General features: G+C 41.2%; 42 protein-coding genes, 2 pseudogenes and 2 riboswitches (1 of these 46 running past the window's edge). Of the genes and pseudogenes, 18 read left to right on the top strand and 26 right to left on the bottom strand.

What is annotated here, in order from left to right:
- The 4 genes from RMY16_RS16210 to RMY16_RS16195 form a co-directional block, all read right to left on the bottom strand.
- Positions 1-376, bottom strand: partial view of a DUF1636 domain-containing protein gene (locus RMY16_RS16210; protein ID WP_322737284.1) — the 5' portion only. 38 nt of this gene lie to the left of the window's left edge; 376 of the gene's 414 nt are visible here — the first part of the coding sequence; the start codon lies at positions 374-376; its stop codon lies off the left edge, out of view.
- A gap of 453 nt (positions 377-829) precedes the next feature.
- Positions 830-973: riboswitch (cobalamin riboswitch) on the bottom strand.
- Between the two features lie 81 nt (positions 974-1,054).
- Positions 1,055-1,225: a hypothetical protein gene (locus RMY16_RS16205; RefSeq protein WP_322737285.1), complete on the bottom strand. Its 171-nt coding sequence runs from the start codon at positions 1,223-1,225 to the stop codon at positions 1,055-1,057.
- A 481-nt stretch (positions 1,226-1,706) separates the two neighbouring features.
- A riboswitch (cobalamin riboswitch) is annotated at positions 1,707-1,860 on the bottom strand.
- 145 nt (positions 1,861-2,005) lie between these two features.
- A complete protein-coding gene (locus RMY16_RS16200; protein WP_322737267.1) occupies positions 2,006-2,245 on the bottom strand; it encodes a hypothetical protein in 240 nt (79 codons plus the stop codon).
- Between the two features lie 62 nt (positions 2,246-2,307).
- Complete coding sequence (locus tag RMY16_RS16195; protein ID WP_322737266.1) at positions 2,308-2,520, bottom strand: high light inducible protein; 213 nt, start codon at positions 2,518-2,520, stop codon at positions 2,308-2,310.
- 189 nt (positions 2,521-2,709) lie between these two features.
- Here RMY16_RS16195 and RMY16_RS16190 point away from each other — a divergent pair, with 189 nt between their 5' ends.
- The 4 genes from RMY16_RS16190 to RMY16_RS16175 all read left to right on the top strand — a co-directional run bounded on the left by RMY16_RS16190 (position 2,710) and on the right by RMY16_RS16175 (position 4,344).
- Positions 2,710-2,922: a hypothetical protein gene (locus tag RMY16_RS16190; protein ID WP_322737265.1), complete on the top strand. Its 213-nt coding sequence runs from the start codon at positions 2,710-2,712 to the stop codon at positions 2,920-2,922.
- Entirely contained in the window at positions 2,850-3,239 is a 390-nt protein-coding gene (locus RMY16_RS16185; RefSeq protein WP_322737264.1) for an energy-coupling factor ABC transporter ATP-binding protein, read from the top strand. Before RMY16_RS16190 ends, RMY16_RS16185 begins: the two co-directional genes overlap by 73 nt.
- Positions 3,240-3,364: 125 nt before the next feature.
- Positions 3,365-3,673: a metal-sensitive transcriptional regulator gene (locus tag RMY16_RS16180; RefSeq protein WP_416211676.1), complete on the top strand. Its 309-nt coding sequence runs from the start codon at positions 3,365-3,367 to the stop codon at positions 3,671-3,673.
- Positions 3,674-3,798: 125 nt separating this feature from the next.
- Positions 3,799-4,344: a formylmethanofuran dehydrogenase subunit E family protein gene (locus RMY16_RS16175; protein WP_322737263.1), complete on the top strand. Its 546-nt coding sequence runs from the start codon at positions 3,799-3,801 to the stop codon at positions 4,342-4,344.
- Between the two features lie 83 nt (positions 4,345-4,427).
- Here RMY16_RS16175 and RMY16_RS16170 read toward each other — a convergent pair whose 3' ends face one another.
- The 7 genes and pseudogenes from RMY16_RS16170 to RMY16_RS16140 all read right to left on the bottom strand — a co-directional run bounded on the left by RMY16_RS16170 (position 4,428) and on the right by RMY16_RS16140 (position 25,270).
- Positions 4,428-5,726 carry an MFS transporter gene (locus tag RMY16_RS16170; protein ID WP_322737262.1) on the bottom strand — a complete coding sequence of 433 codons (1,299 nt, stop codon included), beginning with the start codon at positions 5,724-5,726 and terminating at the stop codon, positions 4,428-4,430.
- Position 5,727: 1 nt separating this feature from the next.
- A complete protein-coding gene (locus RMY16_RS16165; protein ID WP_322737261.1) occupies positions 5,728-10,158 on the bottom strand; it encodes an amino acid adenylation domain-containing protein in 4,431 nt (1,476 codons plus the stop codon).
- A 119-nt stretch (positions 10,159-10,277) separates the two neighbouring features.
- Positions 10,278-13,487 carry an amino acid adenylation domain-containing protein gene (locus tag RMY16_RS16160; protein ID WP_322737260.1) on the bottom strand — a complete coding sequence of 1,070 codons (3,210 nt, stop codon included), beginning with the start codon at positions 13,485-13,487 and terminating at the stop codon, positions 10,278-10,280.
- A gap of 146 nt (positions 13,488-13,633) precedes the next feature.
- Positions 13,634-14,377, bottom strand: a complete 744-nt coding sequence (locus RMY16_RS16155; RefSeq protein ID WP_322737259.1) for a class I SAM-dependent methyltransferase — start codon at positions 14,375-14,377, stop codon at positions 13,634-13,636.
- 85 nt (positions 14,378-14,462) lie between these two features.
- Positions 14,463-15,902, bottom strand: a complete 1,440-nt coding sequence (locus RMY16_RS16150; RefSeq protein ID WP_322737258.1) for a condensation domain-containing protein — start codon at positions 15,900-15,902, stop codon at positions 14,463-14,465.
- Positions 15,903-16,064: 162 nt separating this feature from the next.
- Positions 16,065-16,280 (bottom strand): annotated as a pseudogene (locus RMY16_RS33055) (phosphopantetheine-binding protein); the annotation flags it as partial.
- A 131-nt stretch (positions 16,281-16,411) separates the two neighbouring features.
- Positions 16,412-25,270, bottom strand: coding sequence for a non-ribosomal peptide synthetase (locus tag RMY16_RS16140; RefSeq protein WP_322737256.1), 8,859 nt, complete (start codon positions 25,268-25,270; stop codon positions 16,412-16,414).
- A 1,276-nt stretch (positions 25,271-26,546) separates the two neighbouring features.
- On the opposite strand from RMY16_RS16140, the gene RMY16_RS16135 reads away from it, so the two are divergent.
- The 5 genes and pseudogenes from RMY16_RS16135 (at position 26,547) to hypB (ending at position 33,288) form a co-directional block, all read left to right on the top strand.
- Positions 26,547-29,174, top strand: coding sequence for a TonB-dependent siderophore receptor (locus RMY16_RS16135; protein ID WP_322737255.1), 2,628 nt, complete (start codon positions 26,547-26,549; stop codon positions 29,172-29,174).
- 24 nt (positions 29,175-29,198) lie between these two features.
- Complete coding sequence (locus tag RMY16_RS16130; RefSeq protein ID WP_322737254.1) at positions 29,199-30,227, top strand: ABC transporter substrate-binding protein; 1,029 nt, start codon at positions 29,199-29,201, stop codon at positions 30,225-30,227.
- 195 nt (positions 30,228-30,422) lie between these two features.
- Entirely contained in the window at positions 30,423-31,484 is a 1,062-nt protein-coding gene (locus tag RMY16_RS16125; protein ID WP_322737253.1) for an iron ABC transporter permease, read from the top strand.
- Positions 31,481-32,281, top strand: a complete 801-nt coding sequence (locus tag RMY16_RS16120; protein ID WP_322737252.1) for an ABC transporter ATP-binding protein — start codon at positions 31,481-31,483, stop codon at positions 32,279-32,281. Before RMY16_RS16125 ends, RMY16_RS16120 begins: the two co-directional genes overlap by 4 nt.
- 87 nt (positions 32,282-32,368) lie before the next feature.
- Positions 32,369-33,288: pseudogene (gene hypB, locus RMY16_RS16115) on the top strand (hydrogenase nickel incorporation protein HypB).
- Between the two features lie 240 nt (positions 33,289-33,528).
- Here the strand turns inward: hypB and RMY16_RS33050 are convergent.
- The 6 genes from RMY16_RS33050 to RMY16_RS16085 all read right to left on the bottom strand — a co-directional run bounded on the left by RMY16_RS33050 (position 33,529) and on the right by RMY16_RS16085 (position 40,350).
- The gene (locus RMY16_RS33050; protein WP_416211677.1) at positions 33,529-33,747 is read right to left on the bottom strand and encodes a chlorophyll a/b-binding protein; all 219 of its coding nucleotides are present in this window, start codon (positions 33,745-33,747) and stop codon (positions 33,529-33,531) included.
- A 288-nt stretch (positions 33,748-34,035) separates the two neighbouring features.
- The gene (locus RMY16_RS16105; RefSeq protein ID WP_322737251.1) at positions 34,036-35,079 is read right to left on the bottom strand and encodes a 1,9-bis(guanidino)-5-aza-nonane synthase; all 1,044 of its coding nucleotides are present in this window, start codon (positions 35,077-35,079) and stop codon (positions 34,036-34,038) included.
- 250 nt (positions 35,080-35,329) lie between these two features.
- Positions 35,330-36,580: an ornithine--oxo-acid transaminase gene (gene rocD / locus RMY16_RS16100; RefSeq protein WP_322737250.1), complete on the bottom strand. Its 1,251-nt coding sequence runs from the start codon at positions 36,578-36,580 to the stop codon at positions 35,330-35,332.
- 833 nt (positions 36,581-37,413) lie between these two features.
- Positions 37,414-37,629, bottom strand: a complete 216-nt coding sequence (locus RMY16_RS16095; protein ID WP_322737249.1) for a hypothetical protein — start codon at positions 37,627-37,629, stop codon at positions 37,414-37,416.
- A 282-nt stretch (positions 37,630-37,911) separates the two neighbouring features.
- Entirely contained in the window at positions 37,912-38,214 is a 303-nt protein-coding gene (locus RMY16_RS16090) for a hypothetical protein (RefSeq protein WP_094345574.1), read from the bottom strand.
- A gap of 462 nt (positions 38,215-38,676) precedes the next feature.
- Entirely contained in the window at positions 38,677-40,350 is a 1,674-nt protein-coding gene (locus tag RMY16_RS16085; protein ID WP_322737248.1) for a bifunctional 3'-5' exonuclease/DNA polymerase, read from the bottom strand.
- Between RMY16_RS16085 and RMY16_RS16080 the strand changes: the two genes are divergently transcribed.
- Positions 40,317-40,580, top strand: a complete 264-nt coding sequence (locus RMY16_RS16080) for a TetR-like C-terminal domain-containing protein (protein ID WP_322737247.1) — start codon at positions 40,317-40,319, stop codon at positions 40,578-40,580. The genes RMY16_RS16085 and RMY16_RS16080 overlap by 34 nt on opposite strands.
- 175 nt (positions 40,581-40,755) lie before the next feature.
- On the opposite strand, the gene RMY16_RS16075 is transcribed toward RMY16_RS16080, so the two are convergent.
- Entirely contained in the window at positions 40,756-41,445 is a 690-nt protein-coding gene (locus RMY16_RS16075) for a hypothetical protein (protein ID WP_322737246.1), read from the bottom strand.
- A gap of 139 nt (positions 41,446-41,584) precedes the next feature.
- Here RMY16_RS16075 and RMY16_RS16070 point away from each other — a divergent pair, with 139 nt between their 5' ends.
- The 3 genes from RMY16_RS16070 to RMY16_RS16060 all read left to right on the top strand — a co-directional run bounded on the left by RMY16_RS16070 (position 41,585) and on the right by RMY16_RS16060 (position 44,700).
- On the top strand, positions 41,585-41,893 hold the full coding sequence (locus tag RMY16_RS16070) for a hypothetical protein (protein ID WP_322737245.1): 309 nt from the start codon (positions 41,585-41,587) through the stop codon (positions 41,891-41,893).
- Between the two features lie 113 nt (positions 41,894-42,006).
- Complete coding sequence (locus RMY16_RS16065; RefSeq protein WP_322737244.1) at positions 42,007-43,974, top strand: M23 family peptidase; 1,968 nt, start codon at positions 42,007-42,009, stop codon at positions 43,972-43,974.
- 3 nt (positions 43,975-43,977) lie between these two features.
- The gene (locus RMY16_RS16060) at positions 43,978-44,700 is read left to right on the top strand and encodes a hypothetical protein (RefSeq protein WP_322737243.1); all 723 of its coding nucleotides are present in this window, start codon (positions 43,978-43,980) and stop codon (positions 44,698-44,700) included.
- Positions 44,701-44,818: 118 nt separating this feature from the next.
- Here RMY16_RS16060 and RMY16_RS16055 read toward each other — a convergent pair whose 3' ends face one another.
- Positions 44,819-45,700: an oxidoreductase gene (locus RMY16_RS16055; RefSeq protein ID WP_322737242.1), complete on the bottom strand. Its 882-nt coding sequence runs from the start codon at positions 45,698-45,700 to the stop codon at positions 44,819-44,821.
- A gap of 145 nt (positions 45,701-45,845) precedes the next feature.
- Between RMY16_RS16055 and RMY16_RS16050 the strand changes: the two genes are divergently transcribed.
- On the top strand, positions 45,846-46,730 hold the full coding sequence (locus tag RMY16_RS16050) for a LysR family transcriptional regulator (RefSeq protein ID WP_322737241.1): 885 nt from the start codon (positions 45,846-45,848) through the stop codon (positions 46,728-46,730).
- A gap of 80 nt (positions 46,731-46,810) precedes the next feature.
- Here the strand turns inward: RMY16_RS16050 and RMY16_RS16045 are convergent, their stop codons facing one another.
- The gene (locus RMY16_RS16045; RefSeq protein WP_322737240.1) at positions 46,811-47,905 is read right to left on the bottom strand and encodes a DUF5895 domain-containing protein; all 1,095 of its coding nucleotides are present in this window, start codon (positions 47,903-47,905) and stop codon (positions 46,811-46,813) included.
- Between the two features lie 259 nt (positions 47,906-48,164).
- Here RMY16_RS16045 and RMY16_RS16040 point away from each other — a divergent pair, with 259 nt between their 5' ends.
- Both RMY16_RS16040 and RMY16_RS16035 read left to right on the top strand, forming a co-directional pair.
- On the top strand, positions 48,165-49,058 hold the full coding sequence (locus RMY16_RS16040; RefSeq protein ID WP_322737239.1) for a hypothetical protein: 894 nt from the start codon (positions 48,165-48,167) through the stop codon (positions 49,056-49,058).
- 127 nt (positions 49,059-49,185) lie between these two features.
- On the top strand, positions 49,186-51,048 hold the full coding sequence (locus RMY16_RS16035; protein ID WP_322737238.1) for a type IV secretory system conjugative DNA transfer family protein: 1,863 nt from the start codon (positions 49,186-49,188) through the stop codon (positions 51,046-51,048).
- A gap of 178 nt (positions 51,049-51,226) precedes the next feature.
- Here the strand turns inward: RMY16_RS16035 and RMY16_RS16030 are convergent, their stop codons facing one another.
- The 3 genes from RMY16_RS16030 to RMY16_RS16020 form a co-directional block, all read right to left on the bottom strand.
- A complete protein-coding gene (locus RMY16_RS16030) occupies positions 51,227-51,883 on the bottom strand; it encodes a type I restriction endonuclease subunit M (RefSeq protein WP_322737237.1) in 657 nt (218 codons plus the stop codon).
- Entirely contained in the window at positions 51,883-52,737 is an 855-nt protein-coding gene (locus tag RMY16_RS16025) for a hypothetical protein (protein WP_322737236.1), read from the bottom strand. The genes RMY16_RS16030 and RMY16_RS16025 overlap by 1 nt, the downstream gene beginning before the upstream one ends.
- A gap of 237 nt (positions 52,738-52,974) precedes the next feature.
- Positions 52,975-53,631: a hypothetical protein gene (locus RMY16_RS16020; protein ID WP_322737235.1), complete on the bottom strand. Its 657-nt coding sequence runs from the start codon at positions 53,629-53,631 to the stop codon at positions 52,975-52,977.
- Positions 53,632-53,929: 298 nt separating this feature from the next.
- Between RMY16_RS16020 and RMY16_RS16015 the strand changes: the two genes are divergently transcribed.
- A complete protein-coding gene (locus RMY16_RS16015) occupies positions 53,930-54,292 on the top strand; it encodes a hypothetical protein (RefSeq protein WP_322737234.1) in 363 nt (120 codons plus the stop codon).
- 6 nt (positions 54,293-54,298) lie between these two features.
- Positions 54,299-54,646, top strand: coding sequence for a hypothetical protein (locus RMY16_RS16010; RefSeq protein WP_322737233.1), 348 nt, complete (start codon positions 54,299-54,301; stop codon positions 54,644-54,646).
- Between the two features lie 62 nt (positions 54,647-54,708).
- On the opposite strand, the gene RMY16_RS16005 is transcribed toward RMY16_RS16010, so the two are convergent.
- From RMY16_RS16005 to RMY16_RS15995, 3 genes are read right to left on the bottom strand one after another with little or no spacing between them, the layout of a single operon-like run.
- Positions 54,709-55,137 (bottom strand): DUF1998 domain-containing protein, encoded by a 429-nt coding sequence (locus tag RMY16_RS16005; RefSeq protein ID WP_322737232.1) that lies wholly within the window; start codon positions 55,135-55,137, stop codon positions 54,709-54,711.
- A 21-nt stretch (positions 55,138-55,158) separates the two neighbouring features.
- Positions 55,159-56,664: a helicase-related protein gene (locus RMY16_RS16000; RefSeq protein WP_322737231.1), complete on the bottom strand. Its 1,506-nt coding sequence runs from the start codon at positions 56,662-56,664 to the stop codon at positions 55,159-55,161.
- Entirely contained in the window at positions 56,658-57,296 is a 639-nt protein-coding gene (locus tag RMY16_RS15995) for a DEAD/DEAH box helicase (protein WP_322737230.1), read from the bottom strand. Before RMY16_RS15995 ends, RMY16_RS16000 begins: the two co-directional genes overlap by 7 nt.
- Positions 57,297-57,671 lie beyond the last annotated feature (375 nt).

The raw sequence follows: 57,671 nt of genomic DNA, 5'->3' as shown, positions 1-57,671 counted from the left end.
TTTGTGGTGGAATCTTTGCTAGAATCTCTTTTCTTAGAGGTTCAGGTCGTTCTGACCAAGGCAGTGAACCATCACTTTTAGCATAGTATTGACTGGCACATTGCAGTACCGCAGATGCACAACTATCATTTGGTAAATCACCAAATAAATAAGTTGGTTTCCCTGACGCAACAAAGGCAATTACACAAGAACGGTTACAAGCACTCATGCATTCAACTCCCTGAATGAAGAATTTATTTTGCAATTCCCAATCGAATGTAAGTTGTTGAAGTTGTTGTAATAACTGCTGTCCGCCACTTTCACCAATCCGCTTACCATCTTGCCACAGGGTAGCGCAGGTCGTACAAACAAATAATGTATGTTGTTTGTTGAGCATTAATTTTAATGTGTGTAGAATTAAGTCCCAAACGCAGATATTACAAAGTTTTGTCAGCATGAAATTTCACCTTGCTGACTGTGCAATGTATCTATTGCAAACTATTGGTAATAATTGACCAACAATTCTTTGATGGTACAATTCGCAGAATTTGTCTGTAGAATCAATCCAAAATCTTATAATTGGATGACCATTATAAGATCAGACAGCAGGAATACAGCTATTATTAAATAGCTATTGATGTCCTTTTAAAAAACTGCTACTTTTTACATCAGCGATAATCGTGCCAAATAACTCAGCAGACGCTTCTAGGCGCAATTTGTATCGCCAATTAACTCTCTATCATCTCCTCTTAAGCCGTAACCTGAAGTGTATCTTTGGTACGATGAAGAAATAAAATTGATTGATTGTGAAAATATTCATAGTTGCGCTTATCTATACCTCGTAGATTTCAGCAGAAGTTGACTTTTCGGCGGGCATTCTGACTCACAAGGTAAACCTTGATTACAGCTGCGGGACAGCGCCGGATTCACACCGGACTTTCCCCCTTACCTCTGATGGCTGACCCCCATCAGAACCGACTTGTAAGTTTAAACTATATCATTGTTTACTGTCTAATGCAAAATTCAATAACTTATTTTGTGATTGGTATAAAATCTGATTCAATAAGAAAATTACTTACTTTTGCCGTAAATACTGGAGAATACCGCGAACGATCTCATCAGTCGTAAATTCCAGTTGCTTAGAGACACCATCAAATCGCCAAGATTCTAGTTTTGCAGCAAGTGCGGGAGATGTGAGTATGGCAATACTTAATATTGTACTGGGTAGCAACCAGTGGATTTTCACAGAGTACTCTCCTGTTTCGATTTTATAACATCAGACAATTTGTATTTACTTCTACTCACACCAGTATTAACCCAGCAGAAATACTTGACTGCTGAATGTTCTTTTAGCTGGGTATTTAAATGCAAATAAACCGCTTTATTATCCACACTCTCTAATTTTGTTCGCTCAAAAAACCACAAAACTTCTAGGAATTTGGCGTACAACTATCAAAAAACTCTAGCAAAAATACTTGAATATTTAATCGAGTTCATGACAGTTCAATCAACTGAATTAAATTTATTTAATTCAAATGTTAGCCATACTGAATTTTCGCAAGGCATAGTTGATAGCTGTATATTTTTGCTTTTGATATTGCGAGCGTTGTTGTTTGGTAAAATCCACTACCTATGATTTTTCCTAACGCAGATACAAAAAACGATGAATGATATAAGTCTTAACTCTGACCGGAAAAAATTTTGTAACATCTGTACCTCGCAGATTTTTTAGGTGTATTAACATCGGCGGGTCTTCTGACTTTGAGAGGATGTTTGAACACAATCTCATTACAGCTGCGGGACAGCGCCGGATTCACACCGGACTTTCCCCGTTTCCTCTAATGGCTGTTCCCCACTAGAACCGACTAATCGACCCATTATATAGCATGGTAAGGAAAATAATACAAGAGCAAATTTTAGTTAACAGTCACTCTGATTTGAAAATTTCATGACATTAAAGAAGTCTTGGCTATGAAAACCAAGACTTCTAGTGAATTTATTCAATTGAACACGCTTATACAATTGCTTATCCTAAATTACTGAAGAAAGTTCCCCAAAGGATTCCCGTTACTCCTACAGCAATTAAAAGGTTAGTGAAAAACTTGCCTAATTCAATTCCTTGTCCCAACGCTTTGTCGTCTTGACCTGCGGTGAAAAACAATGACCAAGCTTGGTTGAGATTGATTTTCTCAAAGTTGGTGAAATCAGGTCGAAAAACAACGGGGCCAATTAAATCTTTTTTGGGGAAATCAAAATCAGTTCTCATAACTCTCCTCGCTTAATGTTCTATGCGTTAATTGAATGTAATTTTTGGATAGTTAAAATTATCTACAAGCTAGTCAGCCATCCAATCAGGCCGTGTCCGGTGGTTACTTCAAAAGCGATGAGTGAGACAAAGCCAATCATTGCCAAACAACCATTGAGTTTTTCAGCATACTCGGTAAAGCCAACTCTTGGAGTTTGGTCTACATAAACCTTTGGTTCAACTGCAAAGTTGTCAAGTTGACCGAGTTCGTTGATGGTGAAACCTTTGCTAGTCATGTCTTTTTTTCCTTCGCTAGTTTATGTAACTAAATATAACGTTATGTAAATAATATTTGCAATTACTTGACAAAACAATTAAGTGTGGTTAACCCTACTAAATTAGGTCGTAGATACCGTATCTGTGAAAAGAAAGCAATTATTGTTCGTTTGTAAGCATCATTTTTTCATGTTGCTGCCGTTACTCCGATGGCGCAAGCGCCCGCCGTAGGCGTTTTTATGCCCCCCTACCGGGATGTTGCTTTTGGCCCGATGAATATGGGTGTGCAAGGTGAAGAATTACAACAGCGAGTTCTGCAAGCAATGGCAGCAGTTGATATCGATCCCCAATGGTATGGCAACGCTATACAGGTAATTTATATGGAGGTGAAAAGAAACGGATTGCGATCGCCGGTGTCTTAGCCATGAACCCACAGATATTAGTATTTGACGAACCCTCGGCTCAATTAGATCCCCGTTGTCGCCGTCAGTTAATCGAGTTACTGCAAAGTTTACCTCTGACTCAGTTGATTGCAACGCATGATTTAGATTTAGCTTTGGACTTGTGCGATCGCACTGTTGTTCTCAGTCAAGGTCAAGTTGTGTACGATGGCGCAACTGAACAAGTAATGAGCAATCCAGAGTTCTTGGTTAGGCACGCTTTAGAGTCACCATTATGCTATAGCCGCCCTTACTGTCAGCTGGAACATGCACCTGTCAGTCCATCTCCACGAGCGTGAATTTGTTTGAATCAGTCATATGAAATTGCTACCCAACAAGATTTTTTAGCAGTAATTTAGATTTCAGCTAGTAGTAAATTGTTACTTAATCAATTCCAAACCCATCAAAAACCAAAAATAGCTATATGGATTCTCATCAAGAAAACTCATCCAATATAAAGCATAATTACAGTGAAGCATCTCTAAATGATTTGGTGAAGCGATTGTCCCGTATTGAAGGACATATTCGGGGTGTCAAGAATATGGTTGAAGCCAGTCGTCCTTGTCCGGATGTATTGGTTCAAATAGCTGCTGTTCGAGGAGCAGTTCAGCAAGTTGGTCGAATTATTTTACATGAATATCTCAAGGAATCCGTTGCTCGAACTACCCAAGAGGGAGATATTAAAACTGAGATTGAAGCATTAAAGACGGTGTTAGATCGCTTTTTTCCCTAGATTTAGGTTTGCTACGCAGTGAAGTTATTGCTAATTGGATGCTATTAGCAAATGGTTAAGGTTTTAGAGATTGTTCATTCAAGTTGATTACAGTTGTATAGTAGCTATTTTGGCAAAGTATAGTGATGCCTAACAAACTTAAGCGACTTATATCCTTACTAATTTGTTTGTGTTTTTTAGTTCCGTCTGTACCGACTAAAGCCCAAACTCCAGAAGAATGGGTCACTCTCGGAAAGCGCATACATGGAGGTTTTGGTAGTTATATTGCTTTAGGAATCCGTATAGGATTAGATGCAATGAAGCGTCTTGATGCTAAATCACGCGAATTGGATGTTACTTACTTTGATGGTGCTAATGCGCCATGTCCTTGCGTTGCGGATGGCATTATGATTGCTACAGTTGCTACGCCGGGGCAAAACTCACTACGGGTCATACCCTCTAAAAGCGACGCAAGTAACTTTGGGGTTGTTGTAATTAAGAATAAGAAAACAGGAGAATTACTACGTTATGTAATACCAGCCACCGCTCGTTCTCTACTTAATAAGTGGAATCAGGATCTGAGCGATCGCCAGCGCTACGATGCAGTCATGAATACTTCTAGTGATTCTCTATTTCATGTTGATAGTAATAAGAGAATAATTGAAATCCCCAAAATTCAGTACAATAATTAATTTAATACTTTTGCTTTTTCTAAATTTTCAGCATAATTTCTAATTGACAAAAGCAATATTATCTTAATCTCTCACCGATGCTTCTATAAGAGAGCCTCATCAGCAATTGCATCTGGCAGTTGATGGTTTAGCCGCCGTAGAGGTTGATATAGATAGCCAAAAGCGATCGCTATTATAGTCAAGATTCCGACGACAATAAACAACAAAGCAATACCATATCCTCGACCGACACCAATAAGCTTGCCAATGCTTCCGGCTAATAACCCTGTAGGAGCAAGTAATGGCTCGAAAACTCCATCAGCTAAAGGCCCTGCAATCAGATAGGCAAGCGGTAGTGATGCCAAAGCGAGCATACTTCGCACGGCAAACACACGTCCTTGAACAGCAGGTGCAACTTTGCTCTGCCAAATGGCTTGGTCGCAGCCATTAATCATGGACACCCCAAAATAATAGATGAAAGCAGCTGCAAAGAAGACCGGAACAGAAGGTTTCAGCCCTGCAAGTATTATGGACAATGCACCTGATAGGGTAAAACCAAACACACCAAGAATACGGTTCTTGGGGCCGCCCCAAACGCTCATCACCAGACCACCAACCAACATACCGCTTCCACCAATGGACAGTACCGTACCCAGTACGTTAGCCGTAGCAAAGGCTAATACCAGTGGTGTAACCAGTACGCTGACAACTCCGATTAAGAAATTAATGGCAGCAAAGAAAATCAACAATCCTAGTAGTCCGGGTCGAGCAGTGATGTATGTCCACCCATAGGTGAACTCCCGCAGCTGCCAACTTTTCCTCACTTCATTCTCTGCGGTAGTTTTCGGTTCAGGGAATCGGACGAGTAGCAGCGTCACCACGGAAAAAAGAAAAGTAACGCAGTCAATCAGGATTACGCCCTGAATTTGAATAGTTACAACCAGCGCACCTGCTAACATCGGTGAAAGTAGCCGTGAAGTTGCCTCTGCAAATTGCACCATACCATTGGCACGACCAAGGTGTTGCTTTGGGACAAGCATTGTAGTTGCAGCAGCATAGGCTGGCCACTGGAAAGCGCTAAAGATCGAACTAACTGCTACAACTAAGTAGATATGCCAGACTTCAAGCCGACCAACCAAGAGTAACAGCACAATAGCCAGCGTACTCACTCCTGCTCCAGCATCGCTAAGTATTATACAAGTGCGACGGTTCCAGCGATCTACAAGCACACCGACCAAGGGTGACAACAAAATGCTTGGCAGTATTGCGAACAAAGAAATCAGGGCAAATTGCGTGACTGACCCAGTATTTCGGTATACCCAGACACCTAAAGCAAATCGAGTCAGCCCAGAGCCAATTAATGAGACAAGTTGCCCAAACCAGATCAGGGTAAATATTCGCATTCTACAGATGTGGGTGATTTACGAAACCATTATGAGTGAAGTAAGAGAAGTAGTTTTGCAGAAGTTCGTCATCGATCGCCGGACATACAATAGAAGTATTTGCTAGCTTACCCTGCGTGTTTTGGCAATCGAACTGTGTCATTTTTGATTGAGAAAGACTCTCTTCGATGGATATCTGATTTTTGAATCTATTTTCAGGAAACAAAGGCAAAAGGGAATACAACGTTGCATCTAGAGAATGCTTTGCAGCAGTTATCAATTCTTGTCGCCATTTATCATAAGCAACTAGCCGCAGTGGATAGCCATAAGAACGTACCCACTTGATAAGTTCTTCTAGTTTAATTGGGTGGGGATTGAGCAAGTGAAAAACTTCTCCAATTGATTCTTTTTGCCCAGATAAATAAACGATCGCTTGACTTACGTAGTCTACAGGGGTCATGTCCACCAAACCATCAATTTTCGGCACACTACCAAGCTGAATACAGCATTTAATCATGCTGCACATAAAATCATTTGTATTCCAAACTCCTGTTTTGCTGTTTCCTGTAATTCTTCCCAGTCTGTGGATAGTCACAGGAAGCCCTCTAGAAAGTGCGATCGCTACTAATTTTTCCGCTACCCATTTACTCTGAGCATACCCACTTTCGAGAATTTCACCGTGTTCTAAATAGTCTTTTTCTCGAAAAACTTGAACTTCCGAATCGCTTTGTGCGGGGAAAACGGAAAGAGTAGAAACGTAATGCACTGGCTTGATTTTGATTAAGCTTGCTAATCTGAGAACTTCCTGAGTTCCGAGAACATTAATCGCCTTCATCTGCTCGTATGGATGAATAAAATTAACGAAAGCACCATTGTGATAAATAACATCTATCTTATTTGCCAATAGTAGAAACTTTTCCTGAGATAGTCCAAAAAGTGGCTCAGATAAATCTCCCACAATCGGGATGATTCTGGAACTGAAATTTTCGTTCCACAGTAAATACGTTTCCAGGTTTTGGCGCAGCTTATTTTTGCCTGATTCTGCATCAGCAGAACGTACCAAACAATAAATATCTGCTGGAGTTTTTTGGAGAAGTTCATCAAGTAAAAAAGCTCCTAAAAAACCTGTGGCTCCGGTTAATAATATACTAGCTGGCTCGGTTGTATAATCTCTTGGGACAGCTTCAGGACGAATTGTGCGATCGAGAACGGCTTCAGCTTGCAGATCCGCAACAGTTTTCCTAGCAATAGTATTAGAAGAACCTGCGTTTTGAACCATCTCAATACTTTCGGCTAGGCTGGCTACGGTAGGCATTTCAAATAGACTACGCAAGGGTAACTCTACTTGAAAAGTTTCTCGCACTCGAAAAATCATCTGAGTCAGCAGTAAGGAATGACCACCCAACTCAAAAAAGTTATCATTAATACCAACTTGTTCTCGAACAAGTAAATCAGACCAAATTGCCGTTAGTTTCTCTTCAGTTAATGTACGTGGCGCTACGTAAGTTGTGTCATCATCATAGTGGTTTTGGTCAGCAATTGGTAACGCTTTGCGGTCTACTTTGCCGTTAGGAGTGAGTGGTAGTGCTTCTAACACCACAAAGACTTTTGGCAGCATATATTCAGGCAACTTATCACTGAGAAAGCGGCGTAGTTCACTGCTGTTGGGAACTGAATTTGAAGCGGGAACCACATAAGCAACTAAGTATTGGTTGCCTGTAGCGTCTTGTTGAGCAATGACTACAACTTCCTTAATCTCTGAGTGTTGAGCCAGTACGACTTCAATTTCTCCAAGTTCGATGCGAAAGCCGCGCACCTTTACCTGATTATCAATACGACCGAGAAACTCAATGTTGCCGTCTGGGAGATAACGCACTAAATCCCCAGTTTTATAAAGGCGATCGCTCTCTTGTGACTTGTTAAAGAAGTTAGGAATAAATTTTTCTTCAGTTAAGTCTGGGCGATTCAAGTAACCTCGTGCTAAACCAGCACCACCAATGTAGAGTTCTCCCTGGATACCAATAGGAACTGGCTGTAAATTTTTATTTAACACATACACTTGAACATTACGAATTGGCTTACCAATGGGTACTCCTAACAATGTACTATCTGAAGAAAAGGTAGCTTTTGGTAACTTGTAAATTGTGGTTACTACAGTTGCCTCTGTAGGCCCATATCCGTTGAATAGTTGCGGGTAATCACCTACATACTTTTGCCACATTTTTACTCGTTCTGGAAGTACCTGCTCTCCCCCAATAATTACTAGGCGCAATGATTCAGGTAGCCTTAGTTTTGTTGTTGTTAATTCAAAAGTCAGATGATGCCAATATGCTGTAGGTAAATCTAATACTGTAATTTCCCATTCTTGACATTGTTTAAGGAAATTCGGTATATCAATTAACATCTGTTCATTACGTAGCACCAGCGTGCCACCAGAGATTAGGCAGGGATAAATTTCTTCGACTGCCGTATCAAAGCTGATAGAGGCAAACTGTAGAATGCCATCAGACTGGGTAAACCCATATTCAACAATTGCCGCAAGAGTGAAATTCACTAAAGACTGATGTTGAATCATCACTCCTTTTGGTTTGCCTGTAGAACCTGATGTATAGATGATATATGCTAGATTTTTCGGTGTAGCACCACTGAGGAGATTCTCTTCACTTTCATGAGAAATTACTTCCCAATCTTTATCCAAGCAAACTATATGCAGTCCATCAAACTCTCGTTCTACCAGCAAATGCTTCTGAGTCAAGAGGACTGATACTCGTGAATCTAATAACATCCAGGTCAAGCGCTCTTGGGGATAAGTGGGATCTAAGGGTACATAAGCCCCACCAGCTTTGAGGATGCCCAACAAAGCGATCGCCATCTCTAGAGATCGCTCTACACAAATACCTACTAGCATTTCTGGTCTGACACCAAGAGAATGCAAATAACGCCCCAGTTGATTTGCCTTGGCGTTCAGTTGCCGATAGGTCAACTGTTGCCCTTCAAAGACCACTGCAACAGCATCCGGTGTTTGCTCTACTTGAGTTTCAAACAACTGATGAATACACAAGTCTTGCAAATTTTCTGTTTTTGTGCTGTTCCACTTTACCAACATCTGCCGTTCTGTCTCTGTCAAGATTGGCAAATCACTGAGACTCTGGTCAGGATTCACCACAATACTTTCAAGCAAAATCTGGAAATGCCCCACCATTCTCTTAATAGTGGCTGCTTCAAACAAGTCAGTGTTGTATTCTAGATTCCCAATTAGCCCTTGCGGCGTATTTGTCATCGATAAAGACAGATCAACCTTGGCTGTCTTACTCTCCACCATCACAGGATTCAGGATCAGTTCTGGCAACTCCAAGGGTGGCATCGGTGCATTTTGCAGAACAAACATCACCTGGAACAGTGGCATATGGCTGAGGCTGCGCTCCGGCTGCATTTCTTCTACCAGCTTCTCAAAGGGCAAGTCTTGATGGTCAAATGCCCCTGAAGTTACTTCCTGTACTCGTAAAAGCAACTGCCGAAAACTAGGGTTATCTCCAAGGTAAGTACGTAAGACAAGAGTGTTAACAAAAAACCCGATCAATCCTTCGATTTCCGGGCGGTTGCGGTTAGCAGTAGGTGAACCTACTATGATGTCTTCTTCTCCTGTATAGCGGTAGAGTAATGTTTTGAATGCTGCTAGCAGAGTCATAAACAAGGTGACTCCTGCTTGCTGGCTAATGTGCTTGAGCGCCTGGGATAAATCAGAAGACAATGAAAAAAATTCGGTTGCACCTTGAAAGTTCTGGACTGCCAATCTCGGACGGTCTGTGGGCAGTTCCAGGACAGGTAAAGAACCAGCTAGCTGTTTTTTCCAGTAGTCTAAACGAGTTTTAAGTACCATCCCTTGCAGCCACTCTCGTTGCCAGATAGCATAGTCAGCGTACTGTATGGGCAGTTCGGGAAGTGGCGAAGCAGTCCCAGTAGAAAAAGCTTTATAGAGGGCTGTTAATTCTCGGATGAAAACCCCAATCGACCAACCATCAAAGATGATGTGATGTAGCGTCAGCAACAGCAGATATTCATTCTTACCTAATTGGAGCAAGGTGACACGCAGTAACGAATCGTGTGCCAGGTCAAAGGAGTATTCTGCCTCCTTGTTAATTAGTCCCTGAACCTGGGCTGCGCGGTCTACTTCCGACCATTCACTGAGATTCACCACAGGTATGACTATCGAGCGGCTTTTGGCAATGACTTGTACCGGATTTCCATCCACTGTGGTAAAGGTAGTACGCAGGATTTCGTGACGATTTGCGATCGCTTCAAAAGCCTGTTGCAAAGCCTCTACTTTCAAATTACCACTTATTCGCAACCCATAAGGAAGGTTATACACTGAACTATTCGGTTCTAGCTGATGCAAAAACCACAGTCGTTGCTGGGCAAAAGATGTAGGAAAAACAAATAGTTGTTCTGTCATTCAATTGTGGATTTTAGATTGATTTTACAGATAAATCTGGCGTTCATAGGACTTACGTAGACTCTACGCCAACGCTACCGCTTCACTATCAAAAAATATAATTACGAATTACGAATTATTTAAATACGGTATTGGTCACGAGAAACTGGCTTTATTGCAGGCATCTGTAGTTCCTGATTTGTCTTTATCACTTGAGAAAGTTCGTGAATTGTAGGATGTTGAATAAACTCTTGCAAAGAAAAACTTAATCCTCGGTCATTAGCTCTGGATAATACTTGAATACTGCGAAGTGAGTCTCCTCCTAACTTTAAAAAGTTGTCGTGAATGCCCACTTTTTCTACATTCAGAACTTGTGACCAAATTTCTGCCAGTGCTACTTCGATCGCAGTGCTAGGTGGGACAAATACTGCTTCCAGATTTGGTCTTTCTTGGTCGGGAATCGGAAGCGCTTGACGGTCTACTTTGCCATTGGGATTTAGTGGTAGCGCCTTCAATATCACGAACATCGAAGGCAACATATACTCTGGCAAGCAGTTTTTTAAAAAGCTACGCAAATCATCAACTGTGGGTACTTGCTCTTTTTTTGGGACAATATAAGCTATTAAACGGTGGTGAGCATCGATATCCTCTTGGGTAATAGCGATCGCTTCTTGTACAGCTGGGTGTTGATTCAGAACGGCTTCAATTTCAGGTAGCTCAATCCTATACCCGCGAATCTTAACCTGGCGATCGAGACGACCGAGAAACTCAATGTTTCCATCTGCAAGATAACGCCCTAAATCTCCAGTTTTATAGAGGCGTGCGTTTGGTTCATCGCTAAATGGATTAGGAATAAACTTTTGGGCAGTTAGTTCTGGGCGATTAAGATAGCCTTTAGCTACACCCAAACCACCAATATAAATTTCACCAGGAACTCCAATTGGTACTGGTTGGAGATGAGAATTTAGTAAATAAATCTGAGTGTTGGCAATGGGACGACCAATAGAAACAGAATTATTTAAATTATGATTTTGACAATTGTAGACACTACTCCAAACTGTTGCTTCTGTGGGGCCATACTCATTAAATAAGCTTACTTGCGGCAATAATTCACGATGTTGCTTAACAAGTTCCTTTGAACAAGATTCTCCAGCGACAATTACGGTTTTGAGGCTGAGTATTTGCTGCGATCGCGCTTGCTCTAAAATCAGCTTGTAGAGAGAGGGTAAACATAATAAATGGGAAATTTCTTGTTGAGCGTAGCTTGCCGCCGTAGGCATCGCCTTTACAATTTGTTGAATATCTAATTGCCCATTTTCCGGTAAAACGGAGACAAAACCACCTTGACAAAGTGTCCAAAAAATCACTGCAACAGAACTATCAAAAGCAAAAGACGAAGTTAAGAGAAAGCCTGTTATAGGTTGCTCATAATAAAAAATTCGAGCAGTCGTGGAGTGAACTAAGTTTTGATGCGTAACCTGCACTCCTTTGGGTTGTCCTGTAGAGCCAGAAGTATAAATTAAGTAAGCCAAATTATCAGTCTTCACTTCATTTTTGGGATTCTCATCGCTTTCTTGAGCAATTGCATCCCAAAGAGTATCTAAGCAAAGCACCGACGCTCCAACATCAGGTAAATTTTTCACCAATCGTTCTTGGGTCAATATTATTGATACCTGAGAATCTGCCAGCATATAACTCAATCGTTGGTTGGGATAGGATGGATCGATTGGTACGTATGCTCCTCCAGCTTTGAGAATGCCTAGTATACCTACTAGCATTTCGCAAGAGCGTTCTACGCAAACCCCCACTAATACATCGGGTTCAACTCCCAAAGCTTGAAGACGATGTGCTAGTTGATTTGCCTTAGCGTTCAGTTCTCGGTAAGTTAGTTGCTGATTTTTAAATACTACCGCTACATTTTTTGGAGTACGTTCTACCTGTTCCTCAAATAATTGTTGGATACACTTGTCGTTAACATAATCTCTTCTCGTATTGTTAAATTCGACAAGCACTCGTTCTCGCTCAACATCGCTGAGAATCTCTAAATTGCCAATTGATTTTTCTGGATTATTTAGAACGCTCTTTAACAAGGTGTGAAATTGTCTTGCTAAATAATTGATGTTTTCGGTCGAGAATAATTTAGAATCGTAGTGAAACTCTGCAATAATATCCTTTTCTTTTTTAATACAGGAGAGTTTTACTTTAAATCGGTCAATGCAACTGTACTGCTTGTAAATTTCAAATGATACGTTGCCAGCAGAACACTTTACAGACTGTTGTATAAAATCAAAACAAAATGGTAAAAATGTTGGTTTCTCAACATTCTCTGTCTCTCCCACTGTTGACTGCCAAGTAAAGTATTCTTGCCATTGAGCAACCTCACGTATTAATTCATCAACTTGCCGTAGATTTTTACTAAATTGAATGTTTTCTTCCAGATAACAATGAACGGGTAAGTATTTTGCTAAAAGTCCCACCGCACCCTCAAGTTCTTCACATATCCGACCGTTGTCGGCCGTACCAACTATCATATTTGACTGTCCAGTTAAACGCCAAAGTAAGACTAACCAACAATTTAGCAAGAATACAGATAGTGAAGTCTCATGTTTTTGGGCAATGGTCTGAATTTTTGCCACCACATCGTGGGGAATCGTTAAGGTTAAAAATCGAGGTTCAAATTCCGGTTGTTCAACAAGCTGATTTTCAAAAGGAAGCTTAACTCTAGAAAAATCAAAAATATTCTTTTTACGCCAATATTCTATTCCTATTTTGGCATCCGCTAATTTAATAATTTCATTTTGCCATTCAGAAAATTGGACGTATTGAATCAGTGGTTCGGACGTTTTTTCTAAATTATTTTGGTATGTATCGTAGAGAGAGGCAATTTCTTTGCAAATATTTTGGAGAGTCCAAGCATCGGCACATAAAGCAGGGAGAGTGATAAACAAAGCATATTTTTGCGTTGACAGAGTAGCTAAAACGAAACGCAAAAAATAATCTTTTTCAAAATCAAAATTATGCTGTCCCTGTTCTACAAAAAGTTCCTCAATTCTGGTGTTTTGTTGCTCAATTTCCAAATCACTCAAATTTAACTCCTGCAAAGATAGGCTACTAATATCGTTTATTACCTGAATTGGAATCTTTATTTTAGGTGATGTCTGAAAATTGGTACGAAGAATCTCATGTCGTTTTACTAGCTGATATAAAGCTTCTTTTAGTAAATTGATCTTAATAATACCTTCTATTAAAATAACTAACTGAGCGCGATAAGTCACAGTATCTTGCTGTAATAACCAGAGATGTTTCTGGTGAGGTGATATCTGAAAGCCTTCAATAATGTTAGTCTGCATTTGTTTGACTCACCGATCTAGTTTGTTTCGACTATAATTTTTTGCTCAGTCAAAATGTATAATTGAAATTTAATGCCACCTATACTTAACTAATCTATAAATTTTTGATAATTGATAAATTACAATTAAGTTAACTTTTTCATAAATTATTTATAACTAACAAAGTATGTATATTCAGACCTTTCTTTAAATACAGGATCGTGTTTTTCTTCATGGACGCTTACTTGTCTGAAACCCACCTTTTCTAGGGCTGACTGAACTTCTGCACGAGAATAAGTTTTTTCTAAAATAATTTGTTCTAAAGGTTTCCATTCTTTTTCTATTAGTTGAAAACCAGTTATTTGAATTTGACCAATTTTTTCTTCAAAATTATAGCTCTTTTGACTAATCCAGGCATAATCATCTCTAACAACGCGAGTAGTAGAATTATCCCAATATGATTTAAAATCCTCTTCTAAGCGCAGGTTGAAAATAAATATTCCATTTGTTTTTAAGGCTGTATTCACGTTCCGAAACACGCCCATTAATTCTTCTAAGTTCATGACATAGTTAAGGGCATACATTGAAATAACTGCATCAAATATGGGTGGTAGTTCAAAGGATTGTGCATCACACAATATAAATTTGCCTTTAGGTGCATTGGATCGAGCATAATTCAACATTGACTCAGACCTATCAAGTCCAGTTATTTGATAACCTTTGATTAATAATTTTTGTGCCAATTGTCCCGTACCGCAACAGAGGTCAAGAATATTAGCCGCTTTGGGAAGATGCACTAATAGTAACTTTTCCAAAATTTGTATTGTCTGTTCGCTAAGTATCTGAGCGTAGACTTCGTTATATTCTTGAGCAAAATAATCATAATTGGAATCTAATTTTTGATAAGACATAAATGGTGATTAATTTGAATTAATGTCAGTAAAATAAAAAACTTAATTTTGCAGTATATCTAATTACATTATTTATTTTGATTCATCAATCAACTGATAATTTGATTGGTTTAGGCTGGCAAGTTTTTAGCTTGTTAATTATGAAATTTCTACGTTCTTTGATATTTAAGGTTTGTTCTTGACTTTCAAGCTCATTAATCATATTTATTAAACTTTTTAATTGAGTATTAGGTTCTGCAAGTATACTATTGATAAGTAGTTCAAAAATTTTCATTATTTTGGCGATCGCAATAGATTTGAAGCAGTGTAAATCATAGGATATATTCAACGATAGCTCTGCTCCTAGTGTCACCATCAGCACAAGAGAATAGTTAGAGTTAATCAAGGAACGAACATTATCAATCCTCAAGTTTTCTATAGGTAGGCTAGAAATACTTGCTGTCGAGGTTTCAAATACTAAAATACTCTCAAACAAAGGCATACTTGAGGGTACTTCACTCCAATTCTGAATTTGCACTAAGGGGGTATACTCATATCGACGCATACTAAGCTGCTGGAGTTGGAGTTCCTTAAGCCAAGACAAAAGCAAAGCTTCACCAGACACCAATACGCGCATTGGTAGGGTATTGATAAAAAGTCCTACTATCGAGGAAACCCCTGGTAGGGTGGGCGGACGACCAGACACAACGGTTCCGTAAACTACATCTGCTTCACCACTGTAATAACTCAACAGTAAAGCCCAAATTCCTTGTACCAAGGTGTTCAGCGTCAAATGATGTTGTCGCGCTAGAGATTTAAGTGCTTCTGTAGTTAGTAGCGACAGTTGGATTTGCTGTTGACCGGAATCTTGGTGGCGATTGGGGTAAGCATCAATTCTCCAGTCTGCTGCTAAAGGAGTTAATGTTGTGAAACCCTGAAGAGTTTTTCGCCAAAATACCTCTGCTTGTGATAAATCCTGCTGCTTAAGCCAAGCAATGTAATCCCGATAAGGACGGCTTGGTTGCAAGTGGAGACTTTGGTCTTGGCAAAGTGCCTTATAGAAGGCAAAAAATTCTTTCATAATGATGTTGGTAGACCACCCATCCAACACTAGATGACAAATACTCCAGATAAATTGGTAAGTGTTCGCGTCAGTTTGGATTAAGGCAAGCCGCATTAAGGGTGGTTGAGCCAAATCAAAGCCAATTTTTTGGTCTGCTTCCAGGTAACTTTGTAGTTGCGCTTCCTGTTCAGCAATTGAAAGCTGACACCAATCATAGTGCTGTATCAGCAGTCTAGGTTGTTGGTGTACTATTTGAACTGGCTGGTTCAGACCTTGCCATACAAAAGCTGTCCTCAAGCTCGGATGTCGGTTTACCACTTGCTGCCAAGCCTGCTCAAAAGCTGAGACATTGAGAGTGCCATGCAAGGTACATAGCGTCTGCTCAAAATACATCTTGGAATCTGGAGCAGAGAGGATGTGAAACAGCATACCCTGTTGAGTAGGCGAGAGTGTATAAATGTCCTCTATATTTTTGGCTTCCATACAGTGAAATTTCTACTTGTTGTTGTTCATAAAAAGCTTATTTAGTTCTTCCTGAGTTAACTCAGCTTCTGGAAAGTCTGAAGGTTTGAAGTTGAGCGTATCGGTAGACACAAAATGAGTATTCGGCGGCAATTCCTCCTGTGCAACTGCAATTGTCTCCACAATCATTGCTAACTCTGCAATAGTTAAATATTCAAATAGCTGATTTGTTGTGAATTTTAAGCCTGCTTCATAAGCTTTAGCTACAACTTGAATACTCCCAATTGAATCACCTCCCAATTCTAAAAAGTTGTCGTAAATGCCTACCTGTGGAATTCCCAAAACCTGGCTCCAGATTGTGGCTAGCACTTCTTCCACTGGCGTGCGGGGTGCTACGTAAATAGTTTGCCTTGCTATACCTTCTTTCTGCATCAGCATTGCCAGAAGTTCGCGCTTTTCTGATGAAAGCTGTTCAATACGTTTTAAAAGCTCGTCGCTCACTGTTGATTTACTCCAAACAAAATAAATATTTACTGGCGTTGCATAGATAATTGATTGTTGGCAAGCATTACTTTCACTTCTTCTTCTGAAAGTGTTTCCAATATGCTTAGAAGTTGAGCCATTTTTACCTCTTCGGATTGTACTTGCTCAGGTGCAGGCAAATGGCGGCGATCGACCTTTCCACTTGGAGTCAATGGCAATTCTTCTAAGACAACAAAGACATTAGGAATCATGTATTCCGGTAATTTCTGCTGCAAGAAACTCCGCAATTCATTGGTCGCAGGTGCAGGTTTTTGCTGTGGTACTACGTAGGCTACTAAGCGTTTGCTACCTGATTCCTCTTCTCGAAGTATGACCGCTGCTTCCCGAACAACAGGATGTTGAAGTAAAATTGCCTCAATCGCCGTTAGTTCAATCCGATACCCGCGAATCTTCACCTGGCGATCGATACGTCCCAAAAACTCAATGTTGCCATCTGGAAGATAACGCGCTAAATCCCCAGTTTTGTAAAGGCGGTTAAATTTTAGATTTTGGGTTGCACCTTTGGTGCGCTGGAAGCGCAACTTAGATTTTGGATTATCGAAATTTTCATTCTTATCCCCCAATCTAAAATCTAAAATCGGCAATCCAAAATCGCTAAACGGGTTGGGAATAAACTTTTGGGCAGTTAATTCTGGACGATTGAGATAGCCTTTAGCTACACCCAAGCCACCAATATAAATTTCACCAGGAACTCCAATGGGTACTGGTTGGAGATAAGAATCTAGTAAATAAATCTGAGTGTTGGCAATGGGACGACCAATAGAAACAGGATTGTTTAAATCATGATTTTGACAATCGTATACACTACTCCAAACTGTTGCTTCTGTGGGGCCATACTCATTAAATAAGGATGTATCGGGCAGTAGTTGACGATGGCGTTCAACCAATTCTGTAGAACAACATTCCCCAGCAACAATAACTGTCTGCAACGAGACAAGTTGGGCTGGATCTATAGCAGCGAGTAGGGTGCTGTAAAGTGAGGGAACACTTAACCAGTGTGAAACTTGATGTTGAACAATCAGCTTGACTAATTGCCAAATATCTCTCTGGGAACCCTCAGTTAACAGTACTAGTTTACCTCCTTGACATAATGTCCAAAATATGGGCGCAACTGAACTATCAAAAGCAAAAGAGGGAATCAATAAGAAACTGGTAACGGGTTCTGAGTAATAAGTAATGCGGGCAAAGGTAGAATGGGCTAAGTTTTGTTGGGTAACGAGTACTCCCTTCGGTTGACCTGTGGAGCCTGATGTGTAAATAATGTAGGCTAGATTTTCTAATGTGCTTGTACTGCTGGGGTTTTCTGGACTTTCCTGCGCTATGATATGCCAGTCTGAGTCTAGGCAGACAATTTGGGCTGTGTGGGTAGGTAAGTTAGCTACTAGCCGTGCCTGAGTCAATAAAACTGGCACTTGAGCATCTTCCAATATAAAAGCCAAGTTTTCTTGGGGATATGTTGGATCTAAAGGTACGTAAGCTCCTCCTGCCTTGAGAATTCCTAAAATTCCCACTATCATCTCTAAGGAACGTTCGACACAGAGAGCCACTGGTACATCGGCAGTTACTCCTAGACGCTGCAAGTAATGGGCCAGAGCATTAGCTCGATGATTTAGCTGTTGGTAAGTTAGAGACGCGACGCCAATCGCTACAACGGGGGGAACCCCCGCAACGCGCTGGCTCATTAATCGCGTCTGTACATCTTCAAAGACGATGGCGATCGCATCAGGATTTTGTGCTGCCATAGCCTCAAAGTGTTGATGGATACAGCAGTCTTGGGGATATTTGCTGCTGGTGTTATTCCATTCTTCGAGTAACATCTGTCGTTGGCGATCGCCCAAAAGACATTGCGACTCGTAACGTGCCAACGGCTGTGAAGACATTGCTGTTAATGTTTCTTGAAAATAAGTGCCAATAGTCTCTAACTGGGCATGACTTATCTGTGTCAAGTCACACTCTAAATCGAGTTGTATACAATCTGAGGCATGATTGAGATTAAACTCAGACCGCAAGGTAAAATGAGTTTCACCAAAACCCCTAGCTCCTAAAACTTCCAAATCTTCGAGACTTTGCAGACTCTCATAAACATGAAAGTTAGTATAATTAAAAACAGTTTCAACTAGGGGCTGGAGAGCCTGACGACCAACAAGTTGGTGTAAATCTGCGTAAGCATAACGCCTAAAGGGCAACAACTCTCGTTCAGCAGCAAAAACCTGCTGCACCAACTCTAGCCAAGTTCCCCCCGTCAGCTGCAAACGCAAAGGAACCGTATTCAAATGGATTCCCAAAGTTTTTTCTCCGTCAGCTGCTTCCAATCGACCATTCGACTCCAGCCCCGTGAGGATATCACTCTCACCACTCAACAAACTCATCACCCTGATATGTGCAGCTAACAACACGTTTTTCAGGGGGACTTCTGCTAACCGAGCTAGTTTTTGCAATTTCTCAGAAAGTTCTGAGGAGATGGGGACATCTAAAAAGCCAATTTCCGGGGTATTTGTGCTGTGATGAGTCACCTTCCAACGGGCTATTCTCGTGGTTACACAACCTGCTAATTTTTGCCTCCAAAAATATTGAGAGTCTGGCAATTGCAATGTTGCACGCTCTAAGGCGACAAAATCTCGATAAGTTATAGCTGGGACTGGTTCAATGGCTTCGCTTTTACCGTTGAGCAGAGCATAATAATGATGCAGTAATTCTGTCAGCAAACAAGCTTTGCTCCAACCGTCAAGAATAGAAGTGTGACAGCTAAAAGTGAGATAAAAAGACTGCTCTGTAAGGCGGTGAATGAAAAAGCGAATAAATGGTGGAGAAGACCAATCAAAATTTCGTCGTTTTTCAGCTTTTATCCAGGTGGAAAGTGCTTGTTGTTGTTGCTCTGGTGACAAATGACGCAAGTCTTCGACATGAAAGGGAGCAGTAACTTGTTGATGAACTAATTGTAGGGGTTCGCTAAAGTTAGTCAGATCGAAAGATGTCCGCAAGATGGCGTGGCGATCGACAACGTGCTGTAGAGCTTTTTGAAACAATTCAATGTCTAGACGAACTTGCAAATTGTAAAGGAAAATATCATGGTACATCGGCTCATCAGGCATGGACTGAGTGTGAAAAATCACCCCAGCCTGAACCCTAGCTAAAGGATAAGCATCTTCTACATCTTTGGGTAGCTTTTGCCGTTCTGTCTGGGAAATCAGGCTAAATGGCTCTGTTTTTTGAGTTATTAAAGCACTGGGTTCAACAAAAGTAATTTCTCGTGCCAGCGAGTCGATAGTCTGATGCTGGAAAATCTGCGCTAAGGAGAAGCTTAAACCTTTTGCAGTGGCTCTAGCTAGCACTTGGATACTGCGAATCGAATCTCCTCCCAACTCAAAAAAGTTGTCGTGAATGCCTATTTGTTCAATGTCCAGCACCTCTGCCCAAACCTCTGCCAATGCCTTTTCTATAGGAGTACGAGGTGCTACGAAAGCTTTTTCCAATTCAGGTCTGACTTTACCAGGAATTGGTAAAGACTGTCGGTCTACCTTACCATTCGGCGTTAAAGGCAGTGCATCCAGTAGGACGAAAGCCGCCGGAACCATGTAATCAGGGAGCTTTTCTAAAAGAAAGCGACGCAATTCGGTAGTGGTGGGTGCTGGTTGATGACGGGTGACGCAATAAGCAACTAATTGCTGATTGCTAAAATCTGCCTGAGAATTAGCTAATTCTCCTTTGAGTAAGCGACGCAAACCAGTAATTGTTGATGAATTTTCTACATCAACCAGTGGTGTGAAATCTCGGTGCTGTTCCTTCTTCTCAATTTCTCTCATCAAAACAACAACTTCCCGCAATGCTGGATGTTGACTCAGTACCGCTTCAATCTCTCCTAGCTCAATACGGAATCCCCGCAATTTAACTTGATCGTCAAGTCGTCCGAGATATTCAATGTTGCGATCGTTCAGATAACGTGCCAAATCCCCAGTTTTGTATAAGCGATCAAATCCAGATTGATCTTCATTCGCTCCCCTGCTCCCCTGCTCCCCTGCTCCCCTACTTCTTTTAAACGGGTTGGCAATGAATTTAATATCTGTTAACTCTGGTTGATGCAGATAACCCCGCGCTAAACCCACACCCCCAATGTGTAGTTCCCCAGGTACGCCAATAGGTACTGGTTGCAAGTGATTATCTAGCAAATATATTTGCGTATTGGCAATGGGGCGACCAATGGGAACAGTATGCTTACGACTCTCACGTTCACAAGCCCAGAATGTGACATCGATCGCAGCTTCCGTTGGCCCATACAAATTATGTAAGTCTGCATCCAAACGCTCAAAAAATCGTTCTTGTAGTTTCAAAGGTAGGGCTTCACCACTACACATCACCTTTCTCAAGCATTGACAAGTTTCTAAACCAGGTTCCTCAAGAAACACTTGCAACATGGAAGGAACAAAATGCAGCGTGGTGATTTGTTCCTGGGCAATAAGCTGAACAAGGTAGGTGCTATCTTGATGACCTCCTGGACGAGCTACCACTAAACGCGCTCCGGTAGTCAAAGGCCAAAAGAATTCCCAAATTGAGACATCAAAGCTAAAAGGTGTCTTTTGCAACACTTTATCTACTGTTGTCAGTTGATAAGTTTCCTGCATCCAAGAGAGACGATTGCAAATTCCTCTATGAATGTTCATTACCCCCTTTGGTTTGCCAGTCGAGCCGGAGGTGTAAATTACATAAGCTAAATTATCAGTTGTCACCTGGCTAATCGGGTTGTCCACATTTTCACTAGTCCAAACCTCATGGTTTTTGTCCACCAATACCACTTGCGCCCCATGTTCAGGCAAAGCTGCAAGGAATTTCTCTTGAGTCAGCAACACTGAAACCTGAGCATTTTCCACCATGAAAGCCAGACGTTCTTGAGGATAGGAGGGATCTAGAGGAACGTAACCTCCCCCAGCTTTGAGAGTCGCCAAGATACTCACTACCATTAAGAGCGATCGCTCTAGACAAATGCCAACCAACACTTCCGGTTCTACTCCCAGAGTTTGCAGATAATGTGCTAATTGGTTGGCTCGTCGATTCAACTCGATGTATGTGAGTTGTTCTGTTTCAAATACTACCGCCACTGCATCTGGTGTCTGCTCTACCTGAGCCTCAAATTGTTGATGGAGACAAGGTTTACTAGCATAATCCACTTGGGTAGTATTCCACTCGACTAATAATTGTTGCTGTTCTAATTCCGTGAGGAGTGGTAGAAGTGAGATGTGCTGCTGTGAGTCAGCAACAATACCTTCTAGCAAGGTCTGAAAATGACCAGCCATCCGCGCAATAGCGGCAGCATCGAATAAGTCTGTGTTGTATTGCCAAGAAGCAGATAGTGTTTCATCCACCTCAGCCATGACGAGATTGAGGTCAAACTGAGCAATTCGCTGTTCGAGGGCTAGGGACTCTAGCTCTAGTTCTCCTAATTTTATCTTTGCTCCTGTTTCCCCTAAAGCAAAGGCCGCCAAACCTGATTCATTGAGCAGGTGGGCTTTGTGCAAGACAAACATCACTTGAAATAAGGGCGAACGGCTGGGATCTCTGACTGGTTGTAATTGCTCAACCAGTCGGGCAAAGGGGTAGTCCTGGCGATCGAAAGCATCTAACACACAGGAACGTACTTGAATGAGAAACTCATCAAAGGTGGGATTTTGTGATAAAGGCAATTGCGCGTATGCCAAAGGCGTAGGCGTACCCGCCCGCCGCAGGCATCGCAATACTACCGGATTGACAAAATACCCTACTACTCCTGCTGTATCAGTTCGACTTCTGCCTGTTGTAGGGGAACCTACTAGAAAGTCTGCTTGACCTGTGTAGCGATAAAGTAGCACTTGAAAGGCTGCTAGCAAGGTCATGTAGAGAGTAACTCCACGTTGGCGGCTGAAGTTTTGTAGCTTTTGAGTTAATTCTCTACTCAGCTGATAGCCAAAGGAAGCTCCTTGATAGGTTTGAATGGCTGGACGCGGATGGTCAGTTGGCAAATTTAATACAGGTAATTCTCCTGCCAACTGCTTTTGCCAGTAGTCCCACAGGCGATCGCCTTCTGGACTCGCTAGCATTAGAGCCTGTTCTCGCACATAGTCGGTGTACTGCCAAACCAAAGGAGGCAGAGTCACAGGTGTATTATTTTTGTTGCTCTGGTACAGTGTTCCTAACTCATCCACCAAGACGGTGAGGCTCCAAAAGTCGGCAACGATGTGGTGGACAACAAGTAAAAGAATGTGTTCCGTTTGTGAACGAGCGAACAGACTCACCCGCATGAGGGGGCCTTGCTCAAGATTGAAGGGATGGTATGCTGCTTTAAGCAGGCGATCGCTCAAAAATTCCTCATCCCATGTTGCAGCATCTTCCTTTTGCCAGCAGACCTCTACGTGCTTATGGACTCGCTGTACAGGTTGTCCTTCAACATTTGGGAAAGTCGCGCCCAAAATTGTATGGCGTTCTACTAAACTCTGAAATGCTTGATGCAATGCAGAAATATCAAGCTCACCACGAATACGCACAGCATTAGCAATGTTGTAGGCAGGACTCTCTGGTGCTAGCTGGTGTAAAAAGTACAAAGCCTGTTGACCGTAGGAAAGAGGGTACTCAGTGACAGTTTCATTAACTTGGGCTGGAGTGCTTTTAGGGACAGAAGAAACATTTGTTAACTGAGCAAGTACTACGGTTGCTAGTTGGTCAATACTCGAACCCCCCAGAAAGCTAGTCATCGGTAAGACCACACCCAAGTTAGTTTCAATGGAGTGCTGGAGTTCTACTGCCATTAAGGAATCGAGTCCCACAGTGTTCAAGGGTTGCTGCGGGTTAACTTGGGAAGAAACTAGTTTGAGTACCTGAGCTACTAGCTGCTGAAGATAACAGGTTAGCTGGAACTGACGCTCTTGCGGCTCTAATGCGAGGACGGCTGTATGAGTAAGGCTGGCTGTATTGACTGTAGTATGAGATTCTTCTAAAACGCTACTGGCAATATTTTCCCAACTTCCTGCCAAAAAAATAGTGCGACAAGCATGGCGCTGAACCTTACCGCTAGAAGTTTTAGGGATACTACCTGGCTTGAGGAGTAACACTGCATAAACTTGCAGTTCATGTTCTTCTACTACTGCTTGACGGATAGCTCTAATGACTTCCTCAGTTGCCAAATTCCGTAGAAAACTGCGATTAACTTCTTGAGCAATAACTAATCTCTCTTCCCCAGCAACATCAATTGTAAAGGCTGCACCACCGCTAGGTTGTAGTGATGGGTGGCTTTGTTCTACCGACCATTCAATGTCTTGCGGGTAATGATTGCGACCCCGGATAATAATCAAATCCTTCAGACGACCTGTGACAAATAGCTCTCCTTCCTGCAAAAAGCCCAAGTCTCCTGTCCGTAGAAAAGGCCCGTCTTGAGTATCCTTGAGGTAGGCTCGGAATGTGTAATCAGTTTGCTCTGGCTGATTCCAGTAGCCTTGGGTGACGCTTGGCCCTGCAATCCAAATTTCACCCACCTCACTAGGCTGGCAACGGGTTAGTGTCTCAGGATTAACTATTGCTATCTTTAAATCTTGTAAAGCATGACCACAACCGACTATAGTCTGTATGCCAGCTTCATTTTGACGAAAAGGATAAGGTTCAAAGCCTCGCTCCTTGTGGGTAATCGCTCCTTTGTTTCCCTGCCCCTCTGCCCCTCTGCTCCCCTGCTTCCTCTGCCCCTCTGCTTCCCCTGCTCCCTTGCTCCCCTGCTCAAGAGCTTTTCCACTGGCTGGAACTATTTGATTTTGCAGTAGTGCCGCCGACTGAACTGGCAACAACACAGGTGGAAGTAATTTGCTACCACCAGTTACCATCAGCGTTGTTTCTGCCATCCCGTAACAAGGATAAAAAGTCTCACGCCGGAAGCCACATTCAGCAAAGGTAGCGCTAAACTGCTCTAGAGTTTCTTTCCGAATCGGTTCAGCGCCGTTAAAAGCAATTTCCCAGCTACTCAAATCCAGGGTGGCCCGTTGTTCGGGCGTAATTTTGCGAACACACAGGTCATAGGCAAAATTGGGACCACCGCTAGTTGTTGCTTGATATCGGGAAATCGCCTGTAGCCAGCGCAAGGGTTTTTGCAGAAATGCCACAGGAGCCATGAGTATGCACGGTATCCCCAAGTACAAGGGCTGGAGCAGATTCCCGACTAAACCCATGTCATGAAACAGAGGCAGCCAACCCACGAAAAGGGTATTTTCTGTGTGCTGCATCGCCTGTTTAATTACAAGTTCGTTATGTAGCAAATTCCCATGACTTACCATTACGCCTTTAGGTGTACCCGTAGAGCCGGAAGTATACTGCAAAAAGGCCAGGTTATTGCTATTTATCGATGGTTGCTGCCATGAATGTGCTAAGTCGGTAGTAATGTTATCGGTGGTCAGCAACCGCAATGCTTGTAAATTCGGATCTTGGGCGAATTGTCGCTCAATATTGGCAAAGACAGTTGTAGTAGTCAGGGCGATTGTTGCCTGTGCATCTGCCACAACAGTCTGGAGTCGGGACAGGGATTGGTTCGGTCGGGGTGGATAAGCCGGAACTGCAATTACCCCAGCATACAGACATCCGAAAAACGCAGCAATGAATTCTAAACCAGGTGGGTAGAGCAGTAGTCCACGCTCTCCAATTTTAACTCCACAACTTTGAAGTCGGGCAGCAATGGTTTGAGCTTGGCGATCTAGTTCTCCATAAGTCAAATTCGATGCTTCTACTTCTCCATCCAGCAGAAAAGAATAAGCCTTTTGCTCAGGTGTCAGAAGCGCTCTCCAATGGAGAAGTTCAACCAACGAGGTGAATCCCCTCGGTAGCTCCCAAAGATTTTTGCCCATTAATGCCACTCCATTTATATAAGTATCTACGTGGAGCCAAACTCACTGGTTGGGTTAAGTGCGATCAGCTACGCTGGGCGGTTACGCCATCGCGTTTTCAGCCTTTATTTATTGAAAATCTCAGCGTATTAGCCAATACCGTATTTTTTTGAGAAAAAAGTTTTTTATTTCCAAGTCTAAAATTTAACAGCACAACCAACTCAGACAAAGTATGCCTTTATGTGAAAGCTTTGTGAAATTTAGAGTTTATCTATATTTAACATTAATAAAAATATTTATCATTAATTTTCTCTTATTGTCAAGCATTTTGCTGTGTGTAAGCAATATTTGAAATGGGCAAAATAACGTTTTTTTAGGTCTCTAAAACATTCATCAATATAAATATTTTTATTTTAAACTGGCAAAACCTATTCATAGCAATATTTTCAGGTTACTCTATAAAAACTAATTTATATTTTAGAAATAAAAAAATCTGAATAGGACAAGTTGTCAAATTTTACATAACTTATATCAAGTAGATTTTCCATAAGAAACTGATAGTCTAAACTGTGATAAAATTAATCCAAGTAAAATAAAAGTTATAAAACATTCAAAAAAAATAAAAGCTAACTACAGAGGATCTATAGTATGTGCTGCGTAAATATGCCTATCCTTTTTTTAGACTAAAAGCCCAGCTTTTCAGGCTAATAATGCTAGGTTAATTTGTACGAAACTGTGCTAGAGCCAATTTGGGAAGTAGATGAATACTTAAATATAAAAATGTTTAATTAATTCATAAACTTTTACACAAACATGAGAGTAGCGAAAAAGTATTGTCATTACAGACTATGTAATTCCAGATGAATAAAAATTTTCCCAAGTAAATCTTGAGTTATAGCGTTTCCTAATCTGCTGAGGTAGTGAGGAATTCACCTTCTAAATTAAGCAAACTCTGCGTAACTCTGCGCCACTTTGCGTTTAAAAGCAAAAACTTGTGTACCTCACTTAATAAAAAAACGCTATATTGATATTGCTAAAATCAAATAAAACTATTTAATTTTTAGCATTTTTATATTTTTAATGGTTAGTTTTAAGACAATAATTGTTTGTCGGATAATCAGGAAAAAATTTGTTGATATCGTATGGTATTTTTAACGTATATTTGTATTTGGCAATCAAAAATAAATAATAACTATTGTCAATTATATCCTGTAGTAGTTGAAAGTAAAAGCAGATTGCGATCGCGTGCAATTAGGTGTGTCTTGATTTCATCAATATTGTGGTGTGGAGGAAAATTTTGAAACTAAGACAGATGATCTATCTAGGGATTGTCGGAGGTATTTGTCTGTTGGGGACTCAGGCTGTAAAAGCACAGTCAGCAGAACCACCAATCACAAAGATTCCCCAATTGAGCGATATTCCACGTCCTCACACCAATGTTAAAGACTGGCTAGCGCAGCCTAATCAACAGACTGAAGTCACACTAGTGACAGGAGTGCGCCTGAACTCAACTTCTAGCGGATTGGAAATCGTCTTAGAAACTCCTACATCTGAAAAATTACAAACCACCATCAAGAACGAAAACAACAACTTTGTTGCAGATATCCCTAATGCTCAACTGCAATTAACAGGTGATAGTTCTTTTCGTCAAGACAAGCCTGTGGCGGGAATTAGCGAAGTAATAGTTACCAATGTAGATATAAATACTATCCGAGTGACGGTAACGGGTGAAGGAGGTATCCCAAAAGTCGAGTTAGATGATGGCGATACAGGCTTAATTTTTGTTGTCACACCAGTTGTATCCTCGACACCACAAACGCAAAACCCCACCCCGCCTACGGCCCCCCTCCCCTTGCCAAGGGGAGGAGAAGGGGAGGGGTTACAAGAAACACCGCCAACTCAACCATCGGCTGATGCAGATGAACCAATTGAACTAATAGTGACAGGAGAGGAAGATACATATTCAGTACCCGACGCTAGCACTGGAACAAGGACAGATACACCACTTAGGGATATTCCCCAATCAATTCAAGTGATTCCTCGTCAGGTGATTGAAGACCGAAATGTTGTACGTCTTTCGGAATTGGCGGATAACGTTAGTGGCGTACAACCAGAACGGGGATATGGGGGATTGTCGTCATTAGGATATCGGGTGCGTGGGTTTCTCACCAATTTTGAAACTTTACGCAATGGCTTTCCTGATTATGGTTACTTCAGTCCGCGAGATGTCGCTAATATCGAGAGGTTGGAAATTCTCAAAGGGCCGGCGGCGGTACTTTATGGTGGTAGTCCAACACAGTATGCAGGAGGAAGCGGTGTTATTAATACAACTACCAAAAAGCCGCTTGCAGAGCCTTATTACAGCGCCAGTGTAACTTATGGAAGTTATAACTTTTTGCGTCCGACTTTAGATATTAGCGGGCCACTGACAGATGATAAATCAGTACTGTATCGTTTGAACGTCGCTTATGAAAGTTCCGACAGTTTTCGTGATTTTGTCGAATATGACAGCTTTTTTATCTCGCCTGTGGTAGAGATTAAAGTAGGCGATCGCACTAAACTCACCTTTGAATACGAACACCAAAAATACAACTTTGTTTTTGATAATGGTTTTCCCATTGAGCCAGAAATTCTCCAACTTCCGCGCAGTCGATTTTTAGGAGAACCTAACTTTGCCAATGGGGAAGTGACATTTAACTCATTAACCTATAGATTAGAACACGATTTTGACGACAACTGGAAATTTCGCCAAGGATTTAATGTTCTCAATGCTAATTTGAATGATGCAAGGCAAGCCTCTTCTGGTTCTTTACAAGACGACCGTCGAACATTAGACCGTCTTTTTTATGCTTCTGATGAGGAACACGAAAATATCACCCTGCAAAACCAAATTTCTGGCAAGTTTTCCACTGGTTCTATTCGCCATAATGTAGTATTTGGAGTAGATTTAGCCCGAAACTTATTTAGTTATATTTTTGCCCCAGATTTAGAACTATCAATAGATATTTTTAACCCGCAATATGGTGGAACTCCTACTCCTGTAGAAGGTGGTTCTCCTTTTGGTCTAAAAATTGTCTCCGAGAATGTTGGTTTATTCGCTGAGAATCTAATTGAACTTACACCTAATTTCAAGGTTTCATTAGGTGGTCGCTTAGACTTTAATGATTACAGCACTCAAGACCGTGTGAGTGGCGATATTCTCAAACAATCAAACACTCGATTTTCGCCGCGAGTGGGAATTATATATCAACCAAGCGATGTGACTTCGCTCTACTTCAATTGGTCTAATGGTTTTTCTCCCCAATTTCAAGCCAGAAGTCGCACAAAAGAACAATTTGAACCGCAAACTACCGAGCAATTTGAAGTGGGGGTGAAACAGAATTTTCTGGACAATAAACTTTCTGCAACTTTAGCATTATTTCAAATTACCAAGCAGAATGTATTGACACCAGACCCAGTAGACGACATATTCCAAATCCAAACCGGAGAACAACGCAGTCGAGGTATTGAATTAGACATTGCAGGCGAAATATCACCAGGTTGGAAAGTGATTGCTAACTATGCTTACATTGATGGCAAAGTAACAAAAGATAATCTGATTCCTGTAGGAGATAGATTATTTGGTGTTCCAGAACATAGCGCTGGATTGTGGACAAGTTATGAACTACAAAGTGGTAGTTTGCAGGGGTTAGGATTTGGTGCTGGGTTGTATTTTGTCGGTGAGCAGGAAGTGGATTTACCGAATAAGTTTAAACTTGCAAGTTATTTACGAGCTGATGCTTCTATCTTCTATCGGCGGCAAAATTATCGATTTGCAGTCAATTTCAAGAATATTTCTAATATTAAATATTATGAGGTTGATGGGTATAGTATTGACCCTGCGCCACCATTTACAGTGTTGGGAACAGTGTCAGTTGAGTTTTAATCCCAAAGCATTAAAGCGAGAATTGTGAGTAAATTACATCGCCAAATCTGGATATTTAAACCTTTTGTTGCAGTCTTAGGAGTGCTGATGCTGGGAATGGTTTCAGGGTGTGCAGGAAATGTCGCTACTCCAAATGATTCTAACTCTAATGCGACAAAACATACACCATTTACACTTAAGAACTGTGATTTGACAATTACCTACAAACAACCACCACAACGCGCTGTCACTATGATGCAATCGGCGACGGAGGTGATGCTAGCGTTGGGTTTAGAAAAGCAGATGGTTGGTACAGCCTATCTGGATAATCCGATTTTGCCAGAGTATCAACAAGCATATTCCCAAATTCGCGTATTAGCGCCAAAGTACCCGTCACGGGAAGTTTTTTTGGGAGTTGAGCCGGATTTTGTCTTCTCCACTGAGGAAAGCGCTTTTGCCAAAGAAGCACTTGGATCGCAATCAGAGTTGCTAAAACTAGGTATTTCTTCTTATTTGTTGCCCATTGAATGCGATCGCACCGAACTTAGACCTGAGCGCGTAACGATGGAGAATTTATATCAAGAAATCCGAGAAATAGGGCGGATTTTTAGAGTAGAACAACGGGCAGAAAAGTTAATTGTGCAATTGCGATCGCAACTCGAAGCAACCCAAAAAAAGCTAGGGAAAGTAACAACCAAAAAACGCATTTTCTGGTATGATTCTGAAGATCCTCCCCTAACTGTTTCTACTTGGGGAATGCCCAATCATATTATTGAGTTAGCTGGTGGTGAAAATATATTTAAAGATATTCAAAAAAAAGAAGCATGGGTAACAGTTAATTGGGAAGATGTGATTGCACGTCAACCAGATGTGATTGTTCTGATTGATGCTAACTGGTCATCTGCCCAAGAGAAGCGTCGATTACTTAAATCTCACCCTGCTTACTCCCAACTAACAGCAGTGCAACAGGATAAATTCATTGTTCTGGGCTTTAGTTACACGATGCCAGGAATTAGGAATGTCGCAGGGGTGAAACAATTAGCAGAGGCTTTGTATCCTGAGAGGTTTAAGTGATGGAGGGGAGTAGGGGAAGCGGGGTAAGAAAGAATGACTAATAGACAAGAGTGCAAAAGTGCCTTTTGCACTCTTGTCGGGAAATGGGGAAAGGTTAAAGGGGAATGTTAATTCTATCCCTTTTCCCTTTAACCCTTACCCTTTACCCGACTTATGCAAGAAGTCTAATAACCAATGACCAATGACTAATAACTAATGACTAATCTATTACCAAAGCAATTGAGAAAAAATAAGCAGCAACGCTACAAGCTGCTAATGGTAGCAATGGTAGTGATATTGTTGGTTTCTATGACGTTGGCGGTGATGATTGGGCCTGTGGCTATTCCTCCTTTGAGAGTATGGCAGATAGCTTTATCCCAACTGTTTCCAAATGTTACAGGAGACTGGACTCCAGCACAAATTCAAATTGTCTGGCTAATCCGCTTTCCGCGTGTGCTATTAGCTTTTTTTGTGGGTGCTGGACTATCAGTGGTTGGTGTCATCATGCAAGCAGTGGTGCGAAATCCCTTAGCCGATCCATTTATTCTCGGTATTTCCTCTGGCGCGTCGGTTGGTGCTGTTTTAGTCATCCTATTTGGTATTTTCTCATTTTTTGGTGTTTATGCGCTGTCTGTTGGGGCTTTCCTCGGTGCGCTGTTAGCATTCGTTGTTGTTTTCTTTTTAGCACGACAAAAAGGACACCTCTCCTCCACCCGCTTAATCTTAGTTGGTGTATCAATATCATATCTGTTTGAGGCAGTAACGAGTTTCTTGGCTATTAAAGCTGAAAGTGGTGAAGCTACACGACGAGTATTGTTTTGGTTATTGGGAGGACTTTCAGGAACAACGTGGACAGACTTAATCCTGCCGGTGCTGACTTTGTTCTTGGGAATCGGGTATTTGTTACTCCAGACGCGATCGCTAAATGCACTCCTGATCGGTGAAGAAACGGCTCGTACTCTGGGAACTGACACCGATCGCTTCCGCAAGCAGTTATTCCTAGTAACCTCACTGTTGACAGGTGTAATAGTTGCTGTCAGTGGTGTCATTGGCTTCGTTGGGCTAATGATTCCTCATAGCGTCCGTTTCCTCGTCGGCTCAGATCATCGCCGCGTGTTACCTGTGAGTCTGTTGCTGGGCGGAATTTTCTTAATTTGGGCAGATGTCTTAGCACGTACGATTGTTGCCCCAGAGGAACTGCCCATTGGTATTATTACGGCACTTTTCGGCGCTCCTTTTTTCATTTGGTTGATGCAAGGTAAAGGGGGTGGAAAATGAAGTTAGAGGTGAAACACCTATCCTGGAGTATTGAAGGAAAGCAAATTTTGCATGACATCAATCTGCAAGTGTCATCGGGTGAGTTTGTCGGGCTGATTGGCCCTAATGGTAGTGGTAAGTCAAGTTTGCTCAGATGTATGTATCGTGTCCTTAAGCCAAATAGTGGATTGATAACTCTCAATGGAAAGAATATCTGGCATTTGAGTACCCGTGAAATGGCACAAGCTACAGCAGTTGTTTTGCAGGAAACATCTACTGAATTTGATTTTACTGTTGCAGAGATGGTATTAATGGGGCGTAATGCCCATCAAGGGTTATTTGACCGCGAGACAGAAAAAGACCACTCCATAGTCTTCGATGCTTTGGTGCAGGTGGGAATGAATGACTTTGCAGAACGTAGTTTCATTTCCCTTTCTGGTGGAGAAAAACAGCGTGTGTTGATTGCACGCGCCATAGCCCAGCAAGCACGGTTTTTGATTCTTGATGAGCCGACTAATCACCTTGATATTCGCTATCAGTTGGAACTTTTGGAACTGGTGAAGGGGTTGGGTGTGACTACTATTGCAGCGTTGCACGATTTGAATTTGGCTGCTAGTTATTGCGATCGCATTTATGTTGTCAATAATGGAACAATTAAAGCAGTAGGAACACCCCAAGATTTACTACAACCTGCTTTAATCCGCGAAGTTTTCTGTGTGGGTTCAACAGTGGAAACCGATCCAAGTAATGGTAAGTTACACATCAGTTTCTTCTTAGATGAAAAAATAGAGAGCAAGAGGAATTACCCAGATCCTTGAATCCTGCTACTTTATCTGTATTTAATAAACTTTTTCATTATCAGACAATTGATATGCTTTTTGAAAGCATGAGACTTGAAAAAAATTATGTGTGTCACCTGTGGTTGTTCTGACGATGCTGAAGTTAAAATCATCAACACTGAAATAAATGAAGTAGCAGTAATTAGCTCCCAAAATGAGCATCATCACCATGCTCATACTTCACATGAAGATACAGCGATCGCCCATTCTCACAATCATGATTCTCATCATATCCACACCCACACTTTACCATATGGCACTGTAATCACCCATTCTCACAGTCATGATTCTATCTCAGAAGCATCTCAGATTCATGCTCAAGTACGTAGTACAACTATATCTTTAGAACAAGATATTTTAGCAAAAAATAGTTTAATAGCAGCCCAAAATCGCGGATGGTTTAAAGGGCGCAACATCGTTGCTTTAAATCTAATGAGTTCTCCTGGTTCCGGGAAAACAACACTATTAACTCGCACTATTAATGATTTAAAACATCAGTTATCTATTAGTGTTATTGAAGGAGATCAAGAAACGATTAATGATACTAATAAAATTCAAGATACAGGCTGTAAAGTAGTACAAATTAACACAGAAGCTGTCATTTAGATGCAACGATGGTAGAACGGGGTTTACAACAACTAAATCCACCTTTGAACTCAGTGGTGATGATTGAGAACGTGGGCAATCTTGTTTGTCCCGCCTTATTTGATTTAGGAGAACACCTCAAAGTAGTAATTTTGTCTGTCACTGAGGGAGAAAATAAGCCAATAAAATACCCTCATATATTTCGTGCTAGTGAGATGATGATTCTTACTAAAATTGATTTACTACCTCATGTGCAGTTTGACGTTCAGCGTTGCATAGAATATGCCCAGCAGGTTAATCCTCAAATTCAGGTTTTTCAAGTTTCAGCAATGACTGGAACTGGGTTAGAGAGTTGGTATAAGTGGTTATTAGAAAGGGTTAGGAATAGTTCACAGGTATAACCCTAAAGTTAGCCCAAATTTAGACATATATACTGCATTTGAGACAGTAAAATCTGGTGCTAAAACAGTATACTGCAATATCAAGCAGGAGGATGCATGACTAAATTTAATACGCTCCATCCATGATATTAGCTATCTTGAATGGAGCGCATTATTCTACATACTTGTCTAAATCCGATTCTCACAAAGATGGAGATTTTTGTTGCTCTGCAATACTCTACTAAAGAACAACATTATTTTTTATGAGAAAAATCCCCAGAACAGTCCTCCAAGAAGCCCATCTTTATTAAGGATTTCAAACAGTGCAGTTGCAAAGAAGCCAATCATTGCCAAGCGTCCGTTCCAAATCTCAGCACTTGGTTGGAAACCCCATCTCCAACGGGTACCAGCGTAATAGTAAGGCTCTTTAATTTCTGGGAGTAAATCCTGACTTGCTTTTGCTTCTTTTATTTCTTGCATGATTCCTTGCCTTTTTGAGAAGAGTGTTTGTGCTTTATCTATCTTGCCTCCCATCTTAAAAAAACTTTACAAAATCCTACTCTTCCCAATGATACAAAAAGTTACACAAAAAAAATAAAAAATTTATACCAAAAGTTGAACGCCTAGTTGTGTTATCTAACACAAGAGATAAATACTCTCCTTCATCTTGGCAGCAAAATGAAGGAGAGCAAAGCAGGCTATAGGTAAAAATATTTCAAGATTACTGTTTATCTGTCACAGGGGGGTAAATTTCCCCCCTAAAAATTTCTACGCAGTTAATACCTTGGGTTGAGATTTAGTGAATAACTCAGCTAAACGATGCGGTTGGCGATCGCGCCAGTTACCCTTATGATACGCATACCCCGCAATTAACGGGAATGCCACAGTCGCCTCAGAAAACACCATCTGTTCAGTAGCTTTATCCACCTTCCCCCAAGAATGAGCCTCTTTAAGGGTAGAACCAGATAAAGCGCCATCCCGTTCATCGGCGACAGTAACTTGAATTGTATACTTGTGCATACTCGTCTCAAATCCCAGCATTTCCGCAGCTACCACCGTATCCTGAGCAAAGTTTTTCGGTACACCACCACCAATCATCACCAATCCAGTGTAGTTGGAAGCTAGTTTGCACTGCGTCAACTCCCGAAAGTCTCGCACTGAGTCAATGCTTAAATGTGATTCAGGAGAATTCCATTGGTGATGTACTAAGCCAAACCCAGCCGAACAGTCACTAAAAGCGGGGACAAAAATTGGTACTTGGTGTTGATAAGCAGCTTGCACTACAGATTGACCATAATTACCCCGGCGTTCTAAATAAACCGCCATCTGCTCAATAAATTCCCGTGAAGAATAGGGACGCTTCTCTAAATTCTCGGCGATTTCTGCGATCGTCATGTCACACACCCGTAGTTGATCCTCATCAATGTAGGTGTCATATATGCGGTCTATCCGTTGCTGTCTTAGCACCTCATCATCAGCAAAGGGATCGCCAACATAATGACGATAACCCAACGCTTCAAAGAAATCTTGGTCAACAATGTTAGCGCCAGTAGACACGATCGCATCTACCATATTGTGAGTAATTAAATCGTGGACTATTCCCTTGAGTCCAGCACTAAATAAAGACCCAGCTAAACACAGAATAATCGTACATTCTTTGTCTTGCAGCATTGCATCATAAATTTTTGCTGCTCGTCCCAAATTTCGACCTTGGAAAGCTGTTTTACCCATAGCTTCCACTAAGCCAACAACATCGAAAGCTTTGATGTCAATTGGTTGCACAGTCTGTTGCAAAAGTTCTTCACGATTCATGGTAGATTGTCCTTTTTATTGAAAATAAAAGTTATACGGTCTGCACAGCGACTAGAAGGCAAGTCTCACCAACGTACTAGGCGCTTCGCAGTGGTCGTACCAGGACAAACCAGGATCAGATTGCCGTCTTTTATTTAACTTGACGTGCAATTCCCAGATACTCATGAGTTGGATGAAAGAACTGTTCAATTTTGCTATTAATGACTTTTCAAACACTACAGTCCACCCATCATACTCAATTTACGCCAAACTAACAAGTCGTTGTCAAAACTCGCTCAATTTTCTCCAATGCCCAATCTATTTCATCTTGGGAAATAACCAAGGGTGGAGCAAAACGAATGACATTATCTCTAGTTTCTTTGGCTAATAATCCCTCTTTAGCTAAGGCTTTACAAAAACGTCTAGCACCACCAGCTTCGAGGTGCAATTCCACACCAATTAATAAGCCTTTACCACGCACTTCCTTAATATGTGAACTTTCAATTGATTGTAATTTCCTCATAAAATATTCTCCTAGTTGAGCAGCTTTTTCTGGCAAATTTTCTTCTATAAGAACATCCAGTGCTGCAATTCCAATAGCAGCAGCCAAGGGATTTCCGCCAAAGGTACTACCATGATCTCCTGGTTGAAACACAGCCATCACTTCGTCAGTAGAAATAAACGCAGAAATGGGATAAAATCCACCAGATAAAGCTTTTCCTACAGTTATGCCATCAGGCTTAACATTCTCATATTGATGGGCAAACATTTTACCTGTTCTTCCCAACCCAGTTTGAATTTCATCAAAAACTAGTAATACATTATGATGGCGACAGATTTGTTCTGCTTGCTTTAAAAACCCATGAGGAGGAACAATAATACCTCCCTCGCCCTGAATTGGTTCTACCAAAAATGCAGCAGTGTTAGGAGTAATCGCTTTTTCTAATGCTTCAGCATCACCAAAAGGGATAACTTTAAACCCAGTAGTTAAAGGCCCAAATCCATCTTGATATTGTTCTTCTGTAGAGAAGCTGATCAAACTAATAGTGCGTCCAGAAAAATTATTACTACAAACAATAATTTCTGCTTGATTTTCTGGTACACCTTTTACTTTATAAGCCCATTTACGAATGGCTTTTATAGCCGTTTCCACAGCTTCGGCTCCCGAATTCATGGGTAGCACTTTAGGTAGACCAGAAATCTCAGAAAGCTTCTCATAAAATCTTCCCAATTGGTCATTGAGAAAAGCCCTGGAAGTTAGTGTAACTTTCTCGGCTTGCTCAATCATGGCTGCAAGAATTTTGGGATGACAATGACCCTGATTTAATGCTGAATAAGCTGAAAGAAAATCTAGATATTTTTTACCTTCTATATCCCATATCCACACTCCTTGTCCTTTAGTGATGACTACATCTAAAGGATGATAATTATCAGCACCATATTGCTGTTCTAGTTCAATATAATCCTGGGTATTCATAGTATTGAGGTTGGGAATTCCCAGAGTTACGTTCGCTGCTTGCATATTTACTCCTGATAGCTTTGAGGGGTTGAAATAAAACTAGAAAACATCTGAAAGATTAGCAGTCGAATGAAACATTCAACGGGTATGAGCAGAAGAAAGAAAAAATTTAGCTTTGTTCTTCGTTTTATAGTTCCCAATTCCAGGACGCTACTGATATGAAACTAAATAAAATTAGTCAGTCATGTCAAAGACAAGCAATATTATTCAATACTGTGGATTTTTTCTAAATATCTCAACTAGCTAGTAATTATTGACCAGCCATTTGCTCATCTTCCAGACATGCAACTTGTGTAGGACATTTCGTGCCTAATTTTAGTGAAGAAAACCAGTTGCCCACTCTGTCTGAATGTGAAATCTTGCTGGCATAAAGACCGATAGTGTAAAGTGTGACGTTTTCGGTAGTAACTGTGTTTTTGTCCGCAAAATACAGACAAAAAGTTTGATATTTTTATGAAATATCTTTAGTTAGTCAAAAAAAGCTATTTTTTCCACTCTTATGTCATTCAGACTATCATTAAACTCCCAGTCTTTCAATGCTGGGGAGGGGGATAAGAAAATCGCAGCGCCAAATTAGCACCTGTAGATCGCCCAAGTACAACAATTCATCCTTCAAAGGGCAAACTCCACGAATTCAACCATTAACCGAAGAAGGTTTAGCTTCAAGACTTGGTGTAAATATAGAAACTATACGCGAGCAACGAAATAAGCTGCACCCACCGCTTTTTGTGGCATGGTGCAAGGGCAAGGATAAATCGGGTATGGGGTGGGAATTTAACGAAAATACGGGATTATATCAGCCGGTAAGTTAGTATTTTTATTATTTTCAAATCTTCTCAAAATGAACGGTTCAAAGCTTCATTTTCCTGTGGCATATTGACGTTTTGAGCCTGAAAAATGATTTTAAAAGCAATATCTCTGCCTGACTGCCTCAACACTTGTAGATAAGCAACAGCATCATCACGTCGGCGGAATCTTTTCACAACAATATTTTCTTGATTGGGAATATCACGGACAATACACCACGGTTTTAATTGCTCAGAATAAGTCATATTCTACCCCTTAAAAATTCTGTAAAATAACCATGCTTGCTATGTGCTTTTAAATCGCCAAATTTTACCTTAAACGAGGAGGTATACTCAAAGACAGGTCAAATTGATATTGACAATTAGAATTATGCGTGCATTAGATTTATTGGACAGATATATAGCGTTCCGACTGGAATTAAATATTGTGTACTGAGTCTGAAAACCTTGCAGGACAAAGTTTTTGTTTTAAAAACCTTTCAGTAATCAAACCAGATTGCTATATGTAGAATAGAAATGTTATTGAGATCAAGGCGAATGAGTCAGACATAGCAATTGCCAAATTTGCTCGGGAACTTCTTCAAAATGTTCCAGTAAAAAGTCCATGAATGCCAAATGTCGTAAATCATTAGGCTGAGGATAGCGTCTAAACTTACCTTGCTTAAACCAACCTCTGACCGTAGAATCAGAACGACAGCATATTAAGGCAATTTGTTCATAACTCACATCCCATTTGGCATAAAATTCTTCTGGTTTCATACCAAATTCCCAGTGACTGTAGAGTGAAATTAGATGAATTTCTCTTGCCCCTAAAATCCGGGGATTAGACATTAATGCACCTCAAATATATAAATATTAAAACTCATTTTTTACATCAGGTATTTGTTAGTCACAGAGTTTATAGACACACCAATAAAACCCAATTAAGCGGGTTTTAAACTCTTGATTCACTCTAAATCTGCGTAAGCAGATATAGTTAAAATAGTTCCGTTATTTATAATGGCTAGAATACCGATTCAGGAATAGCCAGAAATAGTGGATAGGGTGTAATACGCTTGGGTTAAGCCTTTTTTCTCCCCCTGCTCAAGAACAGCCCGCCCCAACAGATAAATGTCCTTAACTAAACGGTATTGAGATAGGGCGGGGATAGTGCTTCGGATCAAAAACGAAACGCCCTCTAACCACATTTTGCACGAGCTATACTTGAGGAGGGAAATTGAGTTTTTGACTAATCTTCTCAGAATAGTTTGATTGCAAATCCAACTTCAGTCGGACTCGGCAAGTTGGGATAGTTCACCAGCTATTTGATGTTTTAATATCTATAACAACTGGAATAGGGCTGAGAAACTTTTGGGCAGCAGCAACCATACAATTGTGTAATATATGGCTAACTTGGTCAACTTCAGTCTCTGGACATTCCAGTACAATTTCATCATGTCTTACACAGATGAGTTTTGTTCTGAATTTAGCTAATGGATTTGAAAGTTTTACCATAGCTAATTTGTTGATGTCGGCATTTAAACCTTGTACTGGATGGTTAAATAGCTCTGATAGTCGGGGCTTGTTTACCCATCTCCGTCGTCTGTTTGCTAGTGTACGACTTTCCTTAATGCCTTGTATGTATTTACCTTTGATGTTTTCATGCCACCTAGCTATTCCAGGATAAGCTTCAAAGAATCGTTTTCTGAAAGCTTTTGCTTGTTCTAATGTCATTGCCACCCCATATTTTACTTGGGCGTAAATTTGGAGTTTGGCAGCGCCCATACCGAAAATTAATCCAAAGTTTATTGCTTTTGCTAGTCTGCGGTCTTCTTCAGTCACTTCATTGATATATTTTCCAGTTACTAGAGATGCTGTTAATCGATGTAAGTCAGCCCCCTGGCGATAGACTTGGCACATCTTTGTATCACCACTAAGCCGAGCCATAATTCGTAGTTCTATTTGGGAGTAATCGGCTTTGATAATTTTATAGCCAGGGGCAGCAATAAAGCAGCTACGAGCTGCTTCATCACGGGGAATATTTTGTAGAGGTGGTTTGCGGCAAGAAAATCTACCGGATTTTGCTCCTAATTGATAATAGTTGGGATGAATTCTCCCAGTTTTAGGGTGGATATGCTGGGGTAGTTTCTCGGTAAAAGTGCCGATAATTTTAGATAGACGGCGGTAAGAAAGCAATGCTTGAATTATGGGATACTGTCCAGCTAAAGAAACCAATTTACTTTGATTAGTTGAGTTGATTTTAATACCAATAGCTTGTAGAGCAGCCAAAACTTGCTGAGGTGAATTCGGGTTTACTGCATCTGTTAGTTCTGGCAGCAATGACATCTGAGAACTAGCAATACGGAGTTGCTTGAGTTGGTTTAAAGCATCTGTTTTTTCAGCTTCTAGTTTTGCACCTAGTATCTGCCATCGAGACAAGTCAAATAGCATTCCGTTAAGTTCCATTTGAGCTACAACAGGCATACACTGAAATTCCAGTCGGGCAATTTTGAGTAACTTTGCCTGCTTTAACTTGTTGAGGAGAATTGGGTAAAGGTCAAGTAATATGGCAGCATCTACGGCAGCATAGTGCAATTGAACCTTGGTAAGAGGTTTACACCAATCGCTGATTTGTTGAGTTTTATCTAGTTGAAGGTGTAGTAGCTTTTTAGCTATATTTTGTAAGGATGAGCTTGTTTTTAACCCTGCGGTTAGAACTTTATAAGCAAGTTGGGTATCAAAGAATTGACCGGAGGGTTGAAGTCCTGCGAGTGTGAGAAATTGCCAGTCGAACTTGGCATTATGAGCAATTTTGACAGCAGAGTTACAAAGCAGTTTTTTGAGCAGTTGGCGATCGCTTTTGGGAATAGCTGGTAAATCAATTAGCACTACTGGATGCTTTGGTGCAGCTATTTGAATCAGTCTAATAGAATCAGTTAGAGGGTCAAGTCCTGTTGTTTCACAATCTAAATGACCTAGAAACAGCACCGCTGATTCAAGAAGTCTTCAGATTCCTCAAACGGGTGCTGCAACCTTACAATCTCAACGAAACAAAATTAATTGACGCAATGCGAATGGTTAACGGAGCGATTACTGGATTTATCGCGATTGAACAAGCTGGATTGATGACACTCGAACGCTCCACTGATGCTAGTTATCAGGTCATGCTCGATGCGCTAGTAGTCGCAATCCAATATATTCAACAAGTTGAGCCGTGATACTTAAAAAATAGATACACGGTTACTAAACGTTTGGCGATCGCCCGATAACTTTCAATATCTAAGCGATTAAACAGACGCCCGTAATTGCATATTACCCCGTTCAGACTGTTAATACACACAAAAGTCTATTTGTACAGTGCGTTAGTCCTAAGACTGAGGATTTCTGGAAAATTTAGAACAAGCTAATTTGCACAGTTGAATTTGATGAAGGTTTAGGAGTTGGAGTGCTTTTGATTGAGTCTAAGTTAGGCAAGGCATTGACATTACGCTTACCCCATCCCTCTTGTGCTGCGTGTTTAACTATGCTGCGTCGAATTGACCTGCTAAGATAGTTGAATTCATTTTTTACCTGATTAAAATGAATGATACGATTATTGCTGGCATTGCTCGTATCACCATCATCTATAAATTCATAAAAACTCTTGCAACCCTTTGGTAATTTATCGTATTTGGTTAAAACTTCATTACCTACCCAAAGATAAAGGTCAGCGTAGTCCCTATGCAGAGGTGCTTCGTAAGTTGCAGGCATCATGTAGATAAGAACTTCTGTGGCTGTGCTGGAAACACCAACCTGATCCTGTTCGTATTCAGTGAAGATAAGTTCCAATCGATCCTGAATACAAGCAAACTTTAACCATTGGGGAATCGTATCACTCCAAGGACTGCGATGAATTACCAATGGCCCTGCAAGGTAGCGAACATGGTGTAGGGAAAATTCAGCTATTTCTAAAAGACTTGCTAATAATTCTTTTGGTGTATTTAAACTTGCCAGAATTTGCAGCATTTTTCGGGTGTTATCTGGCAGTTTGGTACTATTAGCATTACTAATTTCTGCCATTATTTCTGGTGAAATTAAATTCATTTGCTCCATTTTTCATCTCGATATGAGCGCATCACCCAAAATAGCCAATCGGCTAAAAAATTAATGTCCAATAGGTGAATGCTGATACTAGATAAATCTTTTTATGCTGGCATTGATACAGCTTTTTTAGGTAATGCCAATGAATAACGAACCTACAATTAACCAAAATCTTGATACTGACGACAGTAGTAATTATCAGTCTGGCAGTGGCTATCAATCTGAAGGTTACGGTGTTGAGCAATTAAGTTCTGGAGATAGTAGTAATCCCTTGCAAGCAGACCAATTTAGGGATGGTTATCAAGAGAATATTTTTGATATCAATCTTGGGGATACACCTTACACTGAATCGGCTGCTAATCCCAATCCTCAATTACCAGGATATGCCTCTGGCTCAGGTTACAAGTCTAATAAAAGTCAACATTCAGCATTCCCGGAGCTAGAGTTATAAGTCATATTTTCACTCTCTTCCTATACCCCATAAGCAACAATTAATTGGGTTCTCATTCAATAAATTACTTTGCTTATCGGGGTGTAGTTGCTGTCATTTTTAAACCTGAAATTATGAAGATACCAAAAGCATGGATATCTCTTCTGGTTGTCATTACTTATATTATTTATAGTATCGCTGCACAAGGTACAATCAACACAATTGGTGATGGCAATTTACCGACTCGAATTGTAGAAGTTGCAAATCCTCAGTCTCGACTACCTGCTACTAAAGTTTTGCTCCCAGACTGGAGCCGTATTTCTCTGGCCCAGCTACCAGGTATCAGTCAATCTGGTGCAATTGATGGCAGTCCCTACAGCCAGACACTAGGTTATGACCTGAGTCGCACTTGGAATGTGGGTATGACTCCTGACCAATATTTGAAGTTAGGAGATATCAGTGAAGCATTACAAGCAGAGGAGTTTTCTTTGCAGGCGATCCAGGCGATCGCTCTACGCACAGTACCAGAGGCGAACACAGACATTAACAGTATAGATTTAAACAAAATTGCCTTGAGTGAATTTCCTCTGATTGGGGAGCAGACATTGAGCCATTTAGCTCAGGTTGTTCCAGAATTGGCTAAGACACAAGTAAACAATATTACACCTGTTGCAACTTTACTAAAATCTCAGGGAGTTGCCGCATCTAATTTAACACTAGCTCAGGTACTAACACAGTATGAAGTTGGGCAAATGAAGCTGGGACAAATCAACTTGTCAGAGTTTTCTATTTCTTCAATTCCTAACTTAGATGCAGTACAGCTACAACAATTTACAGGTTGGATGAATAGCAATGTTTCGGATATTCCTGGTTTGGGACAAGTACCTTTAGGATTAATGCCTAATCCCATCACTGAAATTGGTAGCTTGGTAATGCGGATTGATGTAGTTTATGGGCCAACAGAAAACCGCCGTAACAATACGATTTCTGGTTCAGATGTGCAAGGGTTTTCTGTGCCTTGTACTGTAAGAGACTGCGCTTATTTAGAATTGGATGATTTGGAGAATACAGGTCGTAGCGATCACAGTAAGTTGGAAGGTAAACAGTGGATTTCCGGTAAATACCAAGAAGTCGAGGGCGGGCGGGGTATCCTCAAAGCAGTGAATAACGGTCGGGAACCAACAGGACGGCTACCGTTTGGTAAAGCTTTTAAGGTGGTGGTAATGGAGCCGGATGAAACCACTGATACGGTAGATACGGCTTTGTTCTTTCGGTTCTGTGCTTGGCGAATGGGTTGTACACCTTATTTTATCGGGCCTGTTCCTTTTTTCAGCTACAAGGTTAACTCCCTGATATTTGTAGGCAATTTGAACGAACAGAGGACAAATACCGCGTCTTTACCAACTGGAGCGACAAGAGAGCCTAAAGCTAGCACTACCAACCGTACTGGAGTAAGAGAGAAGATTAATCCATGCACGTTTAGTAATGGTAGTCGGTCGATAACAGATCAATCATTCTCTGGTATTGATTTGCGATCGCTCTCAAATGCAATCGCGGAAATTGAGAGCGCTGGTAGTGGGGATTACAAAGCAGTTGGCATACATACCTGTGCGGATGGGGGTTTAAATTGTGGTCGCGCTCTCGGTCGCTACCAGTTCATGAGTTATAACCCCTATGCAGTGCAGTTAATTGCTGCCAAGCCTGGAGGTAAAGAGTTTCTCAGTCAAGTGGAGCAAGGGCATCAACCAACAGAGGCTGAACTATTTGAGTTTTTTCCTCCAGCTGACCAAGATAGGGCATTTATGGCTGATATGGCTAACAAAATTCAAGTGACACAAGAGCAAATCGATCCCGCTACAGGACAGCCATTTACGGGCGAACGTCTAATTGAACGAGTGGCTCAAAAGCATTTTGGTGGTGATTACAGCAAAGTTGATGGAAATGGCTCAGATGCCCTCGGTCGTCTCAGTCTCAAAGATTACGGCAAAACCGCTTTAGCTAGTTATCGCAACAGTAATAGCGATAATGGAACGCTGACCTGTTCTCCTAATGTAAATTCTAGCTACATCAGCACTGCTAAAAATACTGAAAATGGGAGGTAGAGTATGGCAGATTTATCTAAAACTTTTATTACTTCACCCCATGAGATAAAAGAAATACTTGATACTGATACCAATTCAAAAATACACTTTGGGCAAACAGGGGAAGGAAAGGGAGTTTATTCTTCCTCCGCCTCCTCTACTCAGTCTCAACCACTGAAGACAACTGCATATCAATTACCAGCACCTTCTATGAGGGTACGCTACTGGATTCATTGGTTTCGCATTGGTTTGGGCATCTTTTTGTTGCTGTCGATTCTCATGAGCTTAGGGGGCTGTAGCTTAAATGCGGCAACCGTTACTTGGAACAAAGCTGCTAATGTTGTGCCTGCTTCAGTAATTGAACAGGTGATTGTAGAAAATACAGAGTTAAATTCCAAAGTATCTGCTAAAAATATACTGGCTTGGAGTGTGGAAGGAAAAGACGGTAGATTCGCAGTTTTCAACTTGAATACGCCTGATGTCTGTGGTGCTTTGGGATGTCTGTATACTGGTTACTGGCTCAGAAAGGACAAACCAATTACTCAGGTATTCTTGAGTTACTTGAATCCCAATCTGCCACCAGATAAGCATTTGTTGTCAGTGGGAGAGAACCGAGGTCAGGCATTACCGTGCATTAAGGTACTGCAAACCGAGCAAGAGCAGCTACGCCAATTGAATTTTTGTTTCAATGGCACTGGCTATCAACTTGCTGATAGTCAGCTTTTCACTAATAGTAAAAATTCCTAAAGTTGATAACTCGAAATCTAGAATAAAACTCTGCCATAGTCATCTTAGCTACGGCAGGGTATTTTCATCTAAAACCTCTAGAAAATTCCCATTAAATCGGTATCTAGCTCAATGTTAGCTACCCAACTATTACCTCACTGTTACTATCTACATAATCCGTACTTACAGTCACCTGCTGCCAAGCATCCAAATCCGTTTTGACCCCTGACAGTTTTTCCTGAATCAGGCTCATAGCATCGGTGCCTAATGCCAGTCGCATCGGTGGATGAGGACTTTCCACAGCTTGAATGATGGCTTGCGCCGCTTTAAGTGGATTGCCAGGTTGCTTACCATCCATCTGTTTGAACCACTGCAATGAAGCACCGCTCACGGTCGCATAGGCATCAATGGATTGTTCTGCTGCTGCCAGAGAGCGTCCGTTAAAATCTGTGCGAAATGCCCCAGGTTCAATTAAAGTGACCTTAACTCCAAAGGATTCAACCTCCTTAGCCAGGGCTTCAGACGTACCTTCCAGAGCAAATTTAGCGCCACAGTAGAGGCTGCTTCCACCAAATCCCACTAATCCTGCTGTGGATGACATATTGACAATGTGACCGCTGCCTTGCTGACGCATCACAGGCAAGACCGTTCGCATCAGACGGAGCGCCCCAAAGAAGTTGGTTTCAAAAAATCGGTGAATATCAACATCACTGACTTCTTCGAGTGCGGCAATGAGTCCATGTCCAGCATTGTTGACCAGCACATCAATTCGACCAAATGTAGCGATCGCGGTATCAACTGCTGCTTGTATGTCTTGAGACGATGTTACATCCAAACGTACAGCCTTTGCGGTTTCTGGATAGTGTTCAATCAAAGCGCGAAGTTGCTCTGGTTGGCGAGCAGTAGCTAGCAGGAAGTCGCCCTTCTTCAACACCGCTTCTGCTAGGGCCCGTCCGAACCCTGTTGAACATCCTGTAATCAACCAAACTTTAGGAGCGACACGATTTTTGTCTGAGTTCATTTGTTTTCTCCAATACAAAAACGATGAGATGCGAGGATCGGCGCAACTGCAATTCTGTAACTTACTTTCCACATTAAGCAGCCTGAATAAATATGTCCAATATGATTTTTGTCTTAGACTAAGACTTAAAACGTATTAATTGACAATGGAACTTCGACACTTGCGTTACTTCGTGACTGTAGCTGAGGAACTTCATTTTGGTCGCGCCGCGCAACGACTACAAATCGCTCAACCGCCACTGAGTCAACAAATCCGTCAACTCGAACAAGAACTCGGTGTCGAGTTGCTGTATCGGACAAAGCGAACAGTCCGACTTACTGAAGCAGGACTTGCCTTCTTACAGCAGGCACGACAAATTCTAGTGCAATCTGAGCAAGCGATTGAGGTAGCCCAACGTGCTTTTCGAGGTGAAGTGGGTCGTTTAGCGATTGGATTTGTTGGATCTGCCACGTGTAGCCTGCTGCCTGCTGCCGTGCGGTCATTTCGCCGTCAGTTTCCTGATGTCCGTTTGATGCTGCATGAAATGACCACGAGCGAGCAAATTGAAGCACTGCATGACGATCGCATTCAGCTTGGCTTTATTTGTCCGCCCATCAACGATGACGAACTCAGCGTGGAAACGGTTTTACAAGAATCGTTCGTCGCTGTATTGCCAGAAGCACACCCACTTGCGACTCAAACACAACTGTCATTAGCATCACTTGCCGAGGAGTCTTTCATTTTATCTCCACGTCATCTAGGAAGCGGCTTTTACGATCAGATTATCCGTTTGTGTCAACAAGCAGGATTTATTCCTCAAGTAACTCAGGAAGCGACTCAGATGCAAACTATTGTCAGCTTAGTGGCAGCGGAATTAGGGGTTGCGCTTGTCCCAGCTTCACTCCAGAATTTGCAACGAGCAGGGGTCGTCTACAAACCGCTCGAAGACCAAACGCTCTATGTCAAGTTGGCAATTGTTTGGCGAAGTGCAAACACCTCGCCCGTGCTACACCAATTTCTAGCGCAATCAAGAGCCGTTACACCAATTTAGTGCAGCGTTTCATTAAGCTAATGCTGTTGAGGCTTATCAAAACGCTTGTACTCCCCCAATTCATAGATGCGCCCATTGGACTATTCCTCATCATCTAGTTCATCGTCTTCCTCCTCAAAATCATCATCGTCTAACTCAGCTTCCAAATCGTCGGTTTCATCGAGGAAGTCGTCATCGTCAATAAGTTGAATTTTGCGAGGTGGCTTGGTCGCTGGTTTGGATTTACGGACGCTTTGAGTTTTGTTCCTATTCTTGTTTGGTGGCAATACTTCCACGTCTACAGACACCGATTCTCCTGGCAAAGCAGGTAGGGATTGAGGTTCATTAAAACCAGCGATCGCATCATGCTGTTGCCAAATTAGGGCTTTAGCTGTGGTTTTACCTAAATACAGTTGCGGAAAATTTTCAACTGTGGGTTTAGTGTAGGCTACAGTTTTGCAACAGTTATGTTTATTCTTACCTTCACCTTCTTTAATTGCTCTAAACTCAATTTCTAGCACACCTAAACTCCGCCATTTATCACTTTTACCACTAAATGGCACTTGAAAATAATCAGCAAAGATTTTTTCTAATGAACGGTAAAACTCTTCACGTACTGATTTAAAACTCCAAAGAGCTACATTTTTGAACCGGACAACAACAGGAGTAGTATGTAATGGTTGATTCTTGTCATCAAGAAACATGATTGCGTGTTCAGAACACACATCCATTGTTTTCTTATCAAGACTATGCCTGTAATCGTCATAAAGCCCAACAAATGAACCACCTACTTCTTCAACATCTGATTTATAGCGGATATATTCTGGTGCAAAAGCTAAAACCAGTAACCGACCTTCAGTAATTAATAGTCCGGTAACATCTTCAGTCAAAGTGACAGTAGTTAGATCATCTTCTCCAGGTATTTCAATCCAACCAGCTTTTTCTAACTGGTCTTCTGGAATCAAAAGTCCAGCAGGTTTATCGTTAACGACAATACCATAGGGAAGAATCGGTTTGCGAACTTGGTTATAATTATTATTGAAGAGTTCTGGGTCTATTTCAAATTCTGTTTCTTCAAAGTCATAATCATCAGTTTCAGTTGCTCTGGCTTTGGTAGTTTTAGGTTTGGCAGCAGCAGTTTTACTGGTAGATTGATGAGTGTGTTTAGAGTTGTTTGTAACTTTTGATTTCACCATTGGACTGCATAAATATGATTGTCCAAGGTATGAGGCGTTAGCCTCAAAATTTAGTTAATCGCTTTGCATAAAATCGTAGCAGTTTTAAATGCAGAGAAACGCAGAGTCTTTCTGAATTTTATTCTTTGCAGACTTATAAAATACTGTAAGCTAATACTCTCCAAAATAGTATACTAAGACAATATATGGATGCAACAAGGACAGTTTAAACAATAACAAATTAGTGTCTAAATTTCTGGGCGAAATGTGTGTATTATAAATGACTAGATTTCCCTATGACCAATTTGCAAAAGAATTTTTAGAGGAGTTGTTGAAGCCTCTAGGAGAGGTAAAAGCACCCCGTGAAGTAAAAGGAGAAGTGCGACAGATTGATGTTTGGTTTGCACCCGTCCTCCCAACTAGAGCAGATGCGCTACCATTGGGATTATTGGGACTATTTGCTGCAACTCCTGCCTTATTTGAACCGTTTCGCAATCCTGCTACGGTGACAGAAATTTGTAACTGTATTTTGAAGTTACTGGAGTTACGAGGCGAGTTACAGCGAGAAGCGAACCGGAATCAGGAGCGGTTGCTAGAGGAAAAGTTACCAAAACTGTGGATTATTACTCCTACAGTGTCTGAATCGATTATTCGTGGCTTTCGGGGGATACTGGATGAAGAGAATTGGGGTTCTGGAGTTTATTTTTTAGCAGACCATCTCAGAACGGCGATTGTAGCAATTCACCAGTTACCACGCACAGAAGAAACACTCTGGTTAAGGCTTTTAGGTAGGGGAAGGGTGCAAGAACAGGCAATTGATGAATTACAAAAACTACCCCGTAGTAATTCTTTACGTTCAATTGCGCTAAGGTTGGTGACTAACTTGAATGCTAATTTACAGACTAGCAAAAATATAGATGAGGATGACAGGAGGTTAATCATGAAATTATCACCATTATATGTGCAGTGGGAGCAAGAGGCTCAAAAGCAAGGGCAACGTATGGTTGTGGAAAATTTACTAACAGTTCGATTTGGTACGCTGGATGAACAATTAGCCACAATTATTCAGCCTATTCTAGAGCTACCTTCACAAGAGTATGCTTCTTTACTGTTGCAGTTATCGAATCTCTCCCGTGAGGATTTATTGGCCAGGTTTAACAGCAACCACTCATAAAGCTGTTATGTATCTGAGACTTTTCTAGAAATAGAGTTTCTAACACCTCGAAAAAAATGTCCAGAAGGTCAATACTTTAGTTTTCACTTGGTAGCTAAAATTTCTGCTAAATGCCTACTTAACTGTTATGAACATTTACCAGAAAAATCTACCAGACAACCAGATCGCCGCTAACTCGACATTAATTGAAGTGTCATCCTTTCAAACACCTCTGGCTAGCATTGACTTTGGCAAGTTGTTTCAACAGTATAACAACCCCCAAGGTTGGATGATGGTAGGTGGAATGCTCTTCGTTTTACTGTTGTTGCAAATCAGTGGTACTGGTAAGGGAAAAATCACTACTGGTAAAGTCTCCGGTATCAGCGAGAAACTAGCAGCAACTAACCTAGCACTCAAGCAAATCAAGGAGCATAAACACAATAAAGTTACCCTGTGGTCTGGTACTCCTTGCTATTGGGTAAAAGGCAAGTGGCGGGGGTTGCTGGCTAACATACAAACTATACTTGGTGCTGCACCTACAGTTTGGTTTCCCAATGCCGAAAGGGGAACACTGGTAATAGGTGCGCCTGGGTCTGGTAAAACCTACTCAACCATAGACCGGATGTTAGAAAGTGCTATGCAGCAAGGTTTTCCGATTTTACTTTACGACAAGAAGGGCGACCAACTAAGACTTCATGCACCCTTAGCAGCCCGTTATGGCTATAAAGTACGAGTATTTGCCCCCGGTGAATCCTTTAGCGGTGTGATTAATCCTTTAGATTATATGCGTGATGAACGCGATGGGGTAATGGCAGGAGAAATTGGACAAGTGATTAACCGCAATGCTTCCAGTGGTGGTAAAAGTGATGAGTTCTTTGTTAAAGCCGGGGACTTGTTAGCTAAAGCACTTTTACAGTTAGTTAAGGGTTCTCCTTACCCAGATATGGCGATGCTTTATGCGGTGCTGCGGTTGCCGAAACTGGTGCAACGTCTTGATCATGCGGTACAGTCAAAAAGGTTGGATGAATGGGTCGCAACTTCATTTATTCAATTTTTGAGTGCCAAGGATGCAGAGAAGACTATTTCGGGGATTTTGACCACAGCAGCAGGTACTTTCTCATCTTTTATCCAAGCTGATTTGCTGAGGGCATTTATGGGGAAATCGGATATTCCCACTAAGCTTGAAGGTAGAGAGATGGTGGTGTTCAAGCTAGATGATGAACGTCGCAGTGTGGTTGGGCCTCTGCTGGCGGCTGCAATGCACTTGATGATTGTCGGTAATTTAAGCCGTCCCCGCAAAGACCCGTTGATTATTTCTTTGGATGAATTACCATCAATTAAGCTAGACCGACTGCCACAGTGGATTAATGAATATCGTTCCAATGGTGCCTGCTTTATTCTGGGTATCCAAAGTTTAGAGCAACTTTACGATATTTATGGGGATAAGATGGGAAGTGCGATCGCTTCAGCTTGTAGTACCCATGTTTTGTTCAATCCTGGTAACTACAAAACGGCTGAGGATTACTCCAAACGCTACGGTGAGAAGGAAGTCCTGATTAAAAATCGTACCACAGGGCGATCGCTTGGCGGACAAATGAGCCGTTCAATTAGCTGGAGTGAGAATTTGCAAAAAATGCCTGTAATCAGTGCTGACGAAATTTTGAAATTTCCTCAAGGTAAGTGCGTAATTACCAGTCCTGGTTACAGTTCAGAGGGACAAGCTTCTATTTCTTATCCTTTAATTATTCCCGTGTCCAAAGCCGATGAAAAACGAGCGCATGATAGTGAGGCTCTTTGGGACACACAAGTTAAACCTGCTTTGTCAAGTCAGGTGACAATTCCTGATATTAAAACGCTAACACAAGCATTACATGAACGGATTGAGTCAGCAGCGCAGATGTTGCCATTACCAGAAGAAGATGTAGCACCTGCACATGAGTCTAGTAGCAGCGAACCTGATGTTTTAGAAAATTTTACTAAACGAGTTTATCAAACACCAGGATTGCAGTAAATTTTGACAAAATATTGTTAGCAAAGCTCCTCGCGGAGCGAGGCACTCCTGTAATTCCTCTGTAATATCATGTTTGGTGAAAGACTTATCATTAATACCGCAGAGGGAAGCAGGGGAAGTGCCTTCTTTCATGCTTAAGGAGGGCCTGCTACGTACCCGGCTTGATATAAGTCCTAAATTATTTTAGTCCAATATGATTTTGCCAAACTTCTGTCATAAACTTTTTAAAATTTTCCATAATTAGCGGTAAATCACTATCAATTTCTTGGGTTTGTTGCCCATTTGTAATTAGACGAAAGAGACGACGACCTCGACTATCAAAACCAATTTTATCTGCAACTGCCATAAAAATTGAGTAGTCTTCTGGTACTGGTAAATCTCCACCTTTGCGCTGAAGAATCAAAAAGCTGGTGATAATTCCCAATCCACATTCTACCTGAAAGTTCTCTGTAGGTAACTGAATGGAAGCAATTAGCAAAGCCATGTCTTCTAATAGCCATCGGCGAAAGTGTGCATGGTTAGATGAAGAAAGAATTCCATTAGACACCAAAATACAGACTATTTCACCAGGTTGCAATTGATTTAAACACTGTTCTACAAATAAGCACTCTTGTTCTGCTTGGGTTTTCAACTTGGATGTAATTACGTAGCTTCCATTTCCGTGTTTCATCCATTTATAAGCCATATAAAATCGGGCTAGTTCTGAATCGGAAGTGAGATTAATTTTGCAATAGGGAGAATTGGTAAGTGCTACAGTAGGCAAGGAAATTGGCAGAGGAGGATTACTGACACAATTTTGAAATAGTTGTTGCCATTCAGTAATTTTAATTTTCATCAAAATAAACTTCCTTGCAACATATTTTCTACTGTGGTCTTTTCATATTTGATACCATTAATCAGCAAACTATTATTTAGCTTCGGTTTAGGTGTTGATGCGGGAGTTTCATACTTTAAATTTGGTCGGATAAAAGAAATACCCTTACCAGTCAGGGTGTCTCCGATGACTAAATCTCCACCCAAACTAGGAATAGGCAATGCAAAGTAGGGAGCGTAAAGCATGAAGTTTAAACTTGCTATTTTTATTAGTAGTGAATCCCACTCCCAGCCTGTCAAACTGATGGCATAATTGGACATTTCCAATGCTAATCTTCCTGTACCAAGTGCTGGTTCATATATATGAAATGGTGCTATTGCAGCAGAACTGTCAACTGCTGCAATAGCCATTGTCCTGGCTGTCCAAGTAGGAGTAGGATAGAATTTAGTTCTTGATTGTCCGTAACGATTAGCAGCCAACAAATGACCGAAGTAATCGAAGGGACAAGAAATCAAAAGCTTCAGTTCCAGTTCTTGAATAAGACGATTACTCGCACTGTTACATCCCTCTGGCTCATGAGGCAATTTAGCAATGCTGGGATGCCCTAGAGCATAAAGTAACCAGTCAGTGAAATAGGGAATAAATCTGGAAGGACTGCCACATCCACCTGTAGAAATAGATTGCAGACAGCTTGAGAGCATCTGTAAAACTTGAGGATGTCCTAAGTCTAAAAACTCAGTTTGTGGTATTTCTTTAGGCAGTTCTCCAGTTTCCATTGTCCATCGCCATTGCTCCCACCTACCTTGATATTCATCATCTAATTTCAGTAGTTTTGATAATAGCCATCCATGTTCAAAAGTTGATTTGAGTACCATTGGTGTTATCTGTAACAAGCATTTGCCAATGGCAGAGGCATTAGCCTCTTAAAACAGTGAACAGTCAACAGTTATCAGTTATCAGGCGTATCAGCGTAGGTTTTATACCCACCACTAACGCCTACCACTAATCGGCTCATAGTGATTAGTTTTCAGCTTGTTTGTTTTCGCCGATATAGTGGGGGACTTAAACCCAATGATTTTAACTGATAACTGTTTACTGATAACTGATAACTGTTAAATCTTGACTTCTGGAATAGCTTCTAAATTGACCATTGACAATAACTCAGGAATAGCTGTATTTGATTGTGATTTGTTATCTTGAGATTGAGTCAGTAGTTTAATTAACCATTTTTCAGTCTGCATCTGATCCTTTTTATTCCAGCGTACATCTAATCTTTGGGCTGGTTGAACAGGATGTAATGCTAAAACTACGAGTTGTATTTGGTTAGGAGTAACTGAGTATTGTCTAACCGTAGTCCATAACTTTACCCGGTCTTGCCAGCTTAAGTGTGGATGGCGTATAGCCCATTCATAAAGCCTGGGAATACCTTGTTTAAATGCTATATTTGTTAATACTTGAATAAAGTGCTTGTCGTCATTAATTACAAGAGGTGCAATAACTGGATTATCGACTAATAACTTTTTCCGAGATTGAAAAATTTCCGGTGCAAGTTCCTGTACTTGAGAAACCCACTGAGCAATTTGAGGATAGGCATTTAATAAAGGTTCTACAGTCAGTCCTAAAAACAGTTGTCTCATCACCAAAGAAAAGTTATCTGCAACTATAGAGTCAAAGGCAGAGCGATTTGGATGATATTTTTGACTGGGGAATAGGAGTTGTTGCTGTGTTTTAGTAATTTGTTGAATATCGGCAAGATTAATTACTGGCATGGTGGAGAGAATATAACATCTCTCCCATGCAGCGGTAAGCTGCAAATTAATTACTTCGATTAATTATGCTTAAATACAGATATACAAAGTATTGCAGCTACTGGCAAAATATCCAACAAGTTTTGAATAACTTGTTAGATATTTTGCCTATCTGCGCTGCATGAAATTGCAACATTGAAAACCTTTTATCTGAGAGTCTAAATCTTAGTTGTTTGGTTTTCATATTGATTACACAAGTGAAATGTATTTATGATAATAGTGTCTGAAGACCTGAGAATCTCAATATGGAGTTTCTGGGATGAATAATGGCTTAACTTATGAGCAAGAAACCTTTGTGCAAGATAGTATCCCTGTTAGATTGGGAAAATTGGCGACTAATTTAGTACGGATAAGTCAACTTTTCAGTGACTCTACGCATGAGGATGTGGTCAGAAGCCTGATTAGAGAGACTATGTATTTTCTTGAGTGGATAGCCCCAGATATAGATATTGACAATGCTTTTGAGTTAGCAAACTTAGGAAGGTTTCTCACACGCTGGCTGTTTAACTGGGAACAAGCCTGGAATAACACAGAAGCTAAAAACCAGATTATTCAAGAACTTGGTATTTGGTCAGACAGTGTTTTGCAAATGTCAAAATTACCTGCTGTACAACAATCCTAACTGATAATGACTCAATCCCAACCTCCATTACCACAACCCAAACTCGAAGGAGCTGGTATTACCTCTGACCAGTATTTTGAATTTACTCCAGAAAAACTAGAACTGAGTAACGGATATCTCGGCTATGGTGGACAAGACCAACTTGGGTTTCATTTGTCTGTTCTCACCAATATGGGATTGTTGACAGCAGCTCGACATACAAATTTGTTACTGTGGCTAGAAGCACTCAAAAGTGTGGTGACGGAAAAACTACCGACTGTCAACGCCCAACCAGAAGTAGCAGAAGCAATGCTCAATCGATTTAATCGGGCAATTGCAGACTTGGAGGCAGTAATTGAGTATCTGGGACAATAAAATCTGGAATTTGAGCGATGTCTACGACGATACTCTTGTCAAACATCAGTTGTAGCGATGGGCTACGCCGCGTCGGAGGCGATCGCATTTAACAACACTAAACTCATTTGCTTCAATAAAGCAGTGTTACCATCAGGGCAACCATGTTGAATTAGACACTTGGCACAGCCAGTATCACAATTACAATCCTGTGCGATCGCTCTAGCAGCACTAGCAAGTTTTGGCAGATGCTTAAACACAGCTTCAGCCGCACCATTACCGCCATCACTGGTATCATAGAAATAGCCTGTGTAATTGTTACTTTCCCCTAACTCCTTCACTACTGTAAAATTCACCTGTTTAGAGTCAACTCTAGCCACCAGCTGTAACGCTCTCATAATTTGATGCCCAAAGCTGTGGATAGCAATCAAGGTACTGGAATAATCCCACAACTGTTGATAGCCTGGTGGAATCGGTTCTCCACTGCGGGTTAAATTGGTTCTAGTTTCCAAGGCATTGTGCTGGAGGTATTCTCACGCACTTGAGTTAATCGCTACTTTGACCATTGGTGCTGAAAATTGAGTACGGAAAGGCTGCTCAAACTTTTCTTCTGACAGGGTTTTCACAATTACAGCTTTGCGTGTGAGTTTGCTACAAAGCCGACAACGATGTTCTTTAGGTAGCGGCTCTTTGTAGTTAAGACACCGCTTGTTCAAACAAGTCTGCTCATAGATTTGGGTCATTAAACTGTAACCACTGGTAATGTGCTTAACTTCACCAAAACTAAGTTCCAGGGTTAAATATTCCTGACAGTCATCAACTTCACTGACTTGAGAAAACAGCAATGGTAACTTTACCGGATCTGTCAGAACTGTTAGGCTACTGGTTTCTGATTCTGTAACTGCAACTGTAAAAAGTGGGCTATCTGCTGTCTGTTTTAAAATTGCTTGTTTGCTGTTCAAGTCAAGGGAGATGCACTGATAAGTCAACATTCGTCCATTGGCATCTTGTCGTTTGTAGATGGCTTGGGGATGGACTTCCCGGTGAGCAATATCCTCTGATATTTCCTCTAGTTCTTCCCCAGATTCTGCATCTACTAGCTTGATGGTAGTTTGGGATAAGCCACCCCGAAAGTTAACATCTTTATGGGGATAACCCTTTGCCCACAGTCCATGACGACCTTTATTTAGATGCCCTTGGGCTAACAGGAGTTTTGCTACCTCGTAAGCTGCTGTGCCAAAGTAGTACTTTATTTTATTAGTAGGAATACCAGTTTCTGCGGCTGCACACATCAAATGTTTAGCAGCAAAGATGGGATATTCGTCATTAAAGAATACTTCCTCAGCTTCTGGCGATACCAGCATTTCTGGATGTTCTGCTACATAGCAGTCAATGGGATTGAGAGCATTGGGAAGCAGCACTGTTAGTCCAGACTGAGAACGTCCGGCGCGGCCACTGCGTTGCTGGTATGCCATTTTGGAACCAGGCCAGCCACGCAAAATGCAACATTCTAACTCTGGTAGGTCAATTCCAGCTTCTAATGCTTCTGTGGCAATAATCCACTTAATCGTGCCAGACTGGAGTTGGTCAACTACTTCTGCCCGACGCTCAGAGGTAATACCACTGTAGAATGCGGCTACTTGGTTTGATTTGAGTAATTCTGTTAGTTCCCGCACGCTGCGACGGGAGTTACAAAAGGCGATACCTGATTTACCTTGATTGAGTAAAAATTGAATTATTCGAGCGGTATCACCAGTCAGATTGTAACTGGGCTGAGTGATAATTATTTGTCTAGATGGTGAAGCTGCTCCACTTTTGCGAATCCAAATTAGGGGTTTGGGGTTGAGTTTAGTTGGTTTTAAGCCGGAGATTTTCAGAGCCAGTTGTTTAGGATTACCACAAGTGGCACTCAGGAAGATAAATTGCAGTTTCTTGGAGTCACCACCGTAATGATCTACTGCTAGTTTAATGCGACGAATCAGCCAGGACATATTTGCGCCATAGCTGCCTGAAAGGGTATGAGCTTCATCAATCAGCACATAGCGCAATCGCTGATAAAAGTTTGCCCAATGCGCGGATTTCCAGGCTGCTTGAGTTGAAAATGGATTAATTCTGGTGTGACAGCTAAAATATGCGGTTCGCTCTTCAGGATTTGTTCTCGTTTTTCTGATTTGACATCTCCAGTGATCATTGCCAGTACTGGTCTGGATTGTGTTGGTATGGTAGAGAGTAGTTCAGAGATTTTGTGAAACTGGTCTAGCGCCAATGCTCGTAGTCCATAAAATGCTAATGCTCGATGTTCTTGATTTATACAACCTTCCAGAATGGCGGGGTATGTGCTGAGAGTTTTGCCACTGGCTGTGGGAGAGGTGAGGATTAAACTTTTACCTTGTCTAATTGCTTGTAAGGCTTGAAGTTGGTGAGAGTAAAGTTGGGTGATTCCTAATGATTGAAGTGCTTGAATTAATTTATTTGGTAGGTCATTAGGGATATTCTTCAGATTAGGTTCTTTGGCAGGGATAGTCTGTTGCCAGAGTAAATCTTCACCTATAAATTCAGCAATATCTGTTGGTTCAGTAGGATGGTTATTTGAGTTGGAATTTTCTGTAATGGGTGTACGAGGTGGTGTCCAAAAGCTTTGCAGTAAGGCACTATAATTGGGCGTGTTCATGGCGGTATTTTTCGCTCATTGCCCTAAAAAATCCCCCATTGGGGGAGTGATACTAAATTAGGATAGGTAGTATTTTTTGTATAAAAATATTTAAATATAAATCTATCATTTTTGTAGAGCGAACTCAAACAGATACTTTAGTTATAATTTCGCTAAAATAACTGTTTTGTTAAACTAATTCTCATTCTAAAAGTTTAGCCCTTCTAGTTTTAGCTCTATCGGAGGAATAGATAATTTTTGCATATATCTATTACAAATTTCAACACCTTGAGTTGTTAGTTGATACAAATCACTAAATAGAGGTATATCCTTACCTAAAATGTAAGGATTCAGGTCTAATATTTAAGAAGCAGTGATGGGCGAGACAGATAGCTA

The organism is Nostoc sp. DedQUE12b (genome assembly GCF_034530835.1).
Taxonomy (GTDB): domain Bacteria; phylum Cyanobacteriota; class Cyanobacteriia; order Cyanobacteriales; family Nostocaceae; genus Nostoc.
This window is presented reverse-complemented; position numbering and strand designations above follow the sequence as displayed.

Excerpts from the sequence above, each read along its gene's own strand:
- RMY16_RS16065 (WP_322737244.1), top strand. The coding sequence starts at position 42,007 with ATGAAGATACCAAAAGCATGGATATCTCTTCTGGTTGTCATTACTTAT.
- RMY16_RS16055 (WP_322737242.1), bottom strand. The coding sequence starts at position 45,700 with ATGAACTCAGACAAAAATCGTGTCGCTCCTAAAGTTTGGTTGATTACA.
- RMY16_RS16050 (WP_322737241.1), top strand. The coding sequence starts at position 45,846 with ATGGAACTTCGACACTTGCGTTACTTCGTGACTGTAGCTGAGGAACTT.
- RMY16_RS16165 (WP_322737261.1), bottom strand. The coding sequence starts at position 10,158 with ATGACAGAACAACTATTTGTTTTTCCTACATCTTTTGCCCAGCAACGA.
- RMY16_RS16070 (WP_322737245.1), top strand. The coding sequence starts at position 41,585 with ATGAATAACGAACCTACAATTAACCAAAATCTTGATACTGACGACAGT.
- RMY16_RS16175 (WP_322737263.1), top strand. The coding sequence starts at position 3,799 with ATGCCTAACAAACTTAAGCGACTTATATCCTTACTAATTTGTTTGTGT.
- RMY16_RS16025 (WP_322737236.1), bottom strand. The coding sequence starts at position 52,737 with ATGGTACTCAAATCAACTTTTGAACATGGATGGCTATTATCAAAACTA.
- RMY16_RS16170 (WP_322737262.1), bottom strand. The coding sequence starts at position 5,726 with ATGCGAATATTTACCCTGATCTGGTTTGGGCAACTTGTCTCATTAATT.
- RMY16_RS15995 (WP_322737230.1), bottom strand. The coding sequence starts at position 57,296 with ATGAACACGCCCAATTATAGTGCCTTACTGCAAAGCTTTTGGACACCA.
- RMY16_RS16020 (WP_322737235.1), bottom strand. The coding sequence starts at position 53,631 with ATGCCAGTAATTAATCTTGCCGATATTCAACAAATTACTAAAACACAG.
- RMY16_RS16140 (WP_322737256.1), bottom strand. The coding sequence starts at position 25,270 with ATGGGCAAAAATCTTTGGGAGCTACCGAGGGGATTCACCTCGTTGGTT.
- RMY16_RS16010 (WP_322737233.1), top strand. The coding sequence starts at position 54,299 with ATGACTCAATCCCAACCTCCATTACCACAACCCAAACTCGAAGGAGCT.
- RMY16_RS16095 (WP_322737249.1), bottom strand. The coding sequence starts at position 37,629 with ATGACTTATTCTGAGCAATTAAAACCGTGGTGTATTGTCCGTGATATT.
- RMY16_RS16160 (WP_322737260.1), bottom strand. The coding sequence starts at position 13,487 with ATGCAGACTAACATTATTGAAGGCTTTCAGATATCACCTCACCAGAAA.
- RMY16_RS16155 (WP_322737259.1), bottom strand. The coding sequence starts at position 14,377 with ATGTCTTATCAAAAATTAGATTCCAATTATGATTATTTTGCTCAAGAA.
- RMY16_RS16200 (WP_322737267.1), bottom strand. The coding sequence starts at position 2,245 with ATGAGAACTGATTTTGATTTCCCCAAAAAAGATTTAATTGGCCCCGTT.
- RMY16_RS16035 (WP_322737238.1), top strand. The coding sequence starts at position 49,186 with ATGAACATTTACCAGAAAAATCTACCAGACAACCAGATCGCCGCTAAC.
- RMY16_RS16030 (WP_322737237.1), bottom strand. The coding sequence starts at position 51,883 with ATGAAAATTAAAATTACTGAATGGCAACAACTATTTCAAAATTGTGTC.
- RMY16_RS16120 (WP_322737252.1), top strand. The coding sequence starts at position 31,481 with ATGAAGTTAGAGGTGAAACACCTATCCTGGAGTATTGAAGGAAAGCAA.
- RMY16_RS16060 (WP_322737243.1), top strand. The coding sequence starts at position 43,978 with ATGGCAGATTTATCTAAAACTTTTATTACTTCACCCCATGAGATAAAA.
- RMY16_RS16105 (WP_322737251.1), bottom strand. The coding sequence starts at position 35,079 with ATGAATCGTGAAGAACTTTTGCAACAGACTGTGCAACCAATTGACATC.
- RMY16_RS16045 (WP_322737240.1), bottom strand. The coding sequence starts at position 47,905 with ATGGTGAAATCAAAAGTTACAAACAACTCTAAACACACTCATCAATCT.
- RMY16_RS16090 (WP_094345574.1), bottom strand. The coding sequence starts at position 38,214 with ATGTCTAATCCCCGGATTTTAGGGGCAAGAGAAATTCATCTAATTTCA.
- rocD (WP_322737250.1), bottom strand. The coding sequence starts at position 36,580 with ATGCAAGCAGCGAACGTAACTCTGGGAATTCCCAACCTCAATACTATG.
- RMY16_RS16195 (WP_322737266.1), bottom strand. The coding sequence starts at position 2,520 with ATGACTAGCAAAGGTTTCACCATCAACGAACTCGGTCAACTTGACAAC.
- RMY16_RS16180 (WP_416211676.1), top strand. The coding sequence starts at position 3,365 with ATGGATTCTCATCAAGAAAACTCATCCAATATAAAGCATAATTACAGT.
- RMY16_RS16040 (WP_322737239.1), top strand. The coding sequence starts at position 48,165 with ATGACTAGATTTCCCTATGACCAATTTGCAAAAGAATTTTTAGAGGAG.
- RMY16_RS33050 (WP_416211677.1), bottom strand. The coding sequence starts at position 33,747 with ATGCAAGAAATAAAAGAAGCAAAAGCAAGTCAGGATTTACTCCCAGAA.
- RMY16_RS16015 (WP_322737234.1), top strand. The coding sequence starts at position 53,930 with ATGAATAATGGCTTAACTTATGAGCAAGAAACCTTTGTGCAAGATAGT.
- RMY16_RS16190 (WP_322737265.1), top strand. The coding sequence starts at position 2,710 with ATGGCGCAAGCGCCCGCCGTAGGCGTTTTTATGCCCCCCTACCGGGAT.
- RMY16_RS16125 (WP_322737253.1), top strand. The coding sequence starts at position 30,423 with ATGACTAATCTATTACCAAAGCAATTGAGAAAAAATAAGCAGCAACGC.
- RMY16_RS16075 (WP_322737246.1), bottom strand. The coding sequence starts at position 41,445 with ATGAATTTAATTTCACCAGAAATAATGGCAGAAATTAGTAATGCTAAT.
- RMY16_RS16185 (WP_322737264.1), top strand. The coding sequence starts at position 2,850 with ATGGTATGGCAACGCTATACAGGTAATTTATATGGAGGTGAAAAGAAA.
- RMY16_RS16150 (WP_322737258.1), bottom strand. The coding sequence starts at position 15,902 with ATGGAAGCCAAAAATATAGAGGACATTTATACACTCTCGCCTACTCAA.